The organism is Streptomyces toxytricini, assembly GCF_014649915.1.
Lineage (GTDB): Bacteria > Actinomycetota > Actinomycetes > Streptomycetales > Streptomycetaceae > Streptomyces > Streptomyces toxytricini.
Genome location: NZ_BMTY01000023.1, coordinates 57,672 through 115,342 on the forward strand (window position 1 = coordinate 57,672; position 57,671 = coordinate 115,342).

Here is a 57,671-nt window from a genome sequence, read left to right on the forward strand (position 1 = left end):
GCGAACGCCTCGCCGAACTGCGCCTGTCAGTGCTCGTCGAGCGGATCGAACTGGACGTCCTGCTCGGCCGGCACGCACGGCTCGTCGGCGAACTCACAGGGCTCTGCGCGGAACACCCCCGCAACGACCGGCTGCGCGCCCTGCTCGACACCGTCCTGGAACGCAGCGGCCGCGGCCGCGAGGCCCGTACGGCCCCGCCCGCCACCGGTACCGCCGACGGCAGGACGGCCGGGCCGCGACCGGGGGCGGCCCCGCCGCCCGCCGGCCGGCCCGCGGCGCAATCCGCGACCCCGTCCCCCGCGCAGGCTGCGACCGCACCCCCCGCGCACGGCTGGACCGCACCCCCCGCGGCGCAGGCCGCCGCGTCCGCGTCCCCCGGCGCACAGGCCGGGACCGCGCCCGGCGTACAGGCCGGGACCGCGCCCGGCGTACAGGCCGGGACCGCGCCCGCCGGGCAGGTCTGCACCGTGTCCGGCGCGCAGGCCCGGACCGCGCCCCCCGCGGCGCAGGCCGCGACCGCCCCTCCCGGCGGCGACACCTCGGGCGGCCCCCGCCACGTGCCGCCGCCTCCTGCCCAACTCCCCTACGTGCCAGTGGATTTCACCGGGCGGACCGGCCCCGAGCAGGCCATCGTCGACGCACTCACCCCCGCCCCTGCCCCGGGCCCCGCCGCCGGTGCGCCCCTCCGCAGCGTGGCGATCTCCGCCGTCGGCGGGATCGGCGGCGTCGGCAAGACGACCCTCGCCGTGCACGCCGCACAGCGCCTGCGCGACCACTTCCCCGACGGCCAGCTCTACGCCAACCTGCGCGGCGTGCGCGAGGACCCCGCCGACCCCGGCGCCGTCCTCGCCTCCTTCCTGCGCGCCCTCGGCGTCGCCGGCGCCGCCGTCCCCGACGACCCCGAGGAGCGGGCCGGCCTCTACCGCAGCCGGCTCGCCGGACGACGGGTGCTGCTCGTCCTCGACGACGCCCGCGACACCGCCCAGGTCGAACCGCTCCTCCCCGGATCCCCGACCTGCGCCGTCCTCGTCACCAGCCGCCACACCCTGCCCGGCCTCCCCGCCTCCCTGCGCCTCCGCCTCGACGTGCTCCCGGACGCGGAGGCCCTGGCCATGCTCGGCCGGATCGTCGGCGAGGCCCGCATCGCCGCCGAACCCGACGCCGCCCTCGCCCTCGTCGGCCGCTGCGGCGCCCTGCCGCTCGCCCTCCGCCTGGCCGGCTCCCGGCTCGCAACCCGCCCCGCCTGGGCGCTTGCCGACTACGTGCGCCTCCTCGACGGCGCCCGCCCCGCGCTCCTCGGCCGGGCCGGCGGTCAGGGCGGCGCGGACGGCGTCGACGCCTGCTTCCGCCTCAGCTACGACCTCCTCGACCCGGAACAGGCCCGCCTCTTCCAGCTCCTGTCGCTGCCGCGCGCGGCCGCCCTCGACACCGCCGGAGCGGCCGCCCTCGCCGGGATGGCCGAGGCCGAGGCGGAAGGGCACCTCGAACGGATCGCGGCGCTCGGCCTGCTGGAATCCCCGGCCCCCGGCGTCCACCGCCTCCACGACCTGCTGCGGGAGTACGCCGCCGCACGCTCCCGCGAGGACGACACGCCCGCCGACCGCACGGCCGCCCTGCTCCGGCTCCTCGCACACGTCCGCGAACGGGCCCGCTCCGCCTACGCCGCCGAACGCCCCGGCCACCCCCTCGCCACCCCCGCCCGGCCGCCCGCGGCAGCCCCCGTCCCCGCCGGCCTGCCCTTCGACCACGCCTGCGTCCTCGCCGTCGCCGTCCAGGCCGTCCAAGCCGCCCCGGAGGCCGTCGGCCCCGCCGCCGACACGGTCCTCGCCCTCGACCCGCTGCTCGACGGCTCCTTCCTGTGGGGCGCGCTCGTCTCACCCGCCCGCGGCATCCTCGGCACCGCGCAGGCCCGCGGCGACGTAAGGGCGGCGGGCCGCACCGGCCACATGCTGGGGGCCGCGCTGATGCGGCTGGGCCGCCTCGACGAGGCCGACCGAGCCCTGCAGGACGCCGACCGGGCCGCCCGCACCTGCGGCGACGACGTCATCCTCACCGAGATCCTCACCACCCGGGCACTCGTCCGGCAGGCCCTGTCCGACTGGGAGACCGCCGGGGCGCTGTACCGGGAGGCCGTCGACACCGGCACGCGGTGCGGCAACGGGTGGGGCGTCGGCCACGCCCTCTCCAACAGCGTCGGCGCGCTCCTGCGGTCCGGCCGCGCCGCCGACGCGGACGCCGCCGCCCGGGCCGCCCTCGACGCGGCCCGCGCCCGCGGCGACCGCTACGCCGAGGCGCACGCCCTGTACAGCCAGGGCATCGTCGCCCGTCACACCGGCCGCACCGAGGAGGCCGTCACCCTGCACCGGGAGAGCGCCGCACTGGGCGTGCGCCACGGCTATCCCGTCTACGCCGCGATGAACCTGGTGTCGCAGACCGCGGCCCTCCTCGCCGGGGACCGCGCCCGGGAGGCGGCCGACTGCGGCGAGCGGGCCGTGGAAGCCGCCCGGCGGGTCGGCTGGCGGGCGGCCGAGGCGCGCGCCCTCCGCCTGCTCGGCACCGCCCTGGCCGCCGCCGGCGACCGGGAGGCGGCCGCGTCCCGCCTGGAGGAGGCCGTACGCCTCCTCGACGCCCTCGCACTCCCCGAGGCCGCCGACGCCAGGACCGTCCTGGCGACTCTCACGTCCCCCGAACCCACCGACACGCCCGACCCCGCGCCGGGCGCCTGACCCGCCGGAGCCCCTTCCCGTGCCCCGGACTGCGATCCGGCGCCCCTGACGGCCGGAGGAGGACGCCCCGGGGACGACGGTGACCCGGGGCGGCGGGGGGACCACGCCGCACCGCCTCGGGTACGCCGCCTCCCCGGGGCAGGCTCCGCCCGCGTCGCCGTTGCCGCACTCGAGGCCGCCGACCCGTCCCCCGGACAGCCCGACTCGGCGATACCAACGGGTGGCTCCGATCGAGCGCAGGTTGCCGCGCCTCGGGCGCCGACGCCGTCGGCCCCGCGGTGCCGACGACGCAGCCGCGCCGCTGTTCCGTCCCCTGCAGCCGACTCGGCGTCCCGGACCGTCGGGTCCGGTCGAGCCGGGGTGCCCGTGTCCCCGGGTGCTGATCCCGTTGGCCGCGTGGTGGCCGCCAGGGCCGCCGGCCTCGCCGGAGCCGCCGTTCCCGTGTCCGGGACCGCCGATTCTGCGTCCCTGCCGGGCGGCTCCGGCCGAGCCGCGGATGCCGTGCCGCCGGCCCGGTTGCCGGCCTCTTCCCGGCCGTCGTCTCCCGCGGGGTCCGGCCGGGCCGCGTTTGCCGCGCCCGGGCCGCCGGCCCCGGCCCCGTCGCCGGTTCCGTGGTTCGGGGCACGGGGCCGGTTGCCGCCGACCCGGCCCCCGGCCCCGCCGGCGCGCGGCGTACGTGCGGCCCCACCTCCGCCCGTACGCCCCGCGCCGGGGTTTCCCCCGCCCTCTACGGATACGCCCGCCGGTGTGCGGCCCGCCAGGGACGCGGGGGCAGAGCCCGCTGCCCGCGGCGCCGCACCGCACTGCCCTCACTCCACGACGAGATCCGCGCGTTCGCGCCCCGGGGCGATGAGCCGGGCGTTCGCCTCGTCCGAGCGCTCCACCCACTCCCGCGCCCGCTGCGCGGCCTTGCCGTGCCGGACGTGACGGGCCACCAGCCGCCGCACCCGCAGCCCCTCCTCCGGCGCGAGGAACCACACTTCGTCCAGGAGCGGCCGGACCTCCGCCCAGGCGCCCTCCCCGTACAGCAGGTAGTTCCCCTCGGTGATCACCAGCGGCACCGCCGGGCCGACCGGGATGCTCCCGGCCACCGGCTCCTCCAGCGACCGGTCGAACGCCGGCGCGTACACCGGGCAGGGCCCGGGGTCCCTCAGCCGCCGCAGCAGTGCCGCGTACCCGGCCGCGTCGAACGTGTCCGGCGCGCCCTTGCGGTCGGCGCGGCCCAGCCGCTCCAACTCGGCCTGCGCCAGGTGGAACCCGTCCATCGGCACCACCGCCGCCAGGCCCGGTCCGAGGGCCGCCGCCAGGTGCGCGGCCAGCGTGGACTTCCCCGCGCCCGGCGCCCCGGCGATCCCCAGGATCCGCCGGCCGCCGGCCTCCGCGAGCCGCCGCGCCCGCCCCTCCAACTCAGCCGTGTCCATCCCCCCATCCTGCCCGAGCCGGTACCGCCCCCGGCCGGCCGGACCGTCGGAGCCGCCGCCTACCCTGGCGGCGAACCGCCCCCTGCCCGGCCCCGCACCCGAACGAGGGACCCGACCCGCCATGCACACCGCCCCGCCCCCGCCGTACGCCGTCCCCGTCGAGGGCGCGGCGCCCTTCGGCCGGCGCCTCGCGCTCGTCGACCGGCGGGGCCGGCTCGTCCGCCCGCCCGAACTCGCCGCAGTCGGCCGGTTCCACCCGGGCGGCCGCGGCGGATGGACGGCCCCCGCCGCGGACCTCGCCGGACGCTGGGGCTACCTCGACGGGCAGGGCGCCTGGCGGGCCGCGCCGCACCTGGAACACGCCGGCGACTTCGACGACTCCGGGTTCTCCCCGTTCCTCGCCGAAGGGCTGTGGGGTTACGCCGACACCGCCGGAACCCCCGCCGTCACCGCCCGGTTCACCGAGGCCGGACCCTTCCGGCACGGGCTGGCCGTCGTCCGCACCCCGGACGGCGTCGGCTACGCCGCCCCGGACGGCACGCTCGCCATCGGCGGACGCTACCTCCAGGCAGGCCTGTTCGGGCCCGTCGGCCTGGGCGCCGTCCGCCTCGCCGACGGCCTCTGCGGCTACGTCGACCGCGCCGGCCGGCTCGCCGTGCCCGCCCGCTTCGACGGTGCGCGGCCCTTCAACACCGCCGGGACGGCCCCCGTCCTCGTCGGCACCGAGTGGGGCCTGATCGACACGGCGGGGGAGTGGGTCGTCGAACCGCGCTACCGCAGACTGGACGCCTTCGACGACAGCGGCCTCGCCTACGCCTCCGCAGACACCGCCGAAGGCTTCTTCACCGGCTACCTGGACCCCCGCGGGAACGCCGTGCTGCGCTGCGAGAACGAGATGGACGACGCGCCGTCCTGCGGCCTGGTCAAGGTCGGCGACGGGTACAGGCGCGGATTCCGCGACGCGGCCGGCGCGTGGGCCGTTCCGGCCTTGTACGAGTGGGCAGACCGCTTCGACGCCGGCGGCGCCTGCGTCGCCCGCCGCGCGGAGCCGCCCGCGTGGGGCGTGCTGCGCACCGACGGCCGGTTCACCGCCGTCCCGCATCCGGAGCCCGTCACCGACGACGACGGCTGGATCACCGGTTTCGACGGGGGCCACGGGCTGGCGGCGTTCCTGACGGCCGACGGGGCGGTGGTCCACGTCGACCGCGAGGGCCGCGACGTGTGCCGCACCGAGGCGGCCGCCGACGGCGCCGCCGCCACTCTCCGCGACGCCTCCGGCGCGGCCGTCTGGAGCGGCGGCGCGACAGCCGGCACCTTCGAGTCGCCGGAGGCCTGGCTCTCCGGGAGCGTCCGCTCCTGCATCGACCACGGCGACGCCTGGGACGGCGACGCCGCCGAGGCCGCCCGGCAGCTGCTGGCGGAGCCCGCCCGCCCCTTCCTCCCCTGCTCGCTGATCTTCGGCGGTGACGACGCGTACGACCTGTCCGACCTCGACGCGTACGACAGGGAACGCGTCCGGGCCGGCGCCCTCGCCGTGATCGCGTCCAAGTGGCTCGCCGCGGAATGGATCGCGGAGTACCCCTTCCTCCTCGACGCCGCCCGGACCTGCTTCGACGAGATCACCCGCACCCTCGAACAGCGGCTGCGCGCCGCCTTCGGCGACCCCCTCTCCGGTGTGCGGACCAGCCTGCGCAGCGGCGACGGCGAGTGGTCCGCCACCTGGGAGGTCGCCGGCCGGTACCTGGTCCTGCAGTTCCACGCCCAAATCGGCGACGGCGACACCGAGTTCCAGGTGTGGCTGGCGGCCGTCGACGCCTGACCGGCCCAGCGCGCCCGGCGCGATCCGCCGGGCGGCGGCGGGGTCAGGCGCTGCCCGGGTCCGGGAGCGGGGCCAGGCGCCGCCGTAGGAACTCCACGGTCCGCTTTCGGGCGGCCAGCGCGGGATGCCCCTGCACCTCCCGGACCTCCCGCGTCAGCACCGAGTGGGCCTTCCGTCCGAAGCCTTCCGCGTTGCCCGGCCCGGAGTCCAGTTCGATGTACTCGAACGCGTCGCCGAGCCGGGCGCGGAGCGTCGCGAAACGGTCGCCGGGGACCAGCCCGTCCCCGGTGAACCGCGCCCCGAGGACGCACAGCCCGTCCTCCCGCGTGCGCCGGGCCACGTCCCGCAGCTCCTCTTCCGACAGGCCCGCGTCCGCGCGGCGTGCGGCGCCCAGCGGCAGCGGCAGCGACGGATGGCCGGCGACCGCGGCGAGCACCGATTCGTCCACGGCCGCGGCGAGCGCGAAACCGCCCGTGAAGCACAGGCCGACCACGCCCACGCCGGGTCCCGGCGTCCGTGCGGCGAGGTCCCGCGCCAGGGCGCGTATCCAGTCCGCGAGGGGCCGCCGTGCGTTCAGGGCGAGGGCCCGGAACTCGCGGGAGACGCAGGCGCGCCCGATGACGGCCGCCGCCCGGGCCGCGGACGGCGCGGCGCCGGGCGTGCCGAACAGCGACGGCACCGCCACGGTGAACCCGCTGTCGGCGAGGTGCCGGGCGAGCCCGAGGACCTCCGGGGTGATGCCGGGCAGCTCCGGCATCAGGACGACGCCGGGCCCCTCGCCCCGCTCGTACACGTCGTGGGCCGTACCGTTCCGGGAGAACCGGTCCCGGCACCAGCCGTCGAGGGTGGAGACGGGTGCTGTTCCGCTCAAGATGACCTCACAGGTGAAGGCGGGCGATGCGGTGCCCCCGCAGTATCCCCGCCCCCACCGCCCGCGGCGCCGACCGGGGCCGCGCCCGGTGCATGCCGCGGTCCGGCGGGGGTAGGCGGCCGACGAAGCTCGGGCCCGCACTTCCCCGGGAGGTCCAGATGGTCACACCGCCGGCCGGAAGTCGGGAGGGCGAATACGGGGACGGGGCGCGCGGCGCCCTCGCCGTCGAAGTCCGGCCGGAGGCCGGGACGGTCGTCCTCCTGCTGGCCGGCGAACTCGACCACGACACCGCGGAGGCCCTTCGGGACGCCCTGCAGACCGCGCTGAACGCCCCGGCGGCGGCGGGCGGCGCCCCGCACCTGCTGGTCGACCTCTCCAGACTGCGGTTCTGCGACTCGACCGGCCTGAACATCCTGCTCCGCGCCCGGCTCGTGGCCCGCGCCGCCGGCGGGGCGATGGAACTGGCCGGACCCACCTCGCAGGTCGCCCGGATGTTCCACCTCACCGGCGCCGACGGCGTCTTCCGCGTCCATCCCGACCTCGCCACCGCCCTGACCGCCGGCCCGGCGGCGGGTCACGACACCTGAACGACCACCAGGCTCGTGTCGTCCTCCGTGTCCCCCTCGGCCGCCCCCATCAGCTGGTCCGCCTGATCCTCCACCAGCCCCGGACGCAACCGCTCCGCAGCCACCTGCAGCGAGGCGAGGCTCTCGTCCAGCCCGGTGTGCCGCCGCTCGATGAACCCGTCCGTGTACAGCAGCAGCGTGTCGCCGGCCTCCAACTGCGTCGACCGCCCCTCGTACGCGGCCCCCGGCAGCGCCCCCAGCAGCACGTTCTGCGAACCGTCGAGGAACCGGGCGCGGCCGCTCCGCAGCAGCAGCGGCGGCGGGTGCCCGGCCCCGGCCCACTCCAGGGTGCGGTCCGCCGGGTCGAACAGGGCGCACACCGCGGTCGCCGTCGGCTGGCCGGGCGTGCCGAGCGCGACGTCGTTCAGCCAGCCCATCAGCTGCTCCGGAGGGGCGCCCGTGAACGCCAGCCCGTGCAGCGCCCCCCGCAGCGCGATCATCGCGGTGGCGGCCCCGATCCCGTGCCCCGCGATGTCCCCGACGGTCACCAGTACGCGCCCGCCGGGCAGCGGGTGCACGTCGTACCAGTCGCCGCCGACCCGGTCCTCCACCGCGGCGGGCCGGTAGCGGGCCGCGACGCGCAGCCCGGGCGGCGTCTCCAGCGACGGCGCCTCCGGGACGATCGCCTGCTGGAGCCGCAGCACCAGCTGGTCGCGCAGGACGGCCTCGGCCTGGGCGGCCGACAGCTGCTCGAAGGTGGCAGTGAGCGCCAGCTCCGTGTGGTGTTGCACCGAGACGTCCTGGTACACGCCGACGATGCCGACGAGGGCCGAGCCCGCCAGGACCGGCTCGGCGGCGATCCGCACGTGCCGGACCCCGCCGTCGGGCCGGTAGACCCGCACCAGGCAGTGGGCGCCTTTGTGCCGGTCGGTGATCGACGCCAGCAGCCCGTCCAGGACGACCGTGTCGTCGGGGTGCAGGCGCCTGCCGAGGGAGCGCAGCGGGAGGGGCGGGCGGTCGGGGTCGAGGCCGAACACGGCGTACGCCGCCGGGCCCCACACCGACCCGCCGGACGCGTCGTCCTCGAACGCGGCCAGCCGGTCGATCCGGTTCAGTGCGCGGGCGAGCGGCGCCCCGTGCGGGCTGCCCGTCCGCCACAGCACCGCGGCACGCCCGCCGCCGAGCGGGAGCACCCGCACCTCGGCCATCTCGGGCCGGGGCGCCTCCCCCTCCGGTGCGGCGTCGGGCCCGGGGCCGGGCAGCACGGGCGCGTACTGCGGCGCGCCCGCCGCGTTCGCCCGGGCGATCAGCCCCACCAGCTCGTCGTGGACTGACGGGTACAGCTGCGCGGCCGGCCGGCCCGCGGCGGAGGGGAAGGCCCCCAACTCCCGCAGCGCGGCCGGGTTGAGGTAGTCCACGGTGTGCGCGGGAAGGCCGGCGGCCGCCGGCGGCCCGTCACCGGCCGTCGGGCAGATCACCACGCCCGGATGGTCGAGCTGGGCCAGCAGCGAGGCGAGCTGCGGCGGCACGCCCCGCCCGGTGTCCGCGGCGTCCAGATGGTGCGCGGCGGGTGCGCACAGGGCCGCGACGGTGTCCCGTGCGGCCGGGTCCAGGGGCGCCGGACCGGGCCACACGGCCAGCGCCACGCCGACCGTGCGGCCGTCCAGCTCCAGCGGCAGCAGCGCCCGCGCCGCGTCGGGCCGGCCTCCGGGCAGCCGCTCGCCGGGGTCGGGACCCGACGGCAGCCAGTCCGCCTTCCCGGCGGACAGGACACGGTGCAGCGGGCCGCCCGCCTCGGGCGGGATCCAGTGCCAGTGGGCGGCCTCCTGCGGGTCGGCGCCGGCCTCCCCCGCCAGTTCCAGGCAGGCCGTGGGGGTACGCCGCCACAGGTACACGGCCTCGACGCCGAGCCGGTGCAGGCCGTTCTCCAGCAGGGCGGTCGCCGCCGCGGCGGCGGTGTCCGAGGTCACGGTGGCGGCGATGCCGCGCCGTATGCGGCGGGCCTCGGCGGCGGGGACCGCTTCGTGGGCTCCGCGCCCCGCCGTTTGGGCGGGCCCGTCGGACACGTGCGTTCCGGCGGCCGCGTTGACGATGTCGGCGGCCAGGTCGACCGCGGACAGGCCCATCGACCCGGCCAGGCGCAACAAGTGGTCGGTCGCCTCGACGGGGGAGAGGGCCAGCTGCCCGGCGAGGACGCCCGAGGCCAGGTCGATCAGCCGGCGCCGGGCGCGCTCGGCGTGCAGGGCGGACACCTCGGCTGTCAGTTCCGCGACGGCCGAGGCCAGTCCACTGCGCGGCACGCTCATTGCGGTTCCGGGGCCTTCCCTGTCGGTGGCGGCGGCGCCGAGGCTTCCGGTGACGCGCTCGCCGTCGGCGGCGCCGCGGTCGCTGTCATGTGCGGGCATCGTGGCGTCGATCTCCGTGGGCGTCTGCCCGGGCGGCCCTCCGGCAACCCCGCCCGGGAACGGCGGTCAGGTTGCGGCGGTCCCCAGCCACGTCCGGATCGTGGCGAGGAGCCCGTCGGGGTCCACCGGTTTCGTCAGGTAGTCCGAGGCGCCGGCGGCCATGGCCTCGGACTGGTCGTCGGGCATGGCCTTCGCCGTCACCACGACGACGGGGAGCGACCCGCGGCCCGGCATCGAGCGGATCGCCCGGGTGGCCGCGTAGCCGTCCATGCCCGCCATCATCAAGTCCATGATCACCAGGTCGACCTCCGGGTGCGCCGCGAGCAGCCGGATCCCCGCCGCGCCGTTGTCGGCCGTCAGGACCTCGTGGCCCGCGGTCCTCAGGATCTCCGTCAGGGCGTAGACGTTCCGGCTGTCGTCGTCGACGACGAGGACGGTGCCGGGCGCGTCCGCCTCCGGCGGCAGGACCGCCTCGGCCACCTCGGCCGTCCCGGTCGCCTCGGCCGTCCGGGGCGACACGCCGTCGACCGCCGGGCCGCCGACCGGCGCGGTGTCGGCGGAGCCGCCCGCGTCCGCGGCAGCCTGCCGGGCCGGCTGCTCCGCCCGCCCGGCCGTCTCCGGCAGGTACAGGGTGAACGTGCTGCCCACGCCCACTCTGCTCTGCAGCGTGATCGTACCGCCGAGCAGCCGGGCCACCTCCCGGCTGATGGACAGCCCGAGCCCGGTGCCCCCGTACGCCCTTGCGGTGCCCCGGTCGCCCTGTTGGAACGCCCCGAAGACCGACTCCACCCGGTCGGAGGGGATCCCGATCCCCGTGTCGGCCACGCGGAACGCCAGCACCGGCCCGGCGCCGCGCAGCGGCAGCGGGACCTCCGACTCCGCGGCCTGCTCGACCCGCAGCGACACCTCGCCGCGCTCGGTGAACTTCAGCGCGTTCCCCAGGAGGTTGCGCAGCACCTGCCGCAGCCGCCCCTCGTCGGTGACCAGCCCCGCTCCGGCCCGCGGCGCGGCACTGACGGTGAAGTCCAGCTTCCGCTCGTCCGCCACCGGCCGGAACGTCGCCTCCGCGTAGTCCAGCACCCGCTGGAGCGACACCGGCTCCCGGTGGACGTCCATGCGGCCCGCCTCGACCTTCGACAGGTCCAGGATGTCGTTGATCAACTGGAGCAGGTCGGAGCCGGCGGAGTGGATGACCGTCGCGTAGTCCACCTGCTTGTCCGTCAGGTTCCCGTCGGCGTTCTGCGCGAGCAGCTGCGCGAGGATCAGCAGGCTGTTCAGCGGGGTGCGCAGCTCGTGGCTCATGTTCGCCAGGAACTCCGACTTGTACAGCGAGGCGCGCGCCAACTGCTGTGCCCGCTCCTCCAGTTCCTGCCGGGCCTGCTCGATCTGGAGGTTCTTGCGCTCGATGTCCCGGTTGCGGTCGGCCAGCAGCGCCGCCTTCTCCTTCAACTCGGCGTTGCTGTCCTGGAGTTCCCGCTGCCTTGCCTGGATCTCCTGCTGGCGGGCGCTGAGCTCGGAGGTCAGCTGCTGCGAGCGCTCCAGCAGCTCGTCGGTGCGGGCGTTGGCGATCTGCGCGGCGACGTTCGCCCCGAGCAGCTCCGTGAACTGCTCCAGGAAGTCCCGGTGCACCGGCGCGAACGCGTGCACCGACGCCAGTTCGAGCGCGCCCAGCACCTGGCCCTCGACCACGATCGGCAGCACGATCAGCACCGACGCGTCGGCCGACCCCGTACCGCTGGAGATCCGCGCGTACCCGGGCGGCAGGTCCTCCACGAGGAGCGTGCGGCCGTCGGCGGCGGCCTGCCCGACCAGCGACTGCCCCATCCGGACGCGTCGCACCCCGGGCGGCGCCCCGGCGGGCGTCCCGTAGGAGGCGATCGCCGCCAGCTCCGTCCCGTCCGGCCCCTCCTCCGCGAGGAAGAAGCTGCCGTACTGGGCCTGCACCAGCGGGGGCACCTCGCGCATGATCAGCTCGGCCACCTCGGCCGGGCTGCGGCGGCCCTGGATCCCGCTGGAGATGCGGGCCAGGTTCGTCTTCAGCCAGTCCTTCTCCTCGTTGGCGCGGGTCGTCGCGCGCAGCGACTCGACCATCGCGTTGATGTTGTCCCGCAGCGCGCCGACCTCGCCCGGCGCGTCCACGGCGACGGTCCGCGTGAGATCGCCGCGCGCCACCGCGCTCGTGACCTCGGCGATGGCGCGGACCTGGCGCGTCAGGTTCCCGGCCAGCTCGTTCACGTTCTCCGTGAGCCGCTTCCACGTGCCGGACACGTCCGCCACCTCGGCCTGGCCGCCGAGCCGGCCCTCGCTGCCGACCTCTCGGGCGACGCGGGTCACCTCCGCGGCGAACGAACCCAGCTGGTCCACCATCGTGTTGATCGTGGTCTTGAGCTCCAGGATCTCGCCGCGCGCGTCCACGTCGATCTTGCGGGTGAGGTCGCCCTGGGCGACGGCCGTCGTGACCTGCGCGATGTTGCGGACCTGGTTCGTCAGGTTGTTCGCCATCGAGTTGACGTTGTCCGTGAGGTCCTTCCACGTGCCCGACACGCCGTGGACGGTGGCCTGCCCGCCCAGATTGCCCTCGGTGCCGACCTCGCGGGCCACGCGGGTGACCTCCTCGGCGAACGACGACAGGCGCTCGACCATCGTGTTGATGGTCTCCTTCAGCTCCAGGATCTCCCCGCGGGCGTCCACGCGGATCTTCTGCGTGAGGTCGCCGCGGGCGACGGCCGTCGCCACCTGGGAGATGTTGCGGACCTGCGAGGTCAGGTTGTCGGCCATGCTGTTCACGCCGGCCGTCAGCTGTCGCCACACCCCGCCGACGGGCGGCACCCGCGCCTGCCCGCCGAGCAGCCCCTGCCCGCCGACTTCCTCGGCCACCCGGGTAACCTCGGTCGTGACGAGGGACAGCTGCGCCACCATCCCGTTGTACACGGCGGCGATCTTGCCGGGCAGCCCGCCCGCGTCCTCGGGCAAACGTGTGTCGAGGTTGCCGTCGCGCACGGCGGTCAACCCCGCGAGCAGCTGCTCGAGTGTTCGGTCCGTCTCGTCCATGAGGCTTCCCTTGGCAGTCTCCTCGACTACTCCACTGTGGCACGGAGCACGCCCGGCGGCTCCCCGCTCCCGGGCCGGCCGGCGGTGTGCGCGGGCCGCCGCCGGGCAGGAGCGGACCATGGACAGGGCAGACACCGATCCGGCCCGCAGCACGGGCGAAGCCGGCCCGGCGCCGCTCCCCGACGAGGGCGCCATGGTCGACGAGCACGGGCGCCCGCCCGGCTCCCCCTCCCGCCGCGGCACCGGCTCCACGGCACCCCCGGCCGACCCCGACCGCTACGCCGCAGCCAACGCCGAACCCGACCCGCCCGCGGCCCCGGAGCGGCCCGCGCCCGCCGAGCCGCCCGACCCGCGCGTACGCCCGGCCCGCGCCCGCCCTCCGGCCCAGTGAGCCCCTGACGGCGTTTCGTTTCGGGGACGGCCGGAGGGCCCCGTACCGCGGTTCCGTCCCGTACGCCCGGACGCGGCCCAGTAAGGTGCCGCCCGTGGAGCGCAGGGACGACGCCGGGCGACTGGCCGGGACGGGCGGCGACGGCGGCGGCACCGGCGGCCGCCCCGGCCCGGCAGCGGACGGGCCGGAACGGCCGGGAGCCTTAATCCAGGAGGGCGACGGCGTCCGGCACGGCGGGACCCCGCCGGAGGGCCCCGCCGCGGCGGACGCCGTGCACAGCACCCTCTTCCGGACCACGTCCGCCGACGAGACCCGCGCGTACCTCGCCGAGGCCTACGGCACCACCGTCCGCCTCGGCTCCGCGGCGCGCAGCGGCTCCGTCTTCCGCCACGAGCGGCGCACCTCCGGCGCCCTCTGCCTGGACGAAGGCCGCCTGGCCGCCTCGGTCGTCTACGAGGTGCAGCCCCTCGACCGCCTCCTCGTCCTCGACGTGCTCGGCGGCCGGATGCGGCTCGAATGCGGCCGCTCCGGCGCCTATGCCGCCGGCGGCGTCCTCCTCGCCGCCGCGCCCGGCACACCCATGCGCACCACCGTCGAGCACATGCACGCCCGCGCCGCCGTCCTCCACCCCGACCTGCTGCGCGACGTCGCCGGACTGCCGCCCGAAGCGCCCATCCCGCCCGGGCTGCACACCGGCGCCGCGCCCGCAGGGACCGCCCGCTGGCGCGCCGCCGTCCGCTACGCCTGGAGCCTGCTGGACGACGGCCCCACCGCCACCGGCCCCGGCACGCCCCTCGTCAGGGACGCAGCGGCCCGCCTGCTCGCGGCCGTCGCCCTGGAGGCCTTCCCCGGGTTCCGGGCCCGCCCCGACCCCCTCGCACCCGGGGCGGGACGCGTCGGCCCGGCCGTCCTGCGCCGCGCCGCGGAGTTCGCGTACGACCACGCCGACAGCCCCATCGGTCCGTCGGACATGGCCGCAGCGGCCGGAGTGCCGCCCCGCGTCCTGCACACGGCGTTCGCCGACGCCCTCGGCACCACCCCCCGAGCCCACCTGCGGCGCGTGCGGCTGATGAGGGCGCACGCCGACCTTGCCGCCGGCGGGCCCTCCGGCGGCGTCCCCGCCGCGGTCGCGGCCGTCGCCGCCCGCTGGGGGTGGGGCCGGCCCCGCCTGTTCGCGGACGCCTACGCCGCCGTGTACGGGGCGGCCCCAGGCGAAACCTTGCGCCGGAGTCGGCCGTCCGGGTGAGCGGCACACGGATTTCGCTTTGCGGACGGCCCCCGACGCGCCCGGGTCCGCGGGCCGCGGGGATCCCCAGAGCGAAACGATCCGGCGCGCCCGGGCGTGTCGCCTCCCGCGCGTCGCATCGGCCCCGGGGTACACCTTGAGGGCCGCACGGCCGGGGCGGCCGCTCGCCAGTCGGCCGCCCCGGCGCCATGTTCCGGTACCACCCCCAGAGGAAGGAGCGCTCGTGCTGGAGCGCACCGCTCGAAAGAACCGCACCGAGGTGACGTTCGTCCTCCCGCCGGAGGAGCCCGCGGGCGACGTCAGCGTCGTCGGGGACTTCAACGACTGGACGCCCGGTACCCACCGGCTGACCCCCCGGGCGGACGGGAACCGCGCCGTCACCGTGCGGCTGGAGGCGCAGCGGGTGCACCAGTTCCGCTACCTCGCCGCGGGCGACTACTGGTTCAACGAGGACGAGGCGGACGGCCGCGAGGGCGTCAACAGCCGCCTGACGACCTGACCGGCCCGCGCGGCCGGACCGGGTGCGCAACTCGAACTCGGGGGAGTTGCGCACCCGCCACCGCCGGCCCGCCCGGCCCACCACCGCCTGTCCCGCCCGCGTCCGGCGCGGGCCCAGGGGTGGTGGTTTTTTTTGCCCCCGCACTTCCGGGCGGCGTCAAACGCGCCCACCCGCGGCTGATCCGACCGGGTGACGTACGGGGTCTCTTCGTTATCCGGATACATGCGGCCGGGTCGCGGCTGGGGCCGCGACTCCCGGGCCGGTGCGCGAAACTCCGGCCGGCCGCCCTGCCGCCGGGCCGTGGCGGCGGGAGGGGGCCATGGGGTAGGTGTTGCGCCTCGACCCCCTCACCGAGGCGGAGGGGAGCCGGGGAAACGGGGCGGGCAAAGGGCAGGAGTTCCGCTACCCCGTGCCCGGGCCGGTACGAGCTCCCGCGTACGGCCCGGGCGAAGCCCCACGGCGGACGGGCTGCGGATGCGATGCGGACGGGAGGGAGGGACGGATGCCCCAGACGTCCGAACCCGGGCGCCGCCGGTACGCGGCGAGCAGCCCCGAAGCCGCCCGCGCCTTCCTGGAGGAGGCCTACGGATCCCGGCTGCGCATGTGCGCGCCGGCCCCGCCCGGGGCCCCGTACCGCCTGGTCCACACGGACACCGGCGCGTTCTCCGGCGGCGAGGTCGACCTGCCCGGCCGGCTGCACGTCGACTCCGGCCCGCCGGGCCGACTGGTCGTCTGCGTGGTGCGGGCCGGCCGGATCGAGCTGCGGGACGGGCCCGACGAGTACCGGCTCGCGACCGGCCAGGTCTTCCTCGGCGGCCGCTTCGGCGGCGCCCGCACCGCCCGCACCGAGGACGTCCGGCTGCGCACGGTCGCCGTGCCGTGGGAGCTGGTCCGCGCGGCCGCCCGGCAGGCCGGCCCCCTCCCGGCCCGCGGCACCGTGCGGTTCACCGGTCTGCTCCCCCTCGACGCGGCGCGGGCCGAGACGTGGCAGCGGACCGCGGAGTTCGTGCACAGCACCCTCCTCGTGCCCGAAGCCGCCGCATCGCCCCTGGTCGTCGCGGAATCCGCCCGGCTGCTGGCCGCGACCGCCCTGAGCGTGTTCCCGAACAACGCCCTCGGCTGCCTGGAGGCGCCCCCGAGGCCGAGGGACGGCAGGGACGCCACCTCCGACACGCTGCGCCGCGCCATCGCCTTCATCGAGGGCAACGCCGACGCCGACATCGGGCTCGCCGAGATCGCCGCGGCCGTGCCCGTCACGCCCCGCGCCCTCCAGTACGCCTTCGCCCGGCACGCCGACACCACCCCCCTCGGCTACCTGCGCCGGGTGCGGCTGGCCCACGTGCACGCCGAACTCCAGGCCGCGGAGCCGGGCGGCGGACTGACCGTCACCGCGATCGCCGCCCGCTGGGGCTTCGCCCACGCCGGACGGTTCGCGAGCGCCTACCGGCAGGCGTACGGGACGACGCCCTCGCACACCTTCCGCACCCGCAGCCCCGCCCGCTGAGCCCCCGGGGCGGTCGCGGCACGGGGCGCGCTGTGGATCGTGCCGGTCGAGCCCGCGTCGTCCGGTGCCGTGCAGAGCGAGGCCGAGGGCCGCCCCCGTACCGGGGTCGCGGACGGCCCGCCAACGCGGCGTGGCGGGGGCGGACGACGCGGGTCTGGCGGCACCTCCCAGCGGAGCCGGGGAAGCGAGGTCCGGAAGGGGGGCTAGCCGCCGGCGGCGGGCAGCCGGGCGAAGGGGCCCGTCCCCAGGCCGGCGAGCACGTCCCTCGGCCCCTCGTAGACCGCTTCGGCGCCGGCCGCCCGCAGATCGCCGGCGGGGATCCCGCCCGACAGGACGCCGACCCGCGCCACCCCCGCCCGGACGGCCGCCCGCATGTCCCACACGGTGTCGCCGACGAACACGGCCCGGTCCGCCCCGACGCCCACGAGGTCGAGCGCCTGCTGCAGGGGCTCCGGATGCGGTTTGCCGCGCTCCACGTCGTCCGCGCTGGTCCAGGCGGTGATGGCGTCGTCCGCTCCCATCGCCCGCCGCAGCGCGTCCAGTTGCGCGCCCGAGGCCGATGTGACGAGGACGACCTCCCAGCCGTCGCCGGCGAGCCGGCGCAGCAGGTCGGCGGCCCCGTCCAGCGCGGGCAGCCGGTCGTAGTACGTCGCGTACAGGACGCCGTGCGCGGTGTGGATCCGCTCGTGCTCCTCCTCGTCGCCGGGGCCGAGGAGGTGGGTGACCAGGTCGTCGCCGGGCAGGCCCACGGCGCGGTGCACGGCCCCCATGGGCACCCGGTGCCCGGACTGGCGCAGGGCCTCCCACCAGCAGACGACGTGCAGGTGGTTGGTGTCGGTGAGGGTGCCGTCGATGTCGAACAGGGCGGCCCGCCCGGTACCCCCGGTCACAGCCGTCCCCTTCCCGCCCGGGCCGGGGTGCGCGGCGCGGCGCCGGCGAACACCCGGTCGGAGGCCTCCGTACGCAGCATCCCCAGCAGGGCGGACTGGTGCCGGGCGCGGGCGAGGAGGGCATCGATGCGGCCCCGGTCGATGCGCGGATCGGTGTCGGCGACGGCCCGGAGGGAGCGCCAGCAGTCGGCCTTGCCCTCGACGCCCAGCCGCATGGCCTCCAGTTCGACCGCGTCGCTGAGCGGAGAGCGGCTCACCAGGCGGCCGTTGAGCTTGAGCCGGCCGGCCTTCTCCCCGAGCCGGCCGAGGGCTGCGCGCCCGGACGACAGGGGGAGGCCGAGGGCCGTCATCACCTCCCGCAGCGCGTCCCGGTCCTCCTCGGCCTCCGCGGCCAGCCGGGCCAGCCGGGCCGCGGCCGGGCCGCCCCGGTGCTGCCGGGCGATGCGCCGCATCAGCTCCAGACCGGCGGTGGCGCCCGCGAGATGGTCGCCCATGTAGAGGGCGAGCAGTCGTCTCGGCTCCGGTTCGGAACGCTTCCTCACGGGTGCTCTCCTCTCAGGCCGCTCCGGCCGTCCGCACGCCGGCGCGCTCGCGCGGCGCGCCCGTCCGCAGCGGCGCCTGCCCGGCCCGGCCGCCCGGAAACGCGGGCCGTCAGCCGTCGGCCGCGGCCTGAGGACGCCGGCGGCGGGCGCGTTTCGCCGCGACCGGCAGGGGCAGGTGCCGTGAGCTTCAACGCAAGGCCATGGAGGCGCCATGTCAACGGAAACCCTCGTCGCGATCATCGTGGCCTGCGCCTTGGTGCTGATACTCATCGGCGTGGGCGTGTGGATGTCGACCCGCCGACGCCGTCTGCAGAGCCGGTTCGGCCCCGAGTACGACCGCATGGTCGAGGAGTCGGGCGGCCGCAGGACCGCCGAGCGGGAGCTGCGCGACCGCGAGCGGCGCCACGACTCCCTGGAGATCCGGGAGCTCCCGCCCGAGGCGCGGGAGCAGTACGCCCGGGACTGGGGGCGGATCCAGGAGCGGTTCGTCGACCAGCCGCAGACGGCCGTGGCCGACGCCGACTCCCTCGTCACCCGCGTCATGCGGGACCGCGGCTACCCGACCGACGGCTACCGGCAGCAGCTCCAGGACCTGTCGGTGGAACACGGCCGCACCCTGGAGCACTACCGCAGCGCCCATGACGTACACATCCGCAGCGGCGCCGGAAGCGCGACGACGGAGGAACTGCGCGGGGCGATGGTGCACTACCGGGCCCTGTTCGACGAGCTCCTCGTCGCCCCCGGGGACCGGCAGCGGACGGAGGAGCCATGAAAGACCACGTGACACCCGACCCCGACGACTTCCGGTCCGCCGACGAAGGCACCGGATCCGCCGGCACCAACCGGTCGTACGGCGGGCTGACCACCGAGGAGCTGGCACAGCCGCACGGCGGCCCGGACACGGGCACGGGCGCCCCGTCCTACCCGGGCGAGGCCGCCCCGCTTGCCGGATCCGAGGAGGAGGACACGACCGCGGACACGGCCGAGGACACCGGTACCGCGGGCGGAACCGGGACCGGTGCCCGCGCCGACACCGGTGCGGACGAAGCGGACGAAGCGGACGACGCGCACGACGCGGACCGGGGCGGCGGCCAGCGGCTGATGCCGGAGTCCGAGGCCGCGGACTTCCGCGAGCGGTGGAGCCGCATCCAGAGCGACTTCGTCGACGACCCGCGGGAGTCGGTCCGGGAGGCCGACGAGCTCGTGGCGGCCGTCATGCAGCACCTGGCCGGCACGTTCGCCTCCCACAAGGAGGAGTTGGAGAAGCAGTGGGGCAGCGGCGAGGAGGTCGCCACCGAGGACCTCCGGCTCGCCTTCCGGCGCTACCGCTCCTTCTTCGACCGCCTGCTCACCACCTGAGCCCCGATACCGCCGCCCGCCCGGCCCGCCGGCCCCGTCGAGGCCGGCGGGCCGCCCCATCAGGGGCCCGCGACCCGCGTCACGGCGACGGGCTGACCTGCACCGTGGCCAGCGCGCCCCCGGCGGCCTCCTTCACCACCGCGATCCGCGTCCCCGTGTCGGGCACCTTGACCCCGACCTGCGGCAGGTCCGGGTGCCAGTAGGAGCCGCGGCGGTCGTCGAAGACGGCCACGCCCGGCCGTGCCGGGACCACCGTCGGCGTCCCCGCCTTGTGGAGCACGATCCGGTCCGAGGACCGCAGCGAGAACGGCGCGTCGAACGTCTGCGCCCGGGCGTTCAGCAGCGAGCCGTCCGCGTGCCGCAGCGGCTCCGGCCGGGCGTCGACCGGCAGCAGCATGCCGGCGCCCGGGTGGGCCTTCGTGGTGTTGTCGCTGTAGGCGGTGTCCCACAGCCAGATCAGCACGCCCTGCTGGTACGGGTAGAACTCCACGCGGTCGCCGGTGAACCCGAAGTTGTACGGGCCCGTCTTCAGGTACGCCCCGTAGCCGGTGTGCCGGCGGTTCTCCACGAGGTACGCGCGCGGGTGCCGGGCACTGCCCGTACGCCCCTCCGTCCGCGACCACTTGACCGCTTCCCAGCCGTTCGCGCCCTGCTCCGCACCGTCGCGGAGCACCTCGCGGCCGTCGGCCGTGATCCGGATGTCGTCGAACGCGACGCCCTTGCCGTGGGTGTTGCCGTCGGAGGTCACCCGCAGCCGCAGCCGGAAGGACGTGCCCGCGAACCGGTCCAGCGGGACGGAGAGTTCGGTCCAGCCGCCCGAGGTGCCGGAGACGCCCTTCGCGGGGACCGGCGCTCCGCCGACCGTGCCCGGCAGGGCGCTCCACACCGCGCCGTCGGTGGAGGCCTCCACCGTCAGGAAGTCGAAGTCCTGCTCGATGTCGTACCAGACGCGCGCGTCCAGCCGGGCCGGCTGCCCCGCGGCTGCCCCCGTCAGGTCGACCGTCCTGCCCAGGGTGTTGTCCATGAGGTCCCCGGTGCCGCTCCACCACTGGCTCGCGCCCTCGTACGGGTCGGCCAGCTCCGTGCGCGTCACCGACGGCGGCAGGTGCACGAGCAGCGCCTGCGGGTCCTCGGTGTTGTAGCCGGACACGCCGAGCACGGCGCGCGTCCTGCGGCCCGCGTCCGCCTCCGTGTAGTCGAGCCAGCCCAGCTGGAGCTTGCTCCACGGGTCGAGGTCGCCCGGGAACGCGCCGGTGGTGTTGCGGCCCTTGGCGAGGTACGAGCCGGAGGACATCAGCGACCAGTAGTTGACGCTGTTGTCGCCGTCCGAGCTGTACAGGTCGGGCAGGCCCAGGTCGTGGCCGTACTCGTGGGCGAACAGTCCGGCGCCGCTGTTCTCGCCGCCCGTCAGGTAGTCGCCCGCCCAGATGCCGCTGTCGCCGACGGGGGTGCCGCCCGCCTTGTTCCCGTCGGGCCCGGCGCTGCCGGCCCGGTCCCAGTACGCGAACCAGCGGTGCGCCCAGACGGCGTCCTTGCCCTGGGCGCCGCCGCCCCAGGTCTGGTCCTTGCCGGCGTGCACGATCACCAGGTGGTCGAGGTAGCCGTCCGGCTCGTCGAAGTTGCCGTCGCGGTCGGCGTCGTACCGGTCCCACACGTCGTACTCGGCGAGCTGCGCCTTGATCTGCTCCGGCGTACGGCCCTTCGCGCGCTCGGCGTCGTACCAGGCGGCGGTGGCGTCGCGGACCATGTCCCAGTTGGTGCGGCACTGGCCCGGCTCGGAGCAGTTGTCGGTGCCGTAGCGGGCCTCGTTCCAGGGGAGCCGCACCCAGTCGGTGACGTGCCCGTCCATGTCGTAGCGCCCGGAGGACTGAAGGCGGTAGTAGGCCCGCACGGACGCCGACCGCGGCTCGGTGGAGAAGAACTGCTCCTGGTAGTAGGCGCGGTCGAAGTCCTTCCGCCACAGTGTGTGGTTGTCCTCGCGGGACGGCTTGGCGATCGTGTTGTGGCGGGGCCCGGGGGTGCCGCCGAAACGGGGCTTGCCCTCGAACTCGGTCGTGTTGTCCACCTGGTCGCCGAACTCGGCGAGGATGACGAAGACCTTGTCCGTGCGCTCCCGGGCGAGTTCGACGTACCGGTCGCCGACCTTGGCCTGCCGGGGCACGGCGCCCGGGCGCCGCTGCTCCCGGAGCCCGCCGGCCCCGCCGGCGGCGATGCCCTCGAGCGCCTGGCGGCGCAGGGCCTGGCGCTCCCTCTCCAACGGGGCGGGCGGCGGGGCGGCGGCGTGCTCGGCCTGGGCGCCGGCCGGCGGGGGCGGGGGTGCGGATGCGGCGAGGGCGGGGGTGGTGAGCAGCGCGAGTGATATCGACGCTGCCACCACGGCGAGTCTGCGCAACGTGGCGGCCCTTTCACTGGGTGGGGCATGCAGAAGCGCAGGTAATATTTCACATGTGACAGGTCATGGGTAGGGGTGGGGCAACGGCTGGAACGGCCCGCGCCCGAACGCCTCGTACCACCGCCCCGCGGGGCGGGCCCGCGGGGCGGCTACCGCCCCTCGGCCATGACGGCGGCCCGGAACTCCGGCACGGAATCCGCGCCGGCGTACAGCGTCTGAGCCATCACGACGCCCGCCTCCCCGAGGTCCAGGCGGACCGGCCGGCGCAGGCGTACGGCGACGTTCACCGTCTCCTCGGCCGAACACGCCACCGCGGCCGGATCACCCGGCACGGGACGCGGCCCGCGCCCCGGAACGCTCCGCAGGGCCGCCCCCACCGAGCCGACCGCCCCGCGCGGCACGCTCACCTCGCCGTACAGGCCGGTGCGCAACACAAGTCTGTCTCCGACCACGTGGTGGCCCGCACGCCGCAACGCGGCCGCCGCGCCCACGAAGCCGAGAATCACCGCCCCCTCCAGCACGCCGTGTGCCGTACGGAGCACCGGGGGAAGCACCGAGGACAGCAGGAACGCTGCGACGACCTCCGCCCCCGCCAGCCCCAGCAGGGCCTGCCGCTGCCCCGCGGAGTGCCGGACCCCCGGCCCGCCCGCGCCCCGGCCCGAGCGGTCGCCTCCCGGCAGGAGCGCGGCCGCGCACAACCGCACCATCCCCATCCGCGACGGCCGCTCCGTCACCACTCCGACCATGGCCTCGGACGACGTCTCCACGCTGCCCCCTTCGTCCGGTGCTGTGCCAACTGGCCCCAGCGTCGGCCGGGTCCGGGCCGGAGGAAAGTGACGATTGTCATCGGACAGCCGTGAAACCCCTGTCAGAGGCCGCCCAGGCCCGGGCCGCCGTCGACGTTCCCGCTCCCGCCGCCTTCGACGAGCCCGGCCACGGCGCACAGCACCGCCGGCGGCGTCAGGACGAGGCACAGCACCATCCAGCCGGTGCCCCAGGCCAGCCAGGCCGCCACCGCATCGGCCGCCGCGAGCACCAGCGCCGCGAGCAGCAGTCCGCCCCGCTCGCTCACCCGGCCCCGCCCCGTCCCGCACCCCGCCCCATGCCGCCCCCTCTTCCGTGGTTCCGCCACCACTACCACCCGCCGGCTCGCCCTTGCAGCCACGGCGTGGTACCGGTCCGATGCCCGCACCGAACACCCGGAACACCGCCGTCCGCGCGCCTCGTTCCCCGCAGGGCACCGAGGGCAGGCTCCGTCCGGGTGTCCCCTTCCGCCCGCGCGGCGGGCCGCAGCCCGGGGGCGCCGTCCCGAGCGATCAGGAGCGCAGGCAGCAATCCGGCGCGGGAACCAGGCCCTACGGAAGCGACCCGGCCGGCCGTCCCCCTCCCCCGCCCGGGGGACTCCCTGGCTGGCGGCCTTCGGCGGAACGGCCTTCAGCGGCCTCCGCTTCGCCCTCCTCGCGGCCGCACGCTCCTACGCCGCCCGGACCCGCCCCGTCTGCGCCGTCGCGGCGACCCCGGAGGCCCATCCGGCGGATCCGTCTCGCAAGCGAGTTCGGCCCGCACCCCGAGCGGCTGCGACGACAGTGCCAGGGCGCGAGCCGGGGGCGGACAACCCTCCGGGTCAGTACACCTAGTCGACCGTGGCCCAGTCCAGGGTGCGTTCCACCGCCTTCTTCCAGCCGGCGTAGCCCTCCGCCCGCCGGTCCTCCGACCACTGCGGCTCCCACCGCTTCGACTCCTGCCAGTGCGTGCGCAGTTCGTCGCCGTCCCGCCAGAAGCCGGTCGCCAGGCCGGCCGCGTACGCGGCGCCCAGCGCGGTGGTCTCCGCCACGACCGGGCGGCTCACCGGCACGCCGAGCACGTCCGCCTGGATCTGCATGCACAGGTCGTTGGCGGTGACGCCGCCGTCGACCTTCAGCACGTCCAGGTGGACGCCGGAGTCCTGCTCCATCGCCTCGACGACGTCGCGGCTCTGGTAGCAGATGGCCTCCAGAGTCGCCCGTGCCAGGTGCTCGTTGGTGTGGTAGCGGGCGAGCCCGACGATCGCACCGCGCGCGTCCGAGCGCCAGTACGGGGCGAACAGGCCGGAGAAGGCGGGCACGAAGTACATCCCGCCGTTGTCCTCGACCGCCGAGGCGAGCCGCTCGCTCTCCGCCGCGTTCGTGATGATCTTCATCTGGTCGCGCAGCCACTGCACCGCGGAACCGGTGACCGCGATGGAGCCCTCCAGCGCGTACACCGCGGGGCTGTCGCCAAACCGGTAGGCCACCGTCGTCAGGAGCCCGTGCTGCGAGCGCACCAGCTCCGTGCCGGTGTTCAGCACCAGGAAGTTGCCGGTGCCGTACGTGTTCTTCGCCTCGCCGGGCGCGAAGCAGACCTGGCCCACGGTGGCCGCCTGCTGGTCGCCGAGCACGCCGGTGATCGGGACGGCCGCGCGCAGCGGGCGGGAGGTGCGGGTGGTTCCGTACGCCTCGGGGTGCGAGGAGGCGTTGATCGTGGGCAGCATCGCCCGCGGGACTCCGAAGAAGCCCAGGAGCTCGTCGTCCCAGTCCAGCGTCTCCAGGTTCATCAGCATGGTGCGGCTGGCGTTGGTGACGTCGGTGGCGTGGACGCCGCCGTCGGGCCCGCCGGTCAGGTTCCACAGGACCCAGCAGTCGGTGTTCCCGAACAGGGCGTGGCCCTGCTCCGCCGCCTCGCGCACGCCGTCGACGTTCTCCAGGATCCACTGGATCTTCCCGCCGGAGAAGTACGTCGCCGGCGGCAGCCCGGCCTTGCGGCGGATCACCTCGCCCCGGCCGGACCGCTCCAGCGCGGCCGCGATGGCGTCGGTGCGGGTGTCCTGCCACACGATCGCGTTGTAGTAGGGGCGGCCGCTCCGCGGGTCCCACACGACGGTGGTCTCGCGCTGGTTCGTGATGCCGATGGCCGCGAGGTCCTCCGGCGCGAGGTTGCCGTGCCGCAGCGCGTTCTGGATCACCGAGTTGGTGCGCTCCCAGATCTCCACCGGGTCGTGCTCGACCCATCCGGGGCGGGGAAGGATCTGCGCGTGCTCCAACTGGTGCTTCGCCACTTCGTTCCCGCCGTGGTCGAAGATCATGAAACGGGTGCTGGTGGTTCCCTGGTCCACCGCGCCGACGAAGTCCGCCATGGGGTACCGCCTCTCGTAGGGACAGGGTGGGGCCGGTCCGGCGCCGGGTCACTCCTCCGGGGCCGGCATGCGTCCAGGGGGTTCCGGTTCTGCGGTCGGCAGGTACCGGCCGACGAAGAACTTGTAGAGGGCCCCGCCGACGAGGGCTCCGATGAGCGGTCCGATGATCGGCACCCAGAAGTAGAGCTGGCCGTACTGGTCCCGCCACGCCGTGCCGTAGCCCGTGAGGAAGCTCGCGAGCCGCGGCCCGAAGTCACGCGCCGGGTTGATGGCGTAGCCCGCGTTGGTGCCCCAGCCCATGCCGATCGCCACGACGATCAGGCCGATGATGAACGGCGCCAGGTTCGCTCCCGGCGGCGTGTTGAACAGGTCCGTGACCGCGAGGATCAACAGCATCAGGATCGCGGTCCCGATGATCTGGTCACGGAAGGCCCCCCACTCGTACACCGGCAGGTTCGTGTTGCCGTTCGCCGGGAGGGTGGAGAAGACGCCCTGCGTCTTGATGGTGTGGCCCGGGTCCGCCTTGGCCAGGGCCTCGGTGTAGTTCCAGCGGACCAGCAGCGCGGCCACGAAGGCGCCCGCCGTCTGCGCGACGGCGTACGGGGCGACCTTCTTCCAGGGGAACCCCTTGAAGGCCGCGAGGGCCACCGTGACCGCCGGGTTCAGGTGCGCGCCGCTGAGGCGCGCGGCCACGTACACGCCGAGGGTGACGCCGATGCCCCACGCCCAGGCGATGCTGTCGTGGTCGCCGAGGCCGCCCGCGGGGTCCGTCAGGGCCCCGCCGGCCACGACCTGGGCGACCACGCCGCAACCGAAAAGAATGAGAATCATGGTCCCGGCGAATTCGGCGGAGAGTTCGCCGATCAGCCCGGACCGCTTCAATCGCTCAGCCATGGAAGTCCCGCTTCCCGCCGGCCCAGGACCGGCCCTAGCCCGAGTCCTCCAGCTCCACCTGCCGCCCGGAGGGCGCGCAAGGTGATCCACGCCCAGAGTGCAGCACCAGGCCCGCCCCCGCACCCGGGAGACGGATGGGTACCGCGCCGGGCCGGTCTGAGTACGACCGCTCATGCCCCGGGCGCCGCCCGCCGCCGACGATGGCGGCACGCGGTGGGGGACACCGCGGTGGAGAACGGAGAACCGCCATGCTCAGCCGCCTCGCCGACGCCCTCGTGCCCGCGTTCGGACGCCTGTCCGTGACCGCGCACACCGGGGCCGACCTCGCGCCGGGCAGCATCATCGCCGCCAACCACACCTCCCTCGCCGACCCGGCCGTCGTCCTCGCCGCCCTGCGCCGCCTCGGTGTCGAACCGGTCGTGATGGCCGCCGCCGGACTGTGGCGGATTCCCGTCCTCGGCCCGCTCCTCGCCCGCGAGGGCCACATCCCCGTCCGCCGCGGCCACCGCAGCGCCGCCGACGCCCTCGACCTGGCCGAAGCCGCCCTGGAACGCGGCAGGCTGGTCCTCATGTACGCCGAAGGCGGCATTCCCACCCGCCGGGACGCCGACGAGGCCGCGCCCGGCGCCTTCCGCAGCGGACTCGCCCGGCTCGCCGAGCGCACCGGCGCGCCCGTCGTCCCGCTCGGCCAGGCCGGATCCCGGCGTGTGACCTCCGGCAGTGCGGCGAAGCAGATCGCCGGCCTGGCCACCGCGCCGCTGCGCCGCCCGGGGCTCCACGTCCACGTCGGAGCGCCGGTCGGCCTCACCGGCGACAGCGACACCCGCACCCGGCAGGCCCACCGGGCCGTCACCGATGCCTGGCGGACGGCCGCCGCCCGCCTTGAGGAGCCGGCCGCGCCTGCGGCCTGACCGGTACTCAGGTGGACCGTCCACCGTATCCAACAGGCGGTGCTTTCAAGCCGAATTCACGGATCCGGTCGTACGCCGCCGCCGGATCGGTAGCGTCCCGTTACGGAAGATCCGGCGCCGGATGAACGGCGACAGCAGCATGACGGAGGACGGCCATGGCCAACGTGGAAGTTTCGCTGAAGGAAGCGATGACCGCGATCGACGGTGCGCTCGGGGCGGCGCTGGTGGACTACACCAGCGGTATGGCCCTGGGCACCCTCGGCGGCGGAAAGGACCTGGACCTGACGGTCGCCGCGGCAGGGAACACGGACGTGATCCGGGCCAAGGTCCGCACCATGGAGATGCTGGGGCTCCAGGACGACCTGGAGGACGTGCTCATCACACTCGGCGGCCAGTACCACCTGATCAGGCTGCTGCGCAGCCGCACCGGCGCGGGCCTGTTCCTCTACCTGGTGCTGGACAAGGGCAAGTCCAACCTGGCGATGGCCCGCCACCAGCTCCGCCGCATCGAGGCGGAACTGGAGCTTTAGAGGCGCCTGCCCACCGGCCCACGCATGCCCACGATGTGAAGACATCTTCAAGTCCACACATCCGAAACCGGTCAACTTCGGGTGTGCGCGGGCCGACGGGACGCGACGATGGTGGGGAGGCCGCGCCGGGCGGGGTGCGCGGCCGGGAACGGTCCGAGGAGCAGCAGGAGCGTCGTGGCTATGCAGGTGCCGCTGTACCAGGCGAAGGCCGAGTTCTTCCGGATGCTCGGCCACCCGGTCCGCATCCGGGTCCTCGAACTCCTGCAGAGCGGGCCGATGCCCGTCCGTGAACTCCTCGCACAGATCGACGTGGAGGCGTCCAACCTCTCCCAGCAGTTGGCCGTCCTGCGGCGCTCGGGCATCGTGGTGTCCACCCGCGAGGGCTCCACGGTCACCTACGCGCTGGCCGGCGGCGACGTCGCCGACCTGCTGCGGGCCGCGCGCCGCATCCTGACCGAGATGCTGGCCGGGCGGAACGAACTGCTCGCCGAGCTCAGGCAGGGCCCGCCGACCCATCCCGAGCCGGCTCCGGCCCGCACCTGAGCGGGGCCGTACCCCGCCGGGGCGTCAGTCCAGCGGTCCGGACGGTTTCGGGCCGCGCAGCACCACCGGTGCGGGGGTTGTCCGCTGCACCCACGGCTCGTTCCAGACGAAACCGGCACCGTTGACGTCGCCGTGCGTCCGCCAGACCGTGCCGGCGGTCGTCACGACGTGGACGTAGGCGTCGTCACCCTGGGCCTCGATGCCGATGGCGCAGGCGTCGGCCGGGAAGCTCGGGTTGGCGGGGTCCGTGCCGGCGGTGACGGGGTTGGTCAGGTCCTGCCAGACAATCACGGGACCACCGAGGGGCACCGCCCGTCCCGCGAAGGCGACGCCGTCCGTGAGCACCGCGTGGAACTCCTCCGCGCTGGACGGGGCGTAGCTGTCGATGTCGGAGCACGGCCCCGCGGGCCCGGTCGCACCCGCGGCCCCGGCGGCGCCCGTGGCTCCCGCCTCGCCGGTGGCCCCGGTGGCCCCGGTCGGACCGGCGGGTCCGGCGGCTCCCGCCGCCCCCGCTTCACCCGTGGCCCCGGTGGGGCCGGCGGCTCCCGTGGCTCCCGGCTGTCCGGTTTCGCCCGTCGCCCCGGTCGCCCCCGTCGCCCCGGTCGGGCCGGCGGGCCCCGGGGCGCCCGCCGCGCCCGTCGCTCCCGCTACCCCGTCCAGGCCGTCCTGCCCGTCCACTCCGTCGTCACCGGCAGGGCCCGTCGGCCCGGCCGGGCCGGCAGGTCCGGTCGGACCCGTCGGCCCCTTCGGCCCGGCCGGCCCCTTCGGCCCCGTCGGACCCCTCTGGCACCTGGCGCGGTCGTCCTCGGCTTCGGTCTGCTGCGCGAGCGGCGCGGGCTGCTGCCGGCTCTCCGTGTAGCGGCCCAGCACGTCGGCCGCGAGGTAGTGCGGGGGCGCCTCGTCCACGCCGCCCGACGGCGGACCGGCCTGCCCCGGCCCGGCGGCGGCCGCGCCGGGCTCATGCGGTGCGCCTTCAGGGCAGGGTCCCTCGTCCCCCGGGGCAGCCGGTGCACCGGCGAGCGTGGCGGCGGTGAGCGGCACGACCGCGGCCGTCGGACTCGTGAACCCCGTCAGCACGAGGGCGAGCGACGCGAGTGCACCGCCCCTGAGCCACGTGACGCGGCCCGGAAGGGGGCCGAAAGGGGACCGGGGGGTGCGCCCAGGGATCATGCACGTCTCCTCGACGAGGCGGGTGGTCCTCCGGCTTATCGGACGGCAACCCCCCGCCCTTGACGAGAAGGATCGTCATATCGACGGATCGGCCTATGAATTGCCTCCTGACGGGTGCACGTCCGCCTACCGTGCGGGGTCGGCGCCTCCGCCCCGTTAACCCTCCCCGATCCCTTCCTTAAGCCCGCCTCAAGATCGGGGCAGCGGGGCCCGGACAGGCGTTTTGCCCGGTTCCGGATCGCTAGCGTGCTGCCCCGTCCCCCCGTCCCCGCACCGATGAGGCAGGCAGTCATGACCCGGAACTCACACCGCCGCAGGCTCGGCGGCAAGGCCAAGGCGGCCGGCGCGCTCGCCCTGACGGCAGCCGTCGGCGGCACCGCGCTCGCCCTGACCGGCACCGCCCAGGCCGCCTCCGCAGGCGCCGCCTTCACGCGGTCCAGCAGCTGGTCCACCGGCTACACCGGCCAGTACGTCATCACGAACACCGGCCGGGAGACCCTGAAGGACTGGACGCTGGAGTTCGACCTGCCCGCCGGCACGACCCTCTCCTCCCTCTGGAACGGCGAACAGACCGTCAGCGGCAGCCGGGTCACGGTCAAGCCGCCCCGCTGGGCCACCGAGGGCCTCGCCCCCGGAGCCTCCACCACCGTCGGGTTCGTCACCGCGGCCCAGAGCGCCCCCGGCAACCCCACCGGCTGCCTGATCAACAAGGCCGCGTGCGGCCCCGGCACCGGCCCGGCGCCCAGCCCCAGCGGCCGCCCCACCACCGCTCCCACCGCCACTGCCGCCCCCACCACGCAGCCGACGAGCCGGCCCACGGCCACGGCCTCGCCGACCAGCCCCGCGCCGAAGCCCACCGCCACCTCCACCGGCCGCCCGCCCGGCGGGGCCGGCGCCCGCTTCGCGCCGTACGTGGACACCTCGCTCTATCCGGCATACGACCTCCTCGCCACCGCCGACCAGACCGGCGTCAAGGAGTTCAACCTGGCCTTCGTCACCTCGGGCGGCGGCTGCAACCCGATGTGGGGCGGCACCACCGCTCTCGGCTCCGACCGCGTCGCCTCCCAGATCGCGGCCCTGCGCGCCAAGGGCGGCGACGTCCGCGTCTCCTTCGGCGGCGCCGCCGGCTCCGAGCTCGCCCTCACCTGCTCCTCCGCCGCCGAGCTGGCGGCCGCGTACGGCAAGGTCGTCGAGGCGTACGGGCTCACCAAGGCCGACTTCGACGTGGAGGGCGCCGCCCTGCCCGACAAGGCCGCCAACACGCGGCGCGCCCAGGCCATCGCCCTCCTGCAGAAGAAGCATCCCGGGCTCGACGTCTCCTTCACCCTGCCCGTCATGCCGGAGGGGCTGACCCAGCCCGGCGTCGACCTGCTCGCCGACGCCAAGCGGGGCGGCGTGGCCGTCTCCGCCGTCAATGTCATGGCCATGGACTACGGGCCGGCGTACAGCGGTGACATGGGCGGCTACGCCATCCAGGCGGCCACCGCGACGCAGGCGCAGGTCAAGGGTGTCTTCGGGCTGTCCGACGCCGAGGCGTGGAAGAAGGTCGCCGTGACGCCGATGATCGGCGTCAACGACGTCGTGACCGAGATATTCACCGTCGAGGACGCCGGACAGCTCGCCGACTTCGCCCGCGCCAAGGGGCTGGGCTGGCTGTCCATGTGGTCCGGGGCCCGAGACAAGCAGTGCCCCGGCGGCGCGAAGAACCAGGCCGACGCCACCTGCTCCTCCATCCTCCAGGAGCCGCTGGCCTTCACGAAGGCCTTCGCTGCCCGCTCCTGACTCCCGGGCCCCGTACGGCCGCCTCTGCCCCGGGGGCCGGGAGGGGGCGGCCGGACGGGGCAGAGGCCGGCCCGCCCCACCCCACCTCGCCGCCGCCCGGCCGCGCCCGGAGCGCGCGAACGGCCGGCCCTGGGCCACCATGGTCACGTGGGAGACACACCGGCGCGGGACCCCGGGGCCGGCCACCGGCGGCTGGGCGAGGCGCTGCTCGACCTCCGCGCCGCGGCCGGCGCGTCCATCGGCATGCTGTACCTGCCGGCGCCCACGCAGGGCATGCTGCACCTCGCGCTCACGATCGGCGTGGCCCGGGAATTCGCCGTCCCCTGGTCCCGGGTCGGGCTGCGGGACCCCATCCCGGTCGCCGACGCCGTCCGCGAGCGGCGGCTGGTGTGGCTGGGCGGCCAGGAGGAGACGGCGAGCCGGTACCCGCGCCTCGGCCTCGTCGTCCCGTACCGCTTCTCCCTCGCCGCCACGCCGCTCGACACCGAGCCCGACGCGGGCGCGGCGGCGGGCGCAGGGCTGGTCATGCTGTGGCCCGGCTCCCACGGGCACGAGCTCGCCGAGCGCGAGCGGGAGGCCCTCGCGGCGGGGTGCGCGCGCCTCGCCGGAATCCTGCGCCGGGCCGCGGACGACGGCCACCCCGTCCGGGCGGCCGCCCACCCGGTCATCCTCGCGCCGCGGCCGCCGCCCACCCCGGGGCCCGTCGAGGCGGCCGCCGCCATGGCCTTCATCCGGCGGCTGCCCGGCGGCAGCTGCGCACTGGACCTGAACGGGAAGATCACCTTCATCACCCAGGAGGCCGCCGACCTGCTCGGCTCCCCGGTCCGGCGGCTCGTCGGCGCGCTGCCGTGGGAGGCCCTGCCCTGGATGGACACCCCCGCCATCGAGGAGCACTACCGGGCGGCCGTGATGAGCCGGCTGCCGCGCAGCTTCACCGCCGTGCACCCGGCCGGCCACCGGGTGCGCTTCGACCTCCATCCCGACGACTCGGGGATCAGCGTCCGGATCACCGCCGACGACGGACCCGCCGCCGCCGAGGGGGCCCTCGGCCCCGACGTGGCCGTCGAACCGCCGCCTCCGCCTCCGCCTCCGCCCCCGCCCGCGCACGCCCGCCCCGCGGCCGCGGCGGACGCCGCCGCCCGCCCTCCCGCGGCGTCCGAGCCGGGCCCGGAGCAGCGGGTGGCCCCCGGCCCCAGCCGGGCCACCGCCCTCTACCAGCTGATGCATTTGGCGGCCAGCCTCACCGAGGCCGCGCACGCGCAGGACGTCGTCGACAAGGCGGCCGACCAGCTGGTGCCCGCGCTCGGCGCCCAGGCCATGGCCCTGCTCGTCGAGGAGGAGCGCCGCCTGCGCATCGTCGGCCACCGCGGCTACACCGACGAGCTCATGGCCCGCTTCGACGGCCTGCCCGTCACCGGCGAGAGCCCGACGACCGAGGTCATCCGGACCCGCACCCCGCTGTTCTTCGAGAGCCCGGCCGCACTGCTGGCGGCCTACCCCGGCACCGACATCGAGGACGGCATGGGAGCCTGGGGCTTCGTTCCGCTCATCACCTCCAACCGGCCGGTGGGCTGCCTCGTCCTCGCGTACTCCCGCCCCCGGCCCTTCGCCGCCGGCGAGAAGGCCGTCCTCATCTCGCTGGCGGGCCTGATCGCCCAGGCCCTGGAGCGTGCCCGGCTCTACGACTCCGCCTACCAGCTGGCCCGCAGCCTCCAGACCGGGCTGCTGCCCCACGACCTGCCGCACGTCCCCCGCCTTGAGGTGGCCGCCCGCTACCTGCCCGCCGGGCACGGCCTGGACATCGGCGGCGACTTCTACGACCTGATCCACATCGACGGCACGACGGCCGCCGCCGCGATCGGCGACGTCCAGGGCCACAACGTCGGCGCCGCCGCCCTGATGGGCCAGGTCCGCACCGCGGTGCACGCCTCGGCCGGAGCCCCGCCCGCCGAGGTCCTCGCCCGCACCAACCGGCTGCTCACCGACCTGGAGCCCGGCCTGTTCACCAGCTGCCTGTACGCGCACATCGACCTCGGCCGCCACCGGGCCCGCCTGGCCACCGCCGGGCACCCGCCGCCGCTGCTGCGCCGCGCCGACGGCACCGCGGAGGTCGTCGACCTCCCGCCCGGGCTGCTGCTCGGCATCGACCCCGACGCCGGCTACACGGCCGCCGAGATCCCCTTCGAGCCGGGGTCCCTGCTCGCCCTCTACACCGACGGGCTCGTCGAGAGCCCGGCACTCGACATCGAGGAGACCATCGCCGGGGTCGCGGCCCACCTCGCCCGCGCCGCGGGGGACCGGCCCCTCGAAGCGGTCGCGGACGACCTCCTGAGCCACGCCCGCGGCCGGGTGCCCGCGACCGACGACATCGCGCTCCTGCTGCTGCGCTCCCGCCTCCCCGGCGACTGAGCCGCCGCCCGCCCCTCGTACGCGGACCGCACCGACGACTTCCGGACACGGGCGGCCTCGACCCCGGCCACCGCGCGGAACCGATCCCGCCGATCTGCGTACCCGCCCCACCGCACCCTCCGGGCATCCGCCGCGACGCGTGACGGGCGGTAACCCCGTTGTCCTGCAAGGGCGCAGAGCCTCCCGGGCGCCTCCGGAACCCGGACGGCGGTGACGGACCGCGGCGCCCGGGACACGCGCCGTCGATCTCCCGGTACGCCCACGATGGCCTGATATCGACGTTTGTGATGGACATGCCTGGCATGATGCGCCGCACGTTACTTGCCGGTAGCGCAATTCCCCCCAACCAGAAGGTCCTACGTACGTGCGCACTCTCGCCAGACGGCTCCTGCTCCCTGGCCTCACGACCCTGGCGCTCACCGCCACCGGCTGCTCCTCGTCACCCCAGCCCGCCCCGGCTCCCCCCACCTCCCTCGGAATGCCCGCCGCCCCGGCCCCCGTCGCCGACGGCACGCAGCAGCTCGAGGTCGCCGCGGCCCCGCAGGACGAGCCCGCCTCCGCCGGCATGGCCCGCGTCGGCGCCGGCAAGGGCACGCCGGAGAAGGCCGCGCTGAAGGTGGCCTCCTTCGACAAGGCGACCGGGAAGGCCGTCATAGCCCCGGCGAAGCCCAAGGCGCCCGCCCCGTCGAAGGACCCGAAGGGGTCCGCCCCCGCGCAGAACACGCCCTCGCCCGGCGGCTCCCCGAGCGGCTCCGCCGCACCGGACAAGCCGGTCGCCGTCGGTGACGTCATCGCCAGCGCCCCCGTGCCCGGCGCCCCCGACGGCCTCCTCGCGAAGGTCACCGAGGTCGGGAAGAAGACCGACCGGGGCATCGAGGTCAAGACCGCCCCGACGACCCTGTCCGCCGTCCTCAACGACGACAAGGCCGACGGCAAGGTCCCCGTCGACCCGTCCACCGTCACGGTCGAACCGCTGATGAAGGGCGTCACGTTCTCCTGGGCCAAGGGCCAGGGCCTGAAGTTCGGCCCCGAGGGCGCCAAGCTGCCCCTGGGCAACCTGCGCCTCGACGTGAACGCCCCCATCGAGACCGCGCCCGGCGCCCCCGTCTCGGCGGGCGCCTCGGTGTCCGGGTTCGTGCAGCTCGCGCCCACCGTCGAGTTCGCGTACGACGGCTCCGGCGGCACCGGCCCGCGCGGCGCGTTCCTCGGCATGAGCGGCGACTGGGCCTCGCAGTGGAGCCTCAAGGGCCACGCGGCCGCGACCACCGGCGGCCCGAAGCGGATCCCGTTCGCCAAGCTGCACAGCGCGCCCGTCATCCAGGTAGGCCCGGTGCCCGTCGTGGTCAACCTCGACCTGACCTGCTTCATCCAGGTGGAGGCCGACGGCCGCGTCACGCTGGAGGTCAAGCAGGACGTCAAGGGCGACTTCCGCGTCGGAGGCAGCTACGCCTCGGGCAAGGGCTGGACCCCGGTCAGCACCTCGAAGGTGGAGAGCACCCCGGTGACGGCCGAGGTCACCGCCGCCGGAAAGGTCAAGGCCGCGCTCGGCGCCGAGGCCTCCGTCGGCCTGTACGGGGCCGTCGGCGTCTCCGCCGAGTTCGCCCCCTACCTGCGCGGCGAGGGCGACGTGAAGGCCGCCGCCTCCAGCGACGGCAAGGCGTCGGTCAGCGGCGCCTGGGCGCTCTACGGCGGCTTCGACCTGAGCGGCAACCTCCAGCTCCAGCTGTCTCTGTTCGGCACGCCGATCTTCGAACGGCGCATCCCGCTCGGCTCGCTCAACCGCGAATGGCACCTGGCCGGCGGCAAGGCCGCCGTCCGGCGCGGCTGACGGCGCCCCGGGCACAGCACCCGGACGCCAAGGCGCGGCACGGCGGGATCGAACCCCCGCGTGCCGCGCCGTCGTCCACCGGATCAGGCCGCAGCCGCCCGGCCGAACTGGTCGTAGTTGTAGACACCCATGTAGACGGGGCTCCAGGCCGACTCGCCCGCCCCGCAGGCGCCCAGCACCACCGGGGAGCGCCGGCCGGTGTCCCGCAGGCACTGGCCCGAGGTCACCTCGACGAGCTCCCAGCGGTCGCCCGCGACCGGGGAGTTGCGCCAGGTGAAGACGCCGCAGCCGCTGCCCGTGCCGACGACGAGCGGCGCACCGGGCACCGCACCGCCCTGCGGGGTGAGGCAGTACACCCCGAAGAGGCCGATCGAGAACGAGCCGTTGCCGGCCTGGTGGAAGGTGAACCGCTGGTGCAGTGCGGTCTTGCAGTCGAACGTCTGGATGACCTTCCCGAGCCCGGGCCGCCCGCCGCCCTGCATGTCGAGGCACTTCCCGCTCGGCGGCTTCAGGTTGTACGTGTAGGCGCTGCGGAAGCTGGTGGTGTAGTGCACCCCCGGGTCCGCGGAGGCCGACGCCGAAGCCGACGCCGGGAGGAGCAGGACGAACAGGCCTGCGAGCGCGGCCAGCAGACCGCCCCCGCCCCACCGAACAGACTTGCCGGTCACGTGATCTCTCCTGTCTCAAGACCTTCTTGACGCCCTGAACGTAGCGAGATCAACTGAACACCCGGTACCCGCCCGTTCAGGGGGGTGTGTCACCGTGGGTGCGTTTTTTCGGGGGTGCGGGTGGACGGGGCGGTGACCGGCGCGGTCACGGTGGCGGCGGTCGACGACGACCGGATGCTGCTGGACGGACTGCGCTCCTGGCTGGCCGGCACCGACCGGCTGCGGCTGCTCGCCGCGGTGCCCACCGTCGGGGACCTCCTCGCCGGGCCGGGCCGCACCGCGGACGTGGTCCTCCTCGACCTCCTCCTGCGGGACGGCTCCGTACCGGAGGACAACGTGCGCCGGGTCCGCGCGGCCGGCCCCCGGGTCCTCGTCATCAGCACGGTCGCGGACCGCTCCCGGATCGTCTCCGCCGTCGCCGCGGGCGCGGACGGCTACCTCACCAAGGACCACGACCTCCCGACCCTGGTCGAGGCCGTCGCCACCGTGGCCGCCGGCGGTACGGCGCACTCGCCCGAACTGGCCTTCGCCTGGGTCCACGACACGGCCGGCGACCGCCCCCGGCTTGCCCCCCGCGAGCTGGAGGTGCTGCGGTACTACGCCTCCGGGCTGACCCTCAAGGCGACGGCCCGCCGCGCCGGCATCAGCCCGAACACGGCCAAGTTCTACCTGGACCGGGTGAAGGAGAAGTACCGGGAGGCGGGCCGCCCCGCGTACACGAAGATCGACCTGGCCCACCGGGCCCGCGAGGACGGCCACGCCCCCTGACGGCGGCCGGCCCCGGTCCCGCCCCCGTGGTGCGGGGGCGGGACCGGGGCCGGTGCGCGGAAGGCGGGCGTCAGCTGCCGGCGGAGAGGTTGCCGGAGAGGACGGGGATGTTGCTGAGGATGTGCGAGAGGGACTCGTCGCCCTTGGCCTGGGTCGAGTTCTCGGCGCACTGCTGGTTCATCGGGTTGGACAGGACGTTGACGTCCTGGACGCCGATGTTCGCCAGGATGGCGACCAGCGACTGCGCGTTCACCTTCACCGGCACGCCGAGGCACGGCTTGTTGAGCGAGCCCTGCACCAGGGAGGCCTGCGGGCTCAGCGCGCCCTCCGTCTTCTGGTTGCCGTAGATCTGCGCCGCGTTGTTGCCGTTCACGGTGTTGATGCCGTTGTCGTTGCCGATGGCCATGGCCGGGGTGGCCAGGGCGGCGCCCGCGCCGAGGAGGGAGGCGGCGACGACGACCGTGTTGGCGGCCTTCTTGAGCATCGTGTTCCTGTTCGTTGTGGGGGTTGCTGTTGCCCGTGCATGCAGTGCAACAGCACAGCGGGGGAGAGGTTGCGCGCCACCACTCGCAGGAGTGACCGGGGTCCGCCCGCCGGACGACGGGCGGACCCCGGCCGCACCTCACTCCCCGGCCGGGTCGAGGCGGGCGATCGCGCCGTGCTCCAGGGCCGCGTACAGGGCGCCGTCCGGTCCGAAGGCCAGGCCGTGGGGCTCGCTGCCGGTGCCGGGCAGCCCGTACGCGGTCACCCGGCCGTCGGGGGAGAGCCGGCCGATGCGGCCCGTCGCCCACTCGGTGAACCAGCAGGCGCCGTCCGGACCGGCGGTGACGGCGTGCGGCCGGCAGCCCGGATCGGGCAGCGGGAACTCCGTGACGTCGCCGCCGGTGGTGATCCGGCCGATCCGGCCGGCGGCGATCTCGGTGAACCACAGGGCGCCGTCGGAGCCGGCCGCCAGTCCGACCGGTCCGCAGGCCGGATCCGGCAGCGGGTACAGGGTGACGTCGCCGCCGGTGGTGATCCGGCCGACGGCGCCGGCCCGGTTGAGGGTGAACCACAGCGCGCCGTCCGGCCCCGCGGTGATGAAGGCGGGGAAGGCGTCGGCCTGCGGGAGCGGGAACTCGGTGACGTCGCCGCCGGTGGTGATCCGCCCGATCCGGCCGGCCGCGGACAGGGTGAACCAGAGCGCTCCGTCGGCGCCGGCGGCGATGCCGTACGGGGCGGCCGCCGGCCCGGTGCCCGCGGTGGGGAGGGCGAAGGAGCGGACGCTGCCGTCGGTGGTGATGCGGCCGATGCGGTCGTCCCGCATGCGGGTGAACCACAGGGCGCCGTCGGGGCCCGCGGTGATCAGCGAGGGCCCGCAGCCGGCGTGGTCCAGCGGGAACTCCTCGACCGCGGCCGGGCCGCCGTCCGAGAGCCCCGCGGCGGGCAGACGGGCGATCCGCCCCGCGTGGACGAGGGTGCACCACAGGGCGCCGTCGGGTCCCGCGGCGAGCGCGTACGGGCCGGACGCGGGGTCGGAGACGGGGAAGGTGCGCAGACGGGGGGAGGTCATACGGGGCGGGCACTCCTCGGGGCGGCGGTCGGTTCCGGGGGCGGTTGCGGTGCGGGGTGCGGTGGTCCGGTGCAGGGCGGATTCCCTTCGGTTCGGTACGGGCGGACGCGCCCGGGCGGGAGTACCGGCGGGCCGTACGGGGCCGACCGGCGGGCGGTTCACGCCGGCAGGGCCGCGGGCTCGGGCGGGCGGCTCCCGCGCCGGGCGGTGGCGCGGGCGGTGAAGGCGGGGGCGGCGGGGGCGAGTTCGAGGCGGTCGCCCCGCCAGCGGGTGTGCAGCGCCCGGTCGTGGCTGACGACGATCACGGCTCCGGCGAAGGAGGCCAGCGCCTCCTCCAGCTCCTCGGCCAGCGCGGGGGAGAGGTGGTTCGTGGGCTCGTCCAGCAGGAGGACGTCCGCCGGTTCGGAGAGGAGCCGGGCGAGCGCCAGCCGCTGCCGCTGGCCCGCCGACAGGGACGCGGCGGGCGCGTGGAGCCGGTCCCGGTGGAACAGGCCGAGGGCGAGCAGCCGTTCGGCGTGCTCCTCGGCCGTGCCGGGGCGGCCGTCCGCATAGGCGGCCAGCAGGGTGCGCCCCCGCGGCACGGCGGGCGCGTGCTGGGCGAGGAGGCCGGTGCGGCCGCGCCGGTGCACCTGCCCGCCGTCCGGGGGCACCGCGCCGGCGAGGACGCCGAGGAGGGTGCTCTTGCCGGCCCCGTTCGGTCCGGTGACGAGCAGGCGGTCGCCGGCCCCGACGGTGAGGCCCACCGGCGAGAGCCGCCCGGCTACGCGCACCCCTTCGGCGCGCAGCAGCTCACCCTGCACGCCGGCGCCGCCGGGCAGGGCCGGTGTGAACGACAGCGGGTCGGGCGGGGCGGGCACCGGCCGGGCGAGCAGCCGCGCGAGGCGCTCCTCGGCATTGCGGACCCGGCTCGCCAGGGACTGCTGCACCCGGCCCGCGGCCCGGTCGTAGGCCATCTTGTTCCCGTCCTTGATCGCCCTTCCCGGGGCGACGCGGCGGGCGGTGGTCGCGGCCGTCTCGCGCAGCCGCGCCACCTCCTCGGCCCACTGCCGGTGCGCGTCGGCGCGGCGCTGCCGGTCGGCGGCGCGCTGCGCGAGGTAGCCGGCGTAGCCGGTGCCGTGGCGGGTGACGGTGTGCAGGTCGCCGTCGACCTCCAGCAGGGCCGTGGCGACCCGTTCGAGGAACGCCCGGTCGTGGGAGACGGCGACGGTGGTGCCGCGGCGGGCGCGCAGGTGGTCCTCCAGCCAGGTGAGGGCGGGGCCGTCGAGGTGGTTGGTGGGCTCGTCGAGGAGCAGGACCTCGGGGGACGCCGCGAGGAGGGCGGCCAGGCGGAGGCGGACCTGTTCGCCGCCGGAGAGGCCGCCGACGGTGCGGTTTCGGGGCAGTCCCGCCAGGCCGAGGCCGTGCAGGGCGCGTTCGAGGCGGGCGTCGGCCTCGTAGCCGCCGCGCAGTTCGAAGGCGGTGAGGAGGTCGGCGTACGCCGAGAGGACGGCGGGGTCGTCGCCGGAGCCTTCGGCCATGCGGGCCTCCAGGAGGCGCATGTCCCGCTCCATGGCTCGGAGTTCGGCCAGCGAGCGGTCGATGACCTGGCGGACCGTCAGGTGCGGCGGGAGGTGCTCCTCCTGGGGGAGGTGGCCGATGCCGCCGTCGGCGCGGGCGATGACCTCGCCGCGGTCGGGGCGCTCCGCTCCGGCGAGGAGGCGCAGCAGGGTGGACTTGCCCGATCCGTTCTCGCCGACGATGCCCAGGCGGCTGCCGGCGGGCACGGAGCAGGTGACGGAGTCGAGGACGGTGCGGCCGTCGTAGGCCTTGGTGACGTCAAGGGCGGTGAGCTGTGCGGTCACGGAGCGGCTCCAGGGGGTCGGGGAAGGGCATGGCGGGGGCGGCGGGGCGGGGGTTGCGGGGCACGAGCACCGGGAGCTCCTTAAATCGACGAATGTTGCGTTAGGATGCTGCCATGGAATCCGGCACCTCCGCAAGCAGTGATCCCGATCCCGGCGCATCCGCCGCGGCACCCGAAGGCGCCCCGCCCGTGCGCCGCCGCACCGGCGGCCGCAGCGCCCGCGTCCGCGCCCAGGTCCTCGACGCCGTCGGCGCGGTCCTCCTCGAATCCGGGTACGACGGCCTCACCGTCGACGCGGTCGCCCTCCGTGCGGGCGTCCACCGCACCACCGTCTACCGGCGCTGGCGCGACGTGGGCGGCCTCCTCGCGGACCTCCTCGACGCCGCGGCCGACGACACCTGGGCGCCCCCGGACACCGGGTCCCTGGAGGGCGACCTCACCGCTCTCAACCAGGAGGTCTACGACGCCCTCGCCGCCGGCTCCGGGCTGACCGCCGCCCTGATCGCCGCCTCGTTCCGCTCCCCTGAGGCCGCCGGCGCCCTCAGCCGGTTCTGGGAGGACCGCTACGCCCGCTGCGCCGTGCTCGCCGACCGGGCGGCCGCCCGCGGAGAGCTCGGCCCGCCCGCCCCCGGGGCCGGCGCCGTCCGCGCCCTGCTCGTCGCCGCCACCGCCCCCGTCTACCAGGAGCTCCTGCTGCTGCGCAGCGCCCCCGACCCCGGGCTGCCGCGCCGCGCCGCCCGGGCCGCCGCGGCGGCCGCGCGCGCCGGCGCCTTCCGCTGACCGGCCCGAGCGGCTCGGAGCGGAGGACCCGGCCGGGGGATAATGCACTCATGGGGCGGCAGTGGCGGTCCGCCGTCGCACACACCAGGACCCGCATGGGCGAGGCGCTCTTCCGGCGGGTGGCGGGACCGTCCGGCCCGGAGAACCGGGACCGGATCCACCTCACCCCGGGCCCGCGCTGGTTCCCCGCGGACGGGCCCGTCCAGCGGGTCCACGCCGACGCGGCGCTATTCGTCGGCGGGATCGCCGCCCTGCTGCTGCAGTCCCTCCACCCGCTGGCCATGGCGGCGGTCGCCGAGCACTCCGACTACCGCGAGGACCCGTGGGGCCGGCTCCAGAGCATCAGCACCTTCCTCGCCTTCACCACCTACGGCACCGCGGAGGACGCGCAGCACGCCGTCGACCGCGTCAAGGCCGTCCACCGGACGGTGCACGGCACCGCGCCGGGCGGGGAGCCGTACGCGGCCGCCGACCCCGTCCTGCTGGAGTGGGTGCACGACGCCGAGGTGAGCTGCTTCCTCGGCGCCCACCAGCGCTACGGGGCCCGCCGGCTCGGCCCGGCCGAGCAGGACGAGTACGTCGCGGGGATGGCGCGCGTGGGGGCCGCGCTCGGCGTGCGCAGGCCGCCCCGCACCGTGGCCGAGCTCGGCGCCCGCCTCACGGCCTACCGCCCGCAGCTGCGCGGCACCCCGCAGGCCCGCGAGGCGGCCCGGTTCCTGCTGCGCCGCCCGCCGGTGCCGTGGCCGCTGCGGCCGCCCTATGCGGCGCTCGCCGCGGCCGCCGTGGACCTGCTCCCGGAATGGGCCCGCGCCGAACTCGGCCTGCGCCCGAGGCTCCCGTTCGAGCGCAGGTACACCCGGCTGGCGGGCGGCGCCGCCGTCCGGCTCGTGGGCTGGGTGCTGCGCACCCCGCCCGGTACACCGCGCCGCCCCGGTCACGGGCGGTCCGCGGCCCCCTCCCGATGAGCGGCGGGGCGTACGCGTAGGTACGGCCAACACCGCACCGGGTCCGGAGCCGTGGGCACACGTGTCCCCGACGGCCGCCGGACGGCGGCGTCTTCGGGCGGGGATGCGCCGCGGCGTGCGGGCGGTCTGCCGGGGCCTGTCAATTGGCCCGGGCGTAGCGGGCCTTGTTGGTCCAGATGCGTTCGAGCCGGACGCGGGTGCCGGGTCTGGGCGCGTGCCAGATCTTGTTGTGGCCGGCGTAGATTCCCACATGGCTCATCGTCGCCCCCTTGGGGAAGAAGACGAGATCGCCCGGAGCGCGCTGGCGGCGCGAAATGTGCTGCGTGCTGTCGTACTGCTGGTCCGCCGTGCGGGGGAGTTTCCGCCCCGCCTTCCGGAAGGCGTAGAGCGTGAGGCCCGAGCAGTCGAATTGCCGGGGCCCGGTGGCGCCGTACACATAAGGGGCGCCTTCCTTGGACGCGGCCACCGCGACGGCTTTCGCGCCGTACGGGGAGGCCGCGTGGGCCGGTGTGGCCGGTACGGAGACGGTGGCCACCGCCACTATGAGGAAGAAGGCGCACCCCTGGGGGGCCCGACGTCCTGCAGTGCGGCCTCCGTACGGCCTCGGTCTTTCCACTCCGGCGTTCGTCAATCGTGATCCCTTCGCATTCATGTTGAACAGCCACCGCTTTCCACGGCAGTTCATCGAAGTGACATGCGTAACGGCTCCCGACGAGCGCCCATTGTTCTCCGACGTACGCGCAAGCGCTGTTTTCGGACACGCCCTGGAATATCTCGGTTGGGTAAAGGAGCGGGTGTAATGGCAGATCATATGACCGGTCGTGGGGGCTGTTCGAGTGGGGGAAGGGGCCGATACGCCGCCGTCACGAGACGGGGCGCGTCGGCGAGGAGGCCGCCGGCGCCAGCAGGCGCGGTTCACCCGAACCGTCCGCCCGTACCGTCCAGAGGTCCGTCGTGTCGGCCGCACCGTCGGCCGGGATCCCGTACGCCAGCGTGCGGTCGTCGAGCCACAGCGCCTGGTCGTCCACGCTCCGCTTCTCCGCGAGCGGCTGCTCGCGCAGCGTCCGCAGGTCGAGCACGTGCTCGCGCCACAGCGAAGCCCCCCGCTGCACCCGCTTCTTGTAGGCGATCCGCGTCTCGTCCGGCGACAGCGACGGGCACTCCACGTTCTTGGCGAGGGTCGTGACGCTGCGCCGCGAGATCGAGCCCTTGACCAGGTGCGTCTGCCCCGCCGTCGCCAGCGTGGCGTAGAACGTGTCGTCGTCCCCGCTGAACGTCACACCCCAGAAGTTCACGTCCGCCGCACTGTAGGGCCGGCCGTCCATCGTCACGGAGAACTTCTCCAGGTCCGGCTCCAGCGCGCCCGTCCGGGTGTCCGCGATCGCCGTACGGGTCGAGAAGAACGCCGAGCTGTACGACTCCCCGCTGACGAAGACCGTCCAGGCGGCGAACCGCCCGCTGGGGGACACCCGCGCCCGCGACGGCGTCCCCGCGAGCGGAAAGCTGCGGACCGGGCGCAGCCCGGAGTCCACGATCACGGCCCGGTTGTCCTGCGCGAGCGCCCCCGGGGCGGAGCTCAGGCACACGCCGGTGCCGGCCGCCGCGTGAAACCGCCGGCAGGTGAGCCCCGACGCGGTCCGCTCGGCCCGCGGCTCGCCGCCGGGTACCGACACCACCGCCCCGCGGTGCGGGCCCGGGGCCCCGTTGACGAAGACCAGCCTGTCGCCGCCGTCGAGGGCGACGCTGCCCGGGACGGCGACCGGGTCGCCCTGCCGGGCCTGCTCGGCGCGGGCGGCGGCGCGCAGCACCACCGCCGTGCCGGCGCCCCCGAGGAGCAGGACGGCCAGCAGGAGCATCAGCAGACGGCGGGAGCGGGTCATCGGGTTCCTCGGGTCGCTCGCGAGCAGGGGTCGATCAGGGGGCGGAGGGCCGGCGCCCGCGGCCGTCGGGGCGGAGCGCGTACCAGGCGAAGGCCGCGCAGCAGCACAGTCCGGCAGCGGCCGCGGCGAGCGCCGTACCGCCGCCCCACACCGTCCACGCGGCACCGAAGGCGAGGGAGCAGCCGAAGCGGGCCAGCGCCTGGCCGGTGCCGACGAGCGCCATGCCGGTGGCCCGCAGCCCCTCCGGCACGGCCCCGGCCACCGCCGCCGGGAGCACCCCGTCGGTGGCGGCGTAGAACAGGCCGTGCAGCCCCACCACCAGCAGCGGCAGCCCCTGCCAGCCGGGCGCCCACAGCAGCAGGCCGTACGCGCCGAGCAGCAGCCCGTGCCCGGCCAGGAAGACCGCACGGCGCCCGATCCGGTCCGCGAGCGCCCCCGCGGGCACCGCGAGCAGCAGGAACACCGCCGCCGTGCCCAGCGGCAGCAGCGGGAACCAGCGCTCGCCCAGCCCGGTGCGGTCCTGCAGCAGCAGGTACAGGAAGGCGTCGCTGACTGTGCTCAGGCCCAGCAGGGACGCGCACACCGCCAGACGCCGTATCCGCGGCCGCCGCAGCAGCGCTGCCGCCTCCCGCAGCCCCGGGCCGTGCGGCTGCCCTCGGCCCCCCGAGGCGCGAGCGGCCGCCGCCCGCCCGGACGGGACGAACAGCACCAGGACGACGACACCCAGGGCGGCGACGCACGCGCTGACCCCGAACACGGCGTCGTACCCGCCGACGGCCGCACTCAGGACGAAGAACGCCGCAAGGGGCCCGAGCAGCGCCCCGGTGGTGTCCATCGCCCGGTGTACGCCGAAGGCCCGCCCCTGCGCCCCGGCGGGTGCGGCCAGGGAGATCAGCGCGTCCCGCGGCGCCGTCCGCAGTCCCTTGCCGGTCCGGTCCAGGGCGAGGACCAGCGCCACCGGGCCCAGGCCGTGCGCGAGCAGCAGCAGCGGCTTGCACAGCGCCGACAGGGCGTACCCGAGGCCCGCGACCAGCTTGTGGCTGCGGACCCGGTCCGCGAGGTGCCCGCCGGCCAACTGCACCAGCGCGCCCACCCCGTTGTAGACGCCGTCGAGCGCGCCGAACCCGAGCGGACTCAGGCCCAGCCCCGCCACCAGGTACAGCGGCAGCACGGCGGAGACCATCTCGGAGGACACGTCGGTGACCAGGCTCACCGAGCCCAGCGCGAGCACGGTCGGGGCGACGACCCGGCGTCGCCGTGCGCCGCCGCCTGCTCCCTTCGCGCCGGCGGGCGCGGAGCGGTCCGCGAGGTACATGCTGTACGGCTCCTGGTGCCGACGGGATCTGCCTCACTCGTACGTACGGTCGCACCCTAGGCGACCGGCGGGCGCCGCGCGGCCCCGATGGACGCAATGGCCAACCGGGCCTCACGGGGCCGGATTCGACCCTGGCTGGGGTGGCCGCCCGGCACACGGTCTCTCAGCCCTCGCGGCTGCTCTCGTCGCGCAGCCAAGTGGAGAAGTCCCCCGCCCGGACCGCCCGGCGCGCACCGCGGCGGGCGGCGACGGCAGCCACCAGGAACACGCCGACCGCCGGCAGCAGGCCCGGCTGCGCCCGGACCAGCGCCCGCAGGTCGGCCGCCCCGGTGCGCGCGGACGGAGCGGCCCGGCCGCCGCCGGCCCCTGCGGCGCGCGCCGCCGCCTGCACCCGCTCCAGCTCCGCCGAGGACGTCGCCGCCCTGATCCGCCGTCTGAGCAGGTCGCCCCACGTACGCGGTGGGCTGACGACGACCCGCGCCTCCTCCACGACCCGCCGCTCGGCCGGAGCGAACGCCAGTGACGCCGCCAGGTCGTCCGCCATCACCGGCGGGAGTGCGGCGATCCGCGCGTGCCCCCGCTCCGTCACCGCGATGACCCCCCGCCCGAACAGCCCCTCGCGGACCGCCGGGAGCAGCTGCCACACCCGGTAGTAGGCGCGCACCGCCCAGGCGCAGCCCACCAGGGGCAGGTCCCGGCCCGGAGCCGCCGCCAGCACCCCCTGCCCGTCGGCCAGGGCCGCCTCCAGCGCCCTTACGTCCGCCGCGCGCAGCACGACGTCCGCGTCGACGTACAGCCGGGGAAAGCCCTCGGCGTGCTCGTCGCCGAGCCGGAGCGCGCCGTGCTTGCCCGGCACCGGCGTCTGCACCACCCGGACCCGGGGGCCGCGGGCGCCCGCCACCGCGGCGGTGTCGTCCGTGCAGCCGTTGCAGACCACCACGATGTCGGGCGCAGGGCCCGTCCCGGAGGCCGCGGTGTCGGACAGGAGTGCGTCGAGGAGGCGGCCGATGACCCGGGCCTCGTTGTGCGCCGGTATCACGATGCTGGTCACCCCGCGAGTATGCCCACGCCCACTCCCCGGTGCCGGTCGATTCCGTCAACTCCCCACGCACACAAGGACGGTGGTCTAGATTGAACGCCATCGACCGGACCCGGCGCGCCACGGCGGCGCCCCAGTCCGGCCGCATGGGGGAAGTGGGGGAACGATCGGTTTCGGCGGCCCGGGGGTAAGGGCCGTCCGATTTCGGGGCCGGACCGGCGCGAGGGGTGCCGGACGGCCGGGGGGCAGGGGAAACGCGGGGACACCGCGGCCGCGGAAGCACACCGCGCGCCGCGTGGCACCCGCGTCGGCATCGGCCGCGGGGGGTACCGCCGTCGAACGGGTCGCAATCGGGCCGCACAAGCGTCCGGCGTGCCCGCGGGCGGGCACGGCCCCACCTTCCTTGGCACGCCACCCGGCCATGGGTCGTCGACACGCCAGCCGGGCGTGCGCAGGGAAGGGGAACCACCGTGAAGGGCACCGCGAAGGACACCGCGCAGCAGTCGGCCCGGGAGGCCGCGCCGGACGGGGCGCCCGCCGGCCGGGAGCCGGCGCCGCAGGAGCCATTAGGGGTCGCCGTCGTCGGCGCCGGATACTGGGGCCCCAACCTCGTCCGCAACTTCCAGGCGAGCCCCGCCTTCCGGCTCCGCTGGCTGTGCGACCTCGACGCCGACCGCGCCCGCAGGGTGCTCGGCGGCTACTCCACCGTCCAGGCCACCTCCGACTACGCGGCGGTCCTGGCCGACCCCGCCGTGGACGCCGTCGCCGTGGCCACCCCGGCCGGCACCCACCTCGACGTCGCCCTCGCCGCCCTCCGCGCCGGCAAACACGTCCTCGTGGAGAAACCCCTCGCCGCCACGTACGAGGACGGACTGCGCCTGGTCACCGAGGCCGAGGAGCGCGGCCTGACCCTCATGTGCGACCACACCTACTGCTACACCCCGGCCGTGGCCCGCATCCGCGAACTGGTCCGCTCCGGCGAACTCGGCGACATCCAGTTCGTCGACTCCGTCCGGATCAACCTCGGCCTCGTCCAGAAGGACGTGGACGTCCTGTGGGACCTCGCCCCGCACGACCTGTCCGTCCTCGACTTCATCCTCCCGGACAGCGTCCGCCCCGTCGCGGTCGCCGCCCACGGCGCCGACCCGATCGGCGCAGGCCAGTCCTGCGTCGCCTACCTCACCCTCCAGCTCGACACCGGCGCCATCGCCCACGTGCACGTCAACTGGCTGTCCCCGGTGAAGGTCCGCACCACCATGGTCGGCGGCTCCAAGCGCACCCTCGTCTGGGACGACCTCAACCCCTCCCAGCGCGTCGCCGTCTACGACCGCGGCGTCGACCTCACCGCACCGCAGGAACTCCGCGAGGAACAGCGCCGCGACGCGCTCGTCTCCTACCGCACCGGCGACATGGTGGCCCCCGCCCTCGGCGAGAAGGAGGCCCTGCGCACCATGGTCGAGGAGTTCGCCGCCGCCGTCCGCCACCGCCGCCCGGCCCTCACCGACGGCCGGGCCGGCCTCCAGGTCCTCGACATCCTCGAAGCGGCCTCCCGCAGCCTCGAATTCCGCGGCGCCGTCGTCGGCCTGCGCACCGGCCGCTGACGGCCGCCGAGCGCCGCCGCACCGCACACCGCAACCACCGCACAGGACACCACGGCACATGAGCGAACCGATGGGGGCAGGGCGTTGAGCAGCGTAAGAGACAAGAGGATCCTGGTCACCGGGGGAGCGGGCACCATCGGCTCCCACCTGGTCGACCTGCTGGTGGACAACGGGGCCCGCGAGGTCGTGGTCCTCGACAACTTCACCCGGGGCCGCACCGAGAACCTGGCCCGCGCCCTGCCGAGCGGCGTCGTCGACGTCCGGGAGGGCGACATCCGCGACACGGCCGCCGTGCGCAAGGCCACCGAGGGCGCCGACCTGGTCTTCCACCTCGCCGCCCTCCGGATCACCCAGTGCGCGCAGGAGCCGCGCCTGGCCAACGAGGTCCTGGTCGACGGCACCTTCAACGTCCTGGAGGCCGCCGCGGCCGCCGGCGTGTCCAAGGTCGTCGCCTCCTCCTCCGCCTCCGTCTACGGGCTCGCCGAGGAGTTCCCCACCACCGAGCGCCACCACCCGTACAACAACGACACCTTCTACGGCGCGGCCAAGGCCTTCAACGAAGGGATGTTGCGCAGCTTCCACGCCATGTACGGCCTCGACTACGTCGCCCTGCGCTACTTCAACGTCTACGGCCCCCGCATGGACATCCACGGCCTGTACACCGAGGTGCTCATCCGGTGGATGGAGCGCATCGCCGCGGGGGAGCCCCCGCTGATCCTCGGGGACGGCACCCAGACCATGGACTTCGTCGACGTCCGCGACATCGCCCGCGCCAACCTGCTGGCCGCCGAATCGGACCTCACCGACGAGGTGTTCAACATCGCGAGCGGCACGGAGACGAGCCTCCTGGAGCTCGCCGCCGGGCTGCTGGACGCCATGGGCGCCGAAGGCTCCGCCCCCGAGCACGGTCCGGCGCGCGCCGTGAACGGCGTCACCCGCCGCCTCGCCGACACCTCGCGCGCCGCGGAACGCCTCGGCTTCACCGCCGCGATCGACCTGCCCACCGGCCTGAGGGACCTCGTCGACTGGTGGCGCGCCGAACGCGCCGCCGCCGGCGTCGCCGCCCAGGACGTGCCGGAGGCCCGCCGGTGACCGCCCCCGAGCGCATCCCCGTCATGGTCCCCTGGCTCGGCGAGGAGGAGGCCCGCGCCGCAGCCGACGCCGTCCGCTCCGGCTGGGTCGCCCAGGGCCCCCGCGCCGCCGCCTTCGAACGGGCCTTCGCCGAGCGGGTCGGCGCCGAGCACGGCATCGCCGTCAGCTCGTGCACCACCGCCCTGCACCTGGCGCTCATCGCGGTCGGCCTCGGCCCCGGCGACGAGGTCGTCGTCCCGTCCCTGTCCTTCATCGCCACCGCCAACGCCGTCCTCCACACCGGCGCCCGCCCCGTCTTCGCCGACGTCGAGGAAGCCACCGGCAACCTCACCCCGCAGACCGTGGACGCCGTACGCACCCCGCGCACCAGGGCCGTCCTCGCCGTCCACCAGGGCGGCGTCCCCGCCGACGTCCACGCCCTGCGCGCCGCCTGCGCCGACCGGGGCCTCGCCCTCGTCGAGGACGCCGCCTGCGGCATCGGCGCCACCGTCGGCGGCAAGTCCGTCGGGCACGGCGCCCTGATCGCCGCCTGGTCCTTCCACCCCCGCAAGGTGATCACCACCGGCGAGGGCGGCATGGTCACCACCGACGACGCCGCCTGGGCCGGACGGCTGCGCAGGCTCCGCGAACACGGCATGAGCGTCTCCGCCGCCCAGCGCCACGCGAGCGGCAGACCCATCGCCGAGCGCTACCTGGAAGTCGGCTACAACTACCGGATGACGGACATCCAGGCCGCGGTCGGCCTGGTCCAGCTCGGCCGGCTCGACGAGATCGTCTCCCGGCGCCGGGAGCTCGCCGCCCGGTACGAGCAGCTCCTCGCCCCGATCCCGGGCCTGCGCCCCGTCCGCGACCCCGCCCACGGCGAGGGCAACTTCCAGTCGTACTGGGTCCTGCTCGCCGAGGACTTCCCCGCCGGCCGCGACGCCGTCCTCGAAGCGCTCGCGGACGCCGGGATCTCGGCCCGGCGCGGCATCATGGCCGCCCACCTGGAGCCGGCGTACGCCGGGCACGCGACCGCCCCGCTGCCCGTGACCGAGCGGATCAGCCGGAACTCGCTGATCCTCCCGCTCTTCCACACCATGACGCACGCACAGCAGGACCGGGTGGCGGCCGTCCTGCACGAACAGGCGGGCGGATGACCGCCCCCGCGACCGGTGACCTGCTCGTCGTCGGCGCGGGCGGGTTCGCCCGCGAGACCGCCCAGGCAGTCCGCGCCGCGGCCGCCGCCGACCTCGCGGCCGGCCGCGCCCCGCGGTGGCGGCTCGCCGGGCACCTCGACGACGACCCCGCCCTGCACGGCACCGACGTCGACGGCGCCCGCGTCCTCGGCGGCTGCGACCTCGTCCACGACCATCCCGACGCGCAGGTCGTCGTCTGCGCCGGCAGCCCCCGCGACCAGGCGGTCCGGGCCCGCCTCGTACGCCGCCTCGCGCTGCCCGACAGCCGGTACGCGACGGTCGTCCACCCGACGGCCGCCGTGTCGGCTTCCTCGGCGGCCGGCCCCGGCACGGTCCTGCTCGCGCACTGCGTGCTCACCGCGGCCGTACGGGTCGGCGCGCACGTCGCGGTGATGCCGCACACCGTCCTCACCCACGACGACACCGTCGCCGACTTCGCGACGCTCGCCTCCGGGGTCCGCCTCGGCGGCGGCGTCCGCATCGGGAGGGGCGCGTACGTCGGCGCGGGCGCCCTCGTCCGCGAGCACACCGCGGTCGGCGCCTGGTCGCTGACCGGCATGGGCAGCACCGTCCTCACCGACGTGCCGCCCGGCGAGGTGTGGGCCGGCAGCCCGGCCCGCCGACTCCGCGACGCCGGCCCCCCGGCCCTCGCCGAGCTGCACCGGCGAGACCCGCGGACCGCACCCGGCGGGGCACCGCCACCGCCGCCGCCGCACGCACCGCACACCGGCCGCGGGCCGCAGACACCGATGGGGAGCACACACGCATGAACCGGATACCGCTCGTCGACCTCAAGGCCGCCCACGCCGAGGTCGCGGAGGAGGTCCGCGCCGGGTTCGACCGCGTCCTGGCCGACACCGCCTTCATCGGCGGCGACGAGGTCCGCGCCTTCGAGCGCGAGTACGCGGCCTTCGCCGGCGTCGGGCACTGCGTCGGCACCGCCAACGGCACCGACGCCCTGGAACTGGCCCTGCGGGCCGCCGGAGCGGGCGCCGGCGACGAGGTCGTCCTGCCCGCCAACACCTTCATCGCCACCGCCGGCGCCGTCGCCCGCATCGGCGCCAGGCCCGTCCTCGTCGACTGCCTGCCCGACACCCTGCTCATCGACCCGCAGGCCGCCCTGGACGCCGTCGGCGCCGCCACCCGCGCCGTCGTCCCCGTCCACCTGTACGGCCAGTGCGCGCCCGCCGCCGAGCTCGCCGCGCAGCTCCCGGCGCACGCCCGGATCGTCGAGGACGCCGCCCAGAGCCAGGGCGCCACCCGCGCCGGCCGCCCGCCCGGCCGGGGCACGATCGCCGCGACCAGCTTCTACCCCGGCAAGAACCTCGGCGCGTACGGCGACGCCGGCGCGGTCGTCACCGACGACGCGGACGCCGCCGACCTGGTGCGGGCCCTCGCCAACCACGGCGGCACCGCCAAGTACCGGCACGACGTGGCCGGGTTCAACAGCCGCCTGGACGGCCTCCAGGCCGTCGTCCTGCGCGCGAAACTCACCCGGCTCGCCGCCGGGAACGCGGCCCGCCGCACCGCCGCCGCACGCTACGACGCGCTCCTCGCCGACCTCGCGGAGTCCGGGCGGCTCACCCTGCCCGCCACCGCCGAGGGCAACGTCCACGTCTGGCACCTGTACGTCGTCCGCGTCGCCGGAGCGGACCGCGACGCCGTCGTCGGGAAGCTGAACGCGGAGGGCATCGGCGCCGGCGTGCACTACCCGGCACCCGTCCACCTGACTCCCGCCTTCCGGCACCTGGGCCACGGCCCGGGGGACTTCCCGCACGCCGAGCGCGCCGCGGAGCGGATGCTCTCCCTTCCGCTCTTCCCGCAGATCACCGCCGCGCAACAGCAGCGGGTCGTGGACGCGCTCACCGACGCCCTGCGCTGACACCCCACAAGAGGTACAGATGAAAGAACGGACAAGGCTGCTGCGGTACGGCCTCTTCACCGTGGTGGCCGCCCTGCTGGCCACGGTCCTGCCCCCGTCCGCCGCGGCGGGGGCGGCCGACCCCTGCGGCCCCACCGCGAACGCCGTCGTGTGCGAGAACTCCAAGCCGGGCACGCCGATGCCCGACTGGTTCGCGCCCAGCGCCTACGGCGACATCAAGGGCTTCACCTCCCGGATGAGCGTCCAGGCGGGCGACACCGTGCAGTTCAAGGTGCAGTCGCCGACCCCGTACCGGGTGTCGGTGTACCGGCTGGGCCACTACGGCGGCGCCGGCGCCCGCCTGATGTCGACCGCGGCACAGGCCGCCCAGACGCACCCGGCGAACGTGGCCCCGGGCGGCAGCCCGGCGGCCTGCACCACCAAGCCCGCCACCGGCCTCGTCGACTGCGGCAACTGGCCCGTCACCGCCACCTGGACGGTCCCGGCCGACGCCGTGTCGGGCCTGTACCTCGCCAACTTCGACCAAGCCGACGGCAACGGCGTCATGCCCTACCCGTTCGTCGTCCGCAACGACGCGAGCCGCTCCGACATCGTCGTCCAGACCAGCGACCAGACCTGGCAGGCCTACAACAACTACGGCGGCCAGGACCTCTACGACGGCGCCGGGCCCGCACCCGACGGGCGCGCCTACGAGGTCAGCTACAACCGGCCGATGGACATCGGCGGCGAGAACGGCATCTACGGCTCCGAGTACCAGATGATCGCCTGGCTGGAGCGCAACGGCTACGACGTCAGCTACGTCTCCGGAATCGACATGTCGACCCGCGGAGCGACCCTGCTGCGCAACCACAAGGTGTTCCTGTCCTCCGGCCACGACGAGTACTGGACGCAGGAGCAGTTCACCAACGCCCTGGAAGCCCGGAAGGCGGGCGTCCACCAGACGTACTTCAGCGGGAACGAGATCTTCTGGAAGACCCGCCTCGCCCCCAGCATCGACGGCACCGGCACGCCCGACCGGACCCTCGTCTGCTACAAGGAGACCAAGCTCTCCTTCCCGCAGCCGAACGGCATCCCCGACCCCAGCGGCATCTGGACGGGCACCTTCATGGACCCGGCGAGCGCCGCGAACGGCCGGCCCTACCAGCCGCAGAACCAGCTGACCGGTTCCCTGTTCAGCGTCAACGGCTACCGCGCCGACGCGATCACCGTCCCCGGCAGGTTCGCCAAGATGCGGATCTGGCGGGGCACGAGCGTCGCGGAGCTGGCCCCTTCCCAGACCGCCACCTTCCCGGCCGGCACCCTCGGCTACGAATGGGACAGCGACGTGGAGGACGCGGCCCGCCCGCCCGGCCAGATCCAGCTCTCCTCCACCACCGTCGACATCGACGACGGCAAGCTCCGCCTCGACTACGGCAACACCTACGGCAACGGCACCGCCACCCACAGCCTGGTTGCCTTCCGCGACCCGGCCTCCCGCGCCCTCGTCTTCGGGACCGGAACCGTCCAGTGGTCATGGGGGCTGACCAACATGCCCACGCACAACCCCGACGACACCGTCGTCACCGCCGACAAGCGGATGCAGCAGGCCACCGTCAACGTCTTCGCCGACATGGGCGTCCAGCCCGGGTCCCTCCAGTCCGACCTCGTCCCGGCGACCGCCTCGGCGGACACGGCGGGACCGGCCGTCGCCGTCACCGCCCCGGCAGCCGGCGCGACCGTGCCCGCACTGCGGCCGGTCACCCTCACCGGCACCGCCACGGACAGCGGCGGCGGGGTCGTGGCCCGGGTCGAGGTCTCCACCGACGGCGGCACCACGTGGAAGGCCGCCGACGGCGTCGCCTCGTGGAGCCACCAGTGGACCCCGACCACGCCCGGACCGGCCCAGATCAAGGTCCGCGCGGTGGACGACAGCGTCAACACCGGCCCCACCAGCACCGTCCAGCTCACCGTCGGGCCCCAGCAGTGCCCCTGCACCGTGTGGCCGGCGGCGGCCGTGCCGGGGACCGTCAACGCCGGGGACGGCAGCGCCGTCGAACTCGGCGTGAAGGTCCGCTCCTCCGTGCCCGGATCCATCACCGGCGTCCGCTTCTACAAGTCACCCGCCAACACCGGCACCCACACCGGCAGCCTGTGGTCCGCCGGCGGGCAGCGGCTCGCCACCGGCACGTTCACCAACGAGACGGCCTCCGGCTGGCAGCAGCTGAACTTCTCCTCCCCGGTCCCGATCAAACCCGACACGACGTACATCGCCTCGTACTTCGCCCCCAACGGCGGCTACTCCTTCGACAACACCTTCGCCGGGGCCGCGGCGGGACTCGCCCCCCTGACCGCCCTGCGCAGCGGCACCGACGGCGGCAACGGCGTCTACCGCTACAGCTCCTCGGGGGGCTTCCCGAACAAGGCCGCCGCCGGAAGCAACTACTGGGTGGACGCCGTCCTCGACACCTCGACCGCCAGCACGAACCCGCCCACCGTCACCGGCACCACCCCGCAGTCCGCGGCCACCGGCACCGCCATCACCACCGCGGTCACCGCCACCTTCAGCACCGCCGTCGACTCCGAGGGCCTGGAGTTCACCGTCAAGGACGCAGGCGGCACGACCGTGCCCGGCAGCAAGGTCCTCGGCGCGGCCAACAGCGCCACCTTCACCCCCACCGGCGAACTCGCCCTCAACACCACCTACACGGTGTCGGTCAAGGCCACCGACCTGTGGGGCAACACCATGCCGCAACCGGCCACCTGGACCTTCACCACCAGCCCCAGCCCGCCCCAGGTGAACTGCCCCTGCACCCTCTGGGGCAGCGGGACCACGCCCACCACCGCCAACGTCACCGGCGACACCAACCCGGTCGAACTGGGCACCCGCTTCCAGTCCGCCGTGAACGGCCACGTCACCGGCGTCACCTTCTACAAGGGCCCGAGGAACACCGGCACCCACACCGGCAGCCTCTGGTCCGCGACCGGCCAACTCCTGGCCACCGGCACCTTCGGCAGCGAAACCCTCTCCGGCTGGCAGCAGATGACCTTCAGCACCCCCGTCCCGATCACCGCGGGCACGACGTACGTGGTCTCCTACCACGCACCGAACGGCAACTACGCCGTGGACGGCGGCTACTTCGCCGCCTCCCACCGCTCCTACCCGCTCCTCGCCCCCGCCGACGGCAGCGGCGGCGCCAACGGCCTCTACAAGTACGGGGCCTCCAGCGCCTTCCCGACGAACACCTTCGGGTCCGTGAACTACTGGGTCGGCCCCGTCTTCACCACCGCCCCCCCGGCGGCCGCGCAGTCCGGCCCGACGGAGGTGACCGGCCCGTGAGCACCGTCAGCGTCGTGATCCCCTGCCACAAGTACGGACACTTCCTCGCCGACTGCGTCAGGAGCGCCCTCGACGAACAGCCCGGCGTCGACGTCCGCGTCCTGATCATCGACGACGCCTCGCCCGACGACTCCGCGGACGTCGCCCGCGCCCTGGCGGCCTCCGACCCGCGCATCGAGGTCCACGTCCACGAACGGAACAAGGGCCACATCGCCACCTACAACGAAGGCCTCCTGGAATGGGCCGACGGCGACTACGTCGCCCTCCTGTCCGCCGACGACCGGCTCGTCCCCGGCGCCCTGGCCCGCGCCGCCGCCCTCCTCGACGCCCACCCGGAAGCCGGGTTCGCCTACGGGCGGCCACTGCGCTTCCGCCACGGCGGCCCGCTCCCGCACGCCCGGACCCGCAGCACCGGCACCGCCGTCTACCCCGGCCACTGGTGGCTGGAGCGGCGCTTCCGCGAGGGCACCGGCTGCATCACCTCCCCCGAGGTCGTCGTCCGCACCGCCCTCCAGCGCAAGGTCGGCGGCTACGACCCGCAGCTCCCGCACGCCGGCGACATCGAGATGTGGATGCGGCTCGCCGCCCACGCCGACGTCGGCTACGTCCGCGGCGCCGACCAGGCCTTCTACCGGGTCCACGGCACCAACATGTCCATCACCGACTTCGGCGGGCAGCTCGACGACCTCCGCCAGCGCCTGGTGGCCTTCGACTCCGTGCTCGCCAAGTGCGGGGACCTGCTCCCCGACAGGGACCGGCTGGCCGAGGCCGCACGCACCCGCCTCGCCCGGTACGCGCTGCGCCGCGCCTACCGGGCGTACGACCGGGGGCGCACCGCGGTCGTCCCGGTGGGCGAGTTGGAGGAGTTCGCGGCCGAGTGCCTGCCCGGCTACCGTGCGCTCCCCGAATACCGGGCCCTCCAGCGGCGGCGGCGCATCGGGGCGCGTGCCATGCCGTACCTCCAGCCGCTGGTGCTCTCGGCCGTCGCCGACCGGGGACGGGAGTGGCTGTGGTGGCAGTCGTGGAAGCGGCGGGGCATCTGATGCCCCACCGGCACCACCAGCCCCACCGGGATCACCGCCCTGCGCGGAGGTCCCGGCCCCCGTCGGGGGCCCGCTCAGCCGACCGCCGCGGCCCCCGGCACCCGCTGGGCCTCCCCGGCCCGCCGCAGGCGGCGGGCCGGCAGCCGGTCCGCCCACAGCGCCGCCGACACGCCGGCCACCACGGCCAGCAGCGCCACCCCGGCCAGTCCCCGGCTCTTGGTGCCCCGCTGCTCCGCCGCGGCCGGCGGCACCAGCACGTCCACGCTCATCCGTGCCCCCGCCGGCACGCCCTCGCGGTCCTGCATCGCCGCCACACGCCGGCCGTACGCCTCGATCACCTTCCCGACCACCGCGTTCGCCACGGCCGGATCCCGGTGCTCGGCCTGCACCTGGAGCGAGGGGATCAGGTACCGCGGGGTGACGCTCGTCCCGCTGTTGCGCGGCATCAGCCGGTACCGCCCGGCCACGCCCGCCGCCCGGAGCTCCTGCCGGCCCGCCGCCGACTCCAGCTGCTGCACCGCGGCGTAGGAGACCGCAGCCAGCGGCGGCTGGAGGTTCGTCAACTGGTTCGGGTGCCGGCCCGTCACCGGCGGCTTCAGCACCACGATCGCCGAACTCACGTGGACCGGCTCCGGCCGCAGCACCGGCACGGCCCCCGCCGCGGCGAGCACCGCCACCGCCAGCAGCACGTACCAGCGCCGACGCAGCACACGGGCCAACTCGCCTGGGGACACGGGCATTCCTTCCGTCCCGCACGATCCTCGCAGCCCCCGGCGCGCCCCGCCATCGGATCCGGCACCTTGCGGGGGCGGACGTGAACATGAGGGAAATGGGCGGGGTGCTGCGCCGCCGCTGGTACGTGATGGCCTCCCTGACCCTCCTCGGCCTGCTCGCCGGCTTCCACCTGCACCGCTCCGTGCCCGTGGAGTACGAGTCGCAGAGCTCGATCGCCCTGCTCGACTCCACGGAGGTCGCCCAGCTCGCCCCGGCCTTCGGCAACCCCCTCTCCAACGCCGGGGGTTCGCTCGTCGTCACCGCGGACGTCCTGATCCGCACCCTGTCGGGAGCGGACGCGGCACGCGCCCTCCAAGGACTCGGCGTGACCGACCCGTACACGGTCGGCTTCGCCGCCAACGCCTCCGGCCCGATGCTCACCCTGTCGGTCACCGGCACCGACCGCGCCGAGGTCCTGGAGGAGACCAACACCCTCACCGCCTTCGCGGGGGAGCAGCTGACCGCCCTCCAGGCCGCCGCGGGCGTCCAGCCCGGCCACTTCGTGCAGACCGCGCCCGTGGTCCTGCCGCAGACGCCGGTGCCGCTCCTCAAGAGCCGCCACCAGCAGGTGCTCGCCGTGGTGATCGCCGGCACGGCAGCCGGATTCACCCTCTCCTTCGCCGTGGAGAGCGTCCTCACCGCCCGCCGCCGCAGGTGCGCCGCCGCCGAACCCGCCGAGGGCGCCCCCGCAGCGCCCGGCCCCGAGCCGCGTGCGGGCCGGACGGCCGTACGCGCCGGCCACAGCCGCCCGCGGCGCCACCGCGGAAGCCGCCCCGACGCCACCGCGCTCCTCAGCGGCTACCTCGCCCTCGCCTTCTTCATCCCCTCCAACCTCACCCTGCCGGGCCTCGGCGGCGTCGGCACCCCCGCCAACGCGTACGCCCTGCTCTGCCTGTTCTGGTACCTGGCGGGCTGGCTGACCGGCCGCATCCGCCCCCCGGCCGCGATCCGGCCGCCCCGCACGGTCATGCTGCTGCTGGCGCTCGCCGTCCTCGGCTCCTACCTGGCCAACGCCACCCGCGGCAGCTCCCAGAAGGAGGTCCTCGGCGCCGACCGCGGCCTCATCGGCCTGCTCGTA

Annotated in this window: 47 protein-coding genes (2 of these 47 cut by a window edge); 26 read left to right on the forward strand and 21 right to left on the reverse strand. The window is 75.6% G+C overall.

Translation table 11 applies throughout. From position 1 onward, the window contains the following. A protein-coding gene (locus tag IE170_RS33255) for an AfsR/SARP family transcriptional regulator (protein ID WP_189811897.1) crosses the window boundary here: on the forward strand, nucleotides 1-2,726 show its 3' portion. The gene continues 478 nt to the left of window position 1, outside the view; 2,726 of the gene's 3,204 nt are visible here — the last part of the coding sequence; its start codon lies off the left edge, out of view; it ends in the stop codon at nucleotides 2,724-2,726. 809 nt (nucleotides 2,727-3,535) lie between these two features. On the opposite strand, the gene IE170_RS26150 is transcribed toward IE170_RS33255, so the two are convergent. Then, nucleotides 3,536-4,147, reverse strand: a complete 612-nt coding sequence (locus IE170_RS26150; protein WP_189811898.1) for a nucleoside/nucleotide kinase family protein — start codon at nucleotides 4,145-4,147, stop codon at nucleotides 3,536-3,538. Nucleotides 4,148-4,268: 121 nt separating this feature from the next. Here IE170_RS26150 and IE170_RS26155 point away from each other — a divergent pair, with 121 nt between their 5' ends. Continuing rightward, nucleotides 4,269-5,966, forward strand: a complete 1,698-nt coding sequence (locus IE170_RS26155) for a WG repeat-containing protein (protein ID WP_189811899.1) — start codon at nucleotides 4,269-4,271, stop codon at nucleotides 5,964-5,966. 43 nt (nucleotides 5,967-6,009) lie between these two features. Here the strand turns inward: IE170_RS26155 and IE170_RS26160 are convergent, their stop codons facing one another. Beyond that, nucleotides 6,010-6,837 (reverse strand): dienelactone hydrolase family protein, encoded by an 828-nt coding sequence (locus tag IE170_RS26160; protein ID WP_189811900.1) that lies wholly within the window; start codon nucleotides 6,835-6,837, stop codon nucleotides 6,010-6,012. Nucleotides 6,838-6,995: 158 nt separating this feature from the next. On the opposite strand from IE170_RS26160, the gene IE170_RS26165 reads away from it, so the two are divergent. Next, complete coding sequence (locus IE170_RS26165; protein WP_189811901.1) at nucleotides 6,996-7,424, forward strand: STAS domain-containing protein; 429 nt, start codon at nucleotides 6,996-6,998, stop codon at nucleotides 7,422-7,424. On the opposite strand, the gene IE170_RS26170 is transcribed toward IE170_RS26165, so the two are convergent. Further along, nucleotides 7,412-9,808, reverse strand: coding sequence for a SpoIIE family protein phosphatase (locus IE170_RS26170; protein WP_223856999.1), 2,397 nt, complete (start codon nucleotides 9,806-9,808; stop codon nucleotides 7,412-7,414). The two genes, IE170_RS26165 and IE170_RS26170, sit on opposite strands and share 13 nt — an antisense overlap. A 66-nt stretch (nucleotides 9,809-9,874) precedes the next feature. Next, nucleotides 9,875-12,859, reverse strand: coding sequence for a HAMP domain-containing protein (locus IE170_RS26175; protein ID WP_223856998.1), 2,985 nt, complete (start codon nucleotides 12,857-12,859; stop codon nucleotides 9,875-9,877). 118 nt (nucleotides 12,860-12,977) lie between these two features. Between IE170_RS26175 and IE170_RS26180 the strand changes: the two genes are divergently transcribed. The 4 genes from IE170_RS26180 (at nucleotide 12,978) to IE170_RS26195 (ending at nucleotide 16,499) form a co-directional block, all read left to right on the forward strand. Next, nucleotides 12,978-13,250 (forward strand): hypothetical protein, encoded by a 273-nt coding sequence (locus tag IE170_RS26180; RefSeq protein WP_189811978.1) that lies wholly within the window; start codon nucleotides 12,978-12,980, stop codon nucleotides 13,248-13,250. A gap of 94 nt (nucleotides 13,251-13,344) precedes the next feature. Then, a complete protein-coding gene (locus IE170_RS26185; RefSeq protein ID WP_189811903.1) occupies nucleotides 13,345-14,496 on the forward strand; it encodes a helix-turn-helix domain-containing protein in 1,152 nt (383 codons plus the stop codon). Between the two features lie 223 nt (nucleotides 14,497-14,719). Then, nucleotides 14,720-14,995: an isoamylase early set domain-containing protein gene (locus IE170_RS26190; RefSeq protein ID WP_189811904.1), complete on the forward strand. Its 276-nt coding sequence runs from the start codon at nucleotides 14,720-14,722 to the stop codon at nucleotides 14,993-14,995. Nucleotides 14,996-15,497: 502 nt separating this feature from the next. Continuing rightward, entirely contained in the window at nucleotides 15,498-16,499 is a 1,002-nt protein-coding gene (locus IE170_RS26195; protein WP_223856997.1) for a helix-turn-helix transcriptional regulator, read from the forward strand. Between the two features lie 203 nt (nucleotides 16,500-16,702). On the opposite strand, the gene IE170_RS26200 is transcribed toward IE170_RS26195, so the two are convergent. Next, entirely contained in the window at nucleotides 16,703-17,389 is a 687-nt protein-coding gene (locus IE170_RS26200) for an HAD family hydrolase (protein ID WP_189811905.1), read from the reverse strand. After that, entirely contained in the window at nucleotides 17,386-17,931 is a 546-nt protein-coding gene (locus IE170_RS26205) for a hypothetical protein (protein ID WP_229885168.1), read from the reverse strand. The genes IE170_RS26200 and IE170_RS26205 overlap by 4 nt, the downstream gene beginning before the upstream one ends. 211 nt (nucleotides 17,932-18,142) lie before the next feature. On the opposite strand from IE170_RS26205, the gene IE170_RS26210 reads away from it, so the two are divergent. Further along, entirely contained in the window at nucleotides 18,143-18,703 is a 561-nt protein-coding gene (locus IE170_RS26210; RefSeq protein WP_189811906.1) for a hypothetical protein, read from the forward strand. Then, nucleotides 18,700-19,290 carry a hypothetical protein gene (locus IE170_RS26215; protein ID WP_223856996.1) on the forward strand — a complete coding sequence of 197 codons (591 nt, stop codon included), beginning with the start codon at nucleotides 18,700-18,702 and terminating at the stop codon, nucleotides 19,288-19,290. Before IE170_RS26210 ends, IE170_RS26215 begins: the two co-directional genes overlap by 4 nt. 79 nt (nucleotides 19,291-19,369) lie before the next feature. Here the strand turns inward: IE170_RS26215 and IE170_RS26220 are convergent, their stop codons facing one another. The 5 genes from IE170_RS26220 to IE170_RS26240 form a co-directional block, all read right to left on the reverse strand. Next, nucleotides 19,370-21,667, reverse strand: a complete 2,298-nt coding sequence (locus tag IE170_RS26220; RefSeq protein WP_229885182.1) for an immune inhibitor A domain-containing protein — start codon at nucleotides 21,665-21,667, stop codon at nucleotides 19,370-19,372. A gap of 164 nt (nucleotides 21,668-21,831) precedes the next feature. Further along, on the reverse strand, nucleotides 21,832-22,449 hold the full coding sequence (locus IE170_RS26225) for a hypothetical protein (protein ID WP_189811908.1): 618 nt from the start codon (nucleotides 22,447-22,449) through the stop codon (nucleotides 21,832-21,834). Nucleotides 22,450-22,550: 101 nt separating this feature from the next. Beyond that, a complete protein-coding gene (locus tag IE170_RS26230; protein ID WP_189811909.1) occupies nucleotides 22,551-22,754 on the reverse strand; it encodes a hypothetical protein in 204 nt (67 codons plus the stop codon). 561 nt (nucleotides 22,755-23,315) lie between these two features. Beyond that, on the reverse strand, nucleotides 23,316-24,833 hold the full coding sequence (gene glpK, locus IE170_RS26235) for a glycerol kinase GlpK (protein ID WP_189811910.1): 1,518 nt from the start codon (nucleotides 24,831-24,833) through the stop codon (nucleotides 23,316-23,318). Between the two features lie 48 nt (nucleotides 24,834-24,881). Further along, complete coding sequence (locus IE170_RS26240) at nucleotides 24,882-25,727, reverse strand: MIP/aquaporin family protein (protein ID WP_189811911.1); 846 nt, start codon at nucleotides 25,725-25,727, stop codon at nucleotides 24,882-24,884. A gap of 248 nt (nucleotides 25,728-25,975) precedes the next feature. Here IE170_RS26240 and IE170_RS26245 point away from each other — a divergent pair, with 248 nt between their 5' ends. The 3 genes from IE170_RS26245 to IE170_RS26255 all read left to right on the forward strand — a co-directional run bounded on the left by IE170_RS26245 (nucleotide 25,976) and on the right by IE170_RS26255 (nucleotide 27,711). Further along, on the forward strand, nucleotides 25,976-26,638 hold the full coding sequence (locus IE170_RS26245) for a lysophospholipid acyltransferase family protein (protein WP_189811912.1): 663 nt from the start codon (nucleotides 25,976-25,978) through the stop codon (nucleotides 26,636-26,638). A 155-nt stretch (nucleotides 26,639-26,793) separates the two neighbouring features. Then, the gene (locus IE170_RS26250; protein ID WP_189811913.1) at nucleotides 26,794-27,168 is read left to right on the forward strand and encodes a hypothetical protein; all 375 of its coding nucleotides are present in this window, start codon (nucleotides 26,794-26,796) and stop codon (nucleotides 27,166-27,168) included. 180 nt (nucleotides 27,169-27,348) lie between these two features. Continuing rightward, nucleotides 27,349-27,711, forward strand: a complete 363-nt coding sequence (locus IE170_RS26255) for an ArsR/SmtB family transcription factor (RefSeq protein ID WP_189811967.1) — start codon at nucleotides 27,349-27,351, stop codon at nucleotides 27,709-27,711. Between the two features lie 24 nt (nucleotides 27,712-27,735). On the opposite strand, the gene IE170_RS26260 is transcribed toward IE170_RS26255, so the two are convergent. Further along, nucleotides 27,736-28,881 (reverse strand): hypothetical protein, encoded by a 1,146-nt coding sequence (locus IE170_RS26260; RefSeq protein WP_189811914.1) that lies wholly within the window; start codon nucleotides 28,879-28,881, stop codon nucleotides 27,736-27,738. Nucleotides 28,882-29,172: 291 nt separating this feature from the next. Here IE170_RS26260 and IE170_RS26265 point away from each other — a divergent pair, with 291 nt between their 5' ends. The 3 genes from IE170_RS26265 to IE170_RS26275 all read left to right on the forward strand — a co-directional run bounded on the left by IE170_RS26265 (nucleotide 29,173) and on the right by IE170_RS26275 (nucleotide 34,900). After that, complete coding sequence (locus tag IE170_RS26265; protein ID WP_189811915.1) at nucleotides 29,173-30,663, forward strand: glycoside hydrolase family 18 protein; 1,491 nt, start codon at nucleotides 29,173-29,175, stop codon at nucleotides 30,661-30,663. 147 nt (nucleotides 30,664-30,810) lie between these two features. After that, nucleotides 30,811-33,072 (forward strand): SpoIIE family protein phosphatase, encoded by a 2,262-nt coding sequence (locus IE170_RS26270; protein ID WP_229885170.1) that lies wholly within the window; start codon nucleotides 30,811-30,813, stop codon nucleotides 33,070-33,072. 364 nt (nucleotides 33,073-33,436) lie between these two features. Further along, entirely contained in the window at nucleotides 33,437-34,900 is a 1,464-nt protein-coding gene (locus IE170_RS26275) for a hypothetical protein (protein WP_189811916.1), read from the forward strand. An 83-nt stretch (nucleotides 34,901-34,983) separates the two neighbouring features. Here the strand turns inward: IE170_RS26275 and IE170_RS26280 are convergent, their stop codons facing one another. Beyond that, complete coding sequence (locus IE170_RS26280; protein ID WP_189811917.1) at nucleotides 34,984-35,568, reverse strand: RICIN domain-containing protein; 585 nt, start codon at nucleotides 35,566-35,568, stop codon at nucleotides 34,984-34,986. A 132-nt stretch (nucleotides 35,569-35,700) separates the two neighbouring features. On the opposite strand from IE170_RS26280, the gene IE170_RS26285 reads away from it, so the two are divergent. Beyond that, on the forward strand, nucleotides 35,701-36,336 hold the full coding sequence (locus IE170_RS26285; protein ID WP_189811918.1) for a response regulator: 636 nt from the start codon (nucleotides 35,701-35,703) through the stop codon (nucleotides 36,334-36,336). 70 nt (nucleotides 36,337-36,406) lie between these two features. Here IE170_RS26285 and IE170_RS26290 read toward each other — a convergent pair whose 3' ends face one another. The 3 genes from IE170_RS26290 to abc-f form a co-directional block, all read right to left on the reverse strand. Continuing rightward, nucleotides 36,407-36,820: a rodlin gene (locus IE170_RS26290; RefSeq protein ID WP_125548079.1), complete on the reverse strand. Its 414-nt coding sequence runs from the start codon at nucleotides 36,818-36,820 to the stop codon at nucleotides 36,407-36,409. A 138-nt stretch (nucleotides 36,821-36,958) separates the two neighbouring features. Continuing rightward, nucleotides 36,959-37,888, reverse strand: coding sequence for a Vgb family protein (locus tag IE170_RS26295; RefSeq protein WP_189811919.1), 930 nt, complete (start codon nucleotides 37,886-37,888; stop codon nucleotides 36,959-36,961). A gap of 158 nt (nucleotides 37,889-38,046) precedes the next feature. After that, entirely contained in the window at nucleotides 38,047-39,729 is a 1,683-nt protein-coding gene (gene abc-f, locus IE170_RS26300; protein WP_189811920.1) for a ribosomal protection-like ABC-F family protein, read from the reverse strand. A 113-nt stretch (nucleotides 39,730-39,842) separates the two neighbouring features. Here abc-f and IE170_RS26305 point away from each other — a divergent pair, with 113 nt between their 5' ends. Both IE170_RS26305 and IE170_RS26310 read left to right on the forward strand, forming a co-directional pair. Then, complete coding sequence (locus IE170_RS26305; protein ID WP_189811921.1) at nucleotides 39,843-40,508, forward strand: TetR/AcrR family transcriptional regulator; 666 nt, start codon at nucleotides 39,843-39,845, stop codon at nucleotides 40,506-40,508. A gap of 50 nt (nucleotides 40,509-40,558) precedes the next feature. After that, nucleotides 40,559-41,473 (forward strand): oxygenase MpaB family protein, encoded by a 915-nt coding sequence (locus tag IE170_RS26310; RefSeq protein ID WP_189811922.1) that lies wholly within the window; start codon nucleotides 40,559-40,561, stop codon nucleotides 41,471-41,473. A 139-nt stretch (nucleotides 41,474-41,612) separates the two neighbouring features. On the opposite strand, the gene IE170_RS26315 is transcribed toward IE170_RS26310, so the two are convergent. The 4 genes from IE170_RS26315 to IE170_RS33260 all read right to left on the reverse strand — a co-directional run bounded on the left by IE170_RS26315 (nucleotide 41,613) and on the right by IE170_RS33260 (nucleotide 45,719). After that, nucleotides 41,613-42,008 carry a C40 family peptidase gene (locus IE170_RS26315; protein ID WP_229885172.1) on the reverse strand — a complete coding sequence of 132 codons (396 nt, stop codon included), beginning with the start codon at nucleotides 42,006-42,008 and terminating at the stop codon, nucleotides 41,613-41,615. Between the two features lie 328 nt (nucleotides 42,009-42,336). After that, nucleotides 42,337-43,353: a TolB-like translocation protein gene (locus IE170_RS26320; RefSeq protein ID WP_189811923.1), complete on the reverse strand. Its 1,017-nt coding sequence runs from the start codon at nucleotides 43,351-43,353 to the stop codon at nucleotides 42,337-42,339. A gap of 34 nt (nucleotides 43,354-43,387) precedes the next feature. Continuing rightward, on the reverse strand, nucleotides 43,388-44,668 hold the full coding sequence (locus IE170_RS26325; protein ID WP_189811924.1) for an MFS transporter: 1,281 nt from the start codon (nucleotides 44,666-44,668) through the stop codon (nucleotides 43,388-43,390). A 163-nt stretch (nucleotides 44,669-44,831) separates the two neighbouring features. Then, nucleotides 44,832-45,719: a glycosyltransferase family 2 protein gene (locus tag IE170_RS33260; RefSeq protein WP_189811925.1), complete on the reverse strand. Its 888-nt coding sequence runs from the start codon at nucleotides 45,717-45,719 to the stop codon at nucleotides 44,832-44,834. Nucleotides 45,720-46,177: 458 nt separating this feature from the next. On the opposite strand from IE170_RS33260, the gene IE170_RS26335 reads away from it, so the two are divergent. From IE170_RS26335 to IE170_RS26365, 7 genes are all read left to right on the forward strand, one after another. Beyond that, nucleotides 46,178-47,308 (forward strand): Gfo/Idh/MocA family protein, encoded by a 1,131-nt coding sequence (locus IE170_RS26335; RefSeq protein WP_189811926.1) that lies wholly within the window; start codon nucleotides 46,178-46,180, stop codon nucleotides 47,306-47,308. An 84-nt stretch (nucleotides 47,309-47,392) separates the two neighbouring features. Next, nucleotides 47,393-48,400 (forward strand): NAD-dependent epimerase/dehydratase family protein, encoded by a 1,008-nt coding sequence (locus tag IE170_RS26340; protein WP_189811927.1) that lies wholly within the window; start codon nucleotides 47,393-47,395, stop codon nucleotides 48,398-48,400. Continuing rightward, on the forward strand, nucleotides 48,397-49,539 hold the full coding sequence (locus tag IE170_RS26345; RefSeq protein WP_229885174.1) for a DegT/DnrJ/EryC1/StrS family aminotransferase: 1,143 nt from the start codon (nucleotides 48,397-48,399) through the stop codon (nucleotides 49,537-49,539). The genes IE170_RS26340 and IE170_RS26345 overlap by 4 nt, the downstream gene beginning before the upstream one ends. Further along, on the forward strand, nucleotides 49,536-50,348 hold the full coding sequence (locus tag IE170_RS26350; protein WP_189811928.1) for a NeuD/PglB/VioB family sugar acetyltransferase: 813 nt from the start codon (nucleotides 49,536-49,538) through the stop codon (nucleotides 50,346-50,348). Before IE170_RS26345 ends, IE170_RS26350 begins: the two co-directional genes overlap by 4 nt. Next, complete coding sequence (locus tag IE170_RS26355; protein WP_189811929.1) at nucleotides 50,345-51,460, forward strand: DegT/DnrJ/EryC1/StrS family aminotransferase; 1,116 nt, start codon at nucleotides 50,345-50,347, stop codon at nucleotides 51,458-51,460. The genes IE170_RS26350 and IE170_RS26355 overlap by 4 nt, the downstream gene beginning before the upstream one ends. Nucleotides 51,461-51,479: 19 nt before the next feature. Continuing rightward, the gene (locus IE170_RS33265) at nucleotides 51,480-54,776 is read left to right on the forward strand and encodes a DUF4082 domain-containing protein (protein ID WP_189811930.1); all 3,297 of its coding nucleotides are present in this window, start codon (nucleotides 51,480-51,482) and stop codon (nucleotides 54,774-54,776) included. Next, nucleotides 54,773-55,819, forward strand: coding sequence for a glycosyltransferase family 2 protein (locus tag IE170_RS26365; protein WP_189811931.1), 1,047 nt, complete (start codon nucleotides 54,773-54,775; stop codon nucleotides 55,817-55,819). Before IE170_RS33265 ends, IE170_RS26365 begins: the two co-directional genes overlap by 4 nt. Nucleotides 55,820-55,893: 74 nt before the next feature. Here IE170_RS26365 and IE170_RS26370 read toward each other — a convergent pair whose 3' ends face one another. After that, the gene (locus tag IE170_RS26370; RefSeq protein ID WP_189811932.1) at nucleotides 55,894-56,553 is read right to left on the reverse strand and encodes a hypothetical protein; all 660 of its coding nucleotides are present in this window, start codon (nucleotides 56,551-56,553) and stop codon (nucleotides 55,894-55,896) included. Nucleotides 56,554-56,639: 86 nt separating this feature from the next. Here IE170_RS26370 and IE170_RS26375 point away from each other — a divergent pair, with 86 nt between their 5' ends. Beyond that, nucleotides 56,640-57,671, forward strand: the 5' end (the start) of a protein-coding gene (locus tag IE170_RS26375) for an O-antigen ligase family protein (RefSeq protein ID WP_223856970.1). It continues 1,056 nt past the right edge of the window; only the first 1,032 of its 2,088 coding nucleotides appear in the window; its start codon is at nucleotides 56,640-56,642; its stop codon lies beyond the right edge, outside the window.

What these genes read in the sequence shown, in the direction of transcription:
- glpK (WP_189811910.1), bottom strand. Translation starts at nt 24,833, where the DNA reads ATGGCGGACTTCGTCGGCGCGGTGGACCAGGGAACCACCAGCACCCGT.
- IE170_RS26350 (WP_189811928.1), top strand. Translation starts at nt 49,536, where the DNA reads ATGACCGCCCCCGCGACCGGTGACCTGCTCGTCGTCGGCGCGGGCGGG.
- IE170_RS26310 (WP_189811922.1), top strand. Translation starts at nt 40,559, where the DNA reads ATGGGGCGGCAGTGGCGGTCCGCCGTCGCACACACCAGGACCCGCATG.
- IE170_RS26260 (WP_189811914.1), bottom strand. Translation starts at nt 28,881, where the DNA reads ATGATCCCTGGGCGCACCCCCCGGTCCCCTTTCGGCCCCCTTCCGGGC.
- IE170_RS26180 (WP_189811978.1), top strand. Translation starts at nt 12,978, where the DNA reads ATGGACAGGGCAGACACCGATCCGGCCCGCAGCACGGGCGAAGCCGGC.
- IE170_RS26250 (WP_189811913.1), top strand. Translation starts at nt 26,794, where the DNA reads ATGGCCAACGTGGAAGTTTCGCTGAAGGAAGCGATGACCGCGATCGAC.
- IE170_RS26215 (WP_223856996.1), top strand. Translation starts at nt 18,700, where the DNA reads ATGAAAGACCACGTGACACCCGACCCCGACGACTTCCGGTCCGCCGAC.
- IE170_RS26165 (WP_189811901.1), top strand. Translation starts at nt 6,996, where the DNA reads ATGGTCACACCGCCGGCCGGAAGTCGGGAGGGCGAATACGGGGACGGG.
- IE170_RS26175 (WP_223856998.1), bottom strand. Translation starts at nt 12,859, where the DNA reads ATGGACGAGACGGACCGAACACTCGAGCAGCTGCTCGCGGGGTTGACC.
- IE170_RS26355 (WP_189811929.1), top strand. Translation starts at nt 50,345, where the DNA reads ATGAACCGGATACCGCTCGTCGACCTCAAGGCCGCCCACGCCGAGGTC.
- IE170_RS26195 (WP_223856997.1), top strand. Translation starts at nt 15,498, where the DNA reads ATGCCCCAGACGTCCGAACCCGGGCGCCGCCGGTACGCGGCGAGCAGC.
- IE170_RS26290 (WP_125548079.1), bottom strand. Translation starts at nt 36,820, where the DNA reads ATGCTCAAGAAGGCCGCCAACACGGTCGTCGTCGCCGCCTCCCTCCTC.
- IE170_RS26255 (WP_189811967.1), top strand. Translation starts at nt 27,349, where the DNA reads ATGCAGGTGCCGCTGTACCAGGCGAAGGCCGAGTTCTTCCGGATGCTC.
- IE170_RS33265 (WP_189811930.1), top strand. Translation starts at nt 51,480, where the DNA reads ATGAAAGAACGGACAAGGCTGCTGCGGTACGGCCTCTTCACCGTGGTG.
- IE170_RS26240 (WP_189811911.1), bottom strand. Translation starts at nt 25,727, where the DNA reads ATGGCTGAGCGATTGAAGCGGTCCGGGCTGATCGGCGAACTCTCCGCC.
- IE170_RS26245 (WP_189811912.1), top strand. Translation starts at nt 25,976, where the DNA reads ATGCTCAGCCGCCTCGCCGACGCCCTCGTGCCCGCGTTCGGACGCCTG.
- IE170_RS26320 (WP_189811923.1), bottom strand. Translation starts at nt 43,353, where the DNA reads ATGACCCGCTCCCGCCGTCTGCTGATGCTCCTGCTGGCCGTCCTGCTC.
- IE170_RS26305 (WP_189811921.1), top strand. Translation starts at nt 39,843, where the DNA reads ATGGAATCCGGCACCTCCGCAAGCAGTGATCCCGATCCCGGCGCATCC.
- IE170_RS26295 (WP_189811919.1), bottom strand. Translation starts at nt 37,888, where the DNA reads ATGACCTCCCCCCGTCTGCGCACCTTCCCCGTCTCCGACCCCGCGTCC.
- IE170_RS26265 (WP_189811915.1), top strand. Translation starts at nt 29,173, where the DNA reads ATGACCCGGAACTCACACCGCCGCAGGCTCGGCGGCAAGGCCAAGGCG.
- IE170_RS26325 (WP_189811924.1), bottom strand. Translation starts at nt 44,668, where the DNA reads ATGTACCTCGCGGACCGCTCCGCGCCCGCCGGCGCGAAGGGAGCAGGC.
- IE170_RS26155 (WP_189811899.1), top strand. Translation starts at nt 4,269, where the DNA reads ATGCACACCGCCCCGCCCCCGCCGTACGCCGTCCCCGTCGAGGGCGCG.
- IE170_RS26150 (WP_189811898.1), bottom strand. Translation starts at nt 4,147, where the DNA reads ATGGACACGGCTGAGTTGGAGGGGCGGGCGCGGCGGCTCGCGGAGGCC.
- IE170_RS26210 (WP_189811906.1), top strand. Translation starts at nt 18,143, where the DNA reads ATGTCAACGGAAACCCTCGTCGCGATCATCGTGGCCTGCGCCTTGGTG.
- IE170_RS26170 (WP_223856999.1), bottom strand. Translation starts at nt 9,808, where the DNA reads ATGCCCGCACATGACAGCGACCGCGGCGCCGCCGACGGCGAGCGCGTC.